The sequence below is a fragment of the Bacillus paramycoides genome, assembly GCF_001884235.1.
Lineage (GTDB): Bacteria > Bacillota > Bacilli > Bacillales > Bacillaceae_G > Bacillus_A > Bacillus_A paramycoides.
In genome coordinates, this window is sequence record NZ_MAOI01000004.1 from 1 (window position 1) to 46,563 (window position 46,563).

General features: G+C 34.3%; 38 protein-coding genes and 5 pseudogenes. 14 read left to right on the forward strand and 29 right to left on the reverse strand.

The window, feature by feature from the left end; all coding sequences use genetic code 11:
• On the reverse strand, nucleotides 1-1,026 hold a 1,026-nt coding region (locus tag BAU28_RS00080; protein ID WP_244158049.1), incomplete at its 3' end, for a collagen binding domain-containing protein.
• A 2,230-nt stretch (nucleotides 1,027-3,256) separates the two neighbouring features.
• Between BAU28_RS00080 and BAU28_RS00085 the strand changes: the two genes are divergently transcribed.
• Nucleotides 3,257-4,069 carry a carbonic anhydrase gene (locus BAU28_RS00085; RefSeq protein WP_071717325.1) on the forward strand — a complete coding sequence of 271 codons (813 nt, stop codon included), beginning with the start codon at nucleotides 3,257-3,259 and terminating at the stop codon, nucleotides 4,067-4,069.
• Nucleotides 4,070-4,079: 10 nt separating this feature from the next.
• Nucleotides 4,080-4,319 (forward strand): annotated as a pseudogene (locus tag BAU28_RS30795) (zinc ribbon domain-containing protein); the annotation flags it as partial.
• Nucleotides 4,320-4,487: 168 nt separating this feature from the next.
• On the opposite strand, the gene BAU28_RS00090 reads toward BAU28_RS30795, so the two are convergent.
• The gene (locus tag BAU28_RS00090; RefSeq protein WP_071717326.1) at nucleotides 4,488-5,897 is read right to left on the reverse strand and encodes a branched-chain amino acid transporter BcaP; all 1,410 of its coding nucleotides are present in this window, start codon (nucleotides 5,895-5,897) and stop codon (nucleotides 4,488-4,490) included.
• A gap of 651 nt (nucleotides 5,898-6,548) precedes the next feature.
• Between BAU28_RS00090 and BAU28_RS00095 the strand changes: the two genes are divergently transcribed.
• The 4 genes and pseudogenes from BAU28_RS00095 (at nucleotide 6,549) to BAU28_RS00115 (ending at nucleotide 9,661) form a co-directional block, all read left to right on the forward strand.
• Nucleotides 6,549-7,691, forward strand: a complete 1,143-nt coding sequence (locus BAU28_RS00095) for an SH3 domain-containing protein (protein ID WP_071717327.1) — start codon at nucleotides 6,549-6,551, stop codon at nucleotides 7,689-7,691.
• 59 nt (nucleotides 7,692-7,750) lie between these two features.
• A pseudogene (locus tag BAU28_RS30800) lies at nucleotides 7,751-7,867 on the forward strand (recombinase family protein); the annotation flags it as partial.
• 72 nt (nucleotides 7,868-7,939) lie between these two features.
• Nucleotides 7,940-8,599, forward strand: coding sequence for a protein kinase family protein (locus BAU28_RS00105; protein ID WP_071717328.1), 660 nt, complete (start codon nucleotides 7,940-7,942; stop codon nucleotides 8,597-8,599).
• Between the two features lie 375 nt (nucleotides 8,600-8,974).
• On the forward strand, nucleotides 8,975-9,661 hold the full coding sequence (locus tag BAU28_RS00115) for an IS6 family transposase (protein ID WP_071717329.1): 687 nt from the start codon (nucleotides 8,975-8,977) through the stop codon (nucleotides 9,659-9,661).
• Between the two features lie 848 nt (nucleotides 9,662-10,509).
• Here BAU28_RS00115 and BAU28_RS00120 read toward each other — a convergent pair.
• The 10 genes from BAU28_RS00120 to tnpB form a co-directional block, all read right to left on the reverse strand.
• Nucleotides 10,510-10,905, reverse strand: coding sequence for a YidH family protein (locus BAU28_RS00120; RefSeq protein WP_071717330.1), 396 nt, complete (start codon nucleotides 10,903-10,905; stop codon nucleotides 10,510-10,512).
• Between the two features lie 142 nt (nucleotides 10,906-11,047).
• Nucleotides 11,048-12,472, reverse strand: a complete 1,425-nt coding sequence (locus BAU28_RS00125) for a M20 family metallopeptidase (protein ID WP_208610955.1) — start codon at nucleotides 12,470-12,472, stop codon at nucleotides 11,048-11,050.
• A 225-nt stretch (nucleotides 12,473-12,697) separates the two neighbouring features.
• Nucleotides 12,698-13,939, reverse strand: a complete 1,242-nt coding sequence (locus BAU28_RS00130) for an MFS transporter (protein ID WP_071717331.1) — start codon at nucleotides 13,937-13,939, stop codon at nucleotides 12,698-12,700.
• An 82-nt stretch (nucleotides 13,940-14,021) separates the two neighbouring features.
• Nucleotides 14,022-15,596, reverse strand: a complete 1,575-nt coding sequence (locus tag BAU28_RS00135) for a class I adenylate-forming enzyme family protein (RefSeq protein WP_071717332.1) — start codon at nucleotides 15,594-15,596, stop codon at nucleotides 14,022-14,024.
• A 26-nt stretch (nucleotides 15,597-15,622) separates the two neighbouring features.
• A complete protein-coding gene (locus BAU28_RS00140; protein WP_071717333.1) occupies nucleotides 15,623-16,807 on the reverse strand; it encodes a CaiB/BaiF CoA transferase family protein in 1,185 nt (394 codons plus the stop codon).
• A gap of 18 nt (nucleotides 16,808-16,825) precedes the next feature.
• Entirely contained in the window at nucleotides 16,826-18,025 is a 1,200-nt protein-coding gene (locus BAU28_RS00145) for an acyl-CoA dehydrogenase family protein (RefSeq protein ID WP_071717334.1), read from the reverse strand.
• 243 nt (nucleotides 18,026-18,268) lie between these two features.
• Entirely contained in the window at nucleotides 18,269-19,180 is a 912-nt protein-coding gene (locus BAU28_RS00150; RefSeq protein ID WP_071717335.1) for a LysR family transcriptional regulator, read from the reverse strand.
• An 816-nt stretch (nucleotides 19,181-19,996) separates the two neighbouring features.
• Nucleotides 19,997-20,305: a hypothetical protein gene (locus BAU28_RS00155; RefSeq protein WP_071717336.1), complete on the reverse strand. Its 309-nt coding sequence runs from the start codon at nucleotides 20,303-20,305 to the stop codon at nucleotides 19,997-19,999.
• 230 nt (nucleotides 20,306-20,535) lie between these two features.
• The gene (locus BAU28_RS00160; RefSeq protein WP_071717337.1) at nucleotides 20,536-21,105 is read right to left on the reverse strand and encodes a methyltransferase; all 570 of its coding nucleotides are present in this window, start codon (nucleotides 21,103-21,105) and stop codon (nucleotides 20,536-20,538) included.
• 552 nt (nucleotides 21,106-21,657) lie between these two features.
• Nucleotides 21,658-22,779 (reverse strand): IS200/IS605 family element RNA-guided endonuclease TnpB, encoded by a 1,122-nt coding sequence (gene tnpB, locus BAU28_RS00165; protein ID WP_071717338.1) that lies wholly within the window; start codon nucleotides 22,777-22,779, stop codon nucleotides 21,658-21,660.
• Nucleotides 22,780-23,140: 361 nt separating this feature from the next.
• On the opposite strand from tnpB, the pseudogene BAU28_RS31495 reads away from it, so the two are divergent.
• Nucleotides 23,141-23,310, forward strand: a pseudogene (locus tag BAU28_RS31495) (IS6 family transposase); the annotation flags it as partial.
• Between the two features lie 140 nt (nucleotides 23,311-23,450).
• Here BAU28_RS31495 and BAU28_RS00175 read toward each other — a convergent pair.
• The 6 genes from BAU28_RS00175 to BAU28_RS00200 form a co-directional block, all read right to left on the reverse strand.
• A complete protein-coding gene (locus BAU28_RS00175) occupies nucleotides 23,451-25,067 on the reverse strand; it encodes a long-chain fatty acid--CoA ligase (RefSeq protein WP_083594438.1) in 1,617 nt (538 codons plus the stop codon).
• A gap of 225 nt (nucleotides 25,068-25,292) precedes the next feature.
• Nucleotides 25,293-26,438, reverse strand: a complete 1,146-nt coding sequence (locus tag BAU28_RS00180; RefSeq protein WP_071717341.1) for an acyl-CoA dehydrogenase family protein — start codon at nucleotides 26,436-26,438, stop codon at nucleotides 25,293-25,295.
• A 164-nt stretch (nucleotides 26,439-26,602) separates the two neighbouring features.
• The gene (locus BAU28_RS00185; RefSeq protein WP_071717342.1) at nucleotides 26,603-27,772 is read right to left on the reverse strand and encodes a CaiB/BaiF CoA transferase family protein; all 1,170 of its coding nucleotides are present in this window, start codon (nucleotides 27,770-27,772) and stop codon (nucleotides 26,603-26,605) included.
• A 47-nt stretch (nucleotides 27,773-27,819) separates the two neighbouring features.
• A complete protein-coding gene (locus tag BAU28_RS00190; protein ID WP_071717343.1) occupies nucleotides 27,820-28,590 on the reverse strand; it encodes a 3-hydroxyacyl-CoA dehydrogenase in 771 nt (256 codons plus the stop codon).
• 30 nt (nucleotides 28,591-28,620) lie between these two features.
• Nucleotides 28,621-29,772: a thiolase family protein gene (locus BAU28_RS00195; protein ID WP_071717344.1), complete on the reverse strand. Its 1,152-nt coding sequence runs from the start codon at nucleotides 29,770-29,772 to the stop codon at nucleotides 28,621-28,623.
• 251 nt (nucleotides 29,773-30,023) lie between these two features.
• A complete protein-coding gene (locus BAU28_RS00200) occupies nucleotides 30,024-30,617 on the reverse strand; it encodes a TetR/AcrR family transcriptional regulator (protein WP_071717345.1) in 594 nt (197 codons plus the stop codon).
• 712 nt (nucleotides 30,618-31,329) lie between these two features.
• On the opposite strand from BAU28_RS00200, the gene BAU28_RS00205 reads away from it, so the two are divergent.
• Nucleotides 31,330-31,791, forward strand: coding sequence for a hypothetical protein (locus BAU28_RS00205; RefSeq protein WP_071717346.1), 462 nt, complete (start codon nucleotides 31,330-31,332; stop codon nucleotides 31,789-31,791).
• A gap of 390 nt (nucleotides 31,792-32,181) precedes the next feature.
• Here BAU28_RS00205 and BAU28_RS00210 read toward each other — a convergent pair whose 3' ends face one another.
• The 4 genes from BAU28_RS00210 to BAU28_RS00230 form a co-directional block, all read right to left on the reverse strand.
• Nucleotides 32,182-32,742, reverse strand: a complete 561-nt coding sequence (locus BAU28_RS00210) for an AAA family ATPase (RefSeq protein WP_071717347.1) — start codon at nucleotides 32,740-32,742, stop codon at nucleotides 32,182-32,184.
• A 294-nt stretch (nucleotides 32,743-33,036) separates the two neighbouring features.
• Nucleotides 33,037-33,399: a VOC family protein gene (locus tag BAU28_RS00215; RefSeq protein ID WP_071717359.1), complete on the reverse strand. Its 363-nt coding sequence runs from the start codon at nucleotides 33,397-33,399 to the stop codon at nucleotides 33,037-33,039.
• A 284-nt stretch (nucleotides 33,400-33,683) separates the two neighbouring features.
• Nucleotides 33,684-34,013, reverse strand: coding sequence for a hypothetical protein (locus tag BAU28_RS00220; RefSeq protein WP_000566270.1), 330 nt, complete (start codon nucleotides 34,011-34,013; stop codon nucleotides 33,684-33,686).
• A gap of 824 nt (nucleotides 34,014-34,837) precedes the next feature.
• Nucleotides 34,838-35,410 (reverse strand): tyrosine-type recombinase/integrase, encoded by a 573-nt coding sequence (locus BAU28_RS00230; RefSeq protein ID WP_071717349.1) that lies wholly within the window; start codon nucleotides 35,408-35,410, stop codon nucleotides 34,838-34,840.
• Nucleotides 35,411-36,047: 637 nt separating this feature from the next.
• Here BAU28_RS00230 and BAU28_RS31245 point away from each other — a divergent pair.
• From BAU28_RS31245 to BAU28_RS30260, 4 genes and pseudogenes are all read left to right on the forward strand, one after another.
• Nucleotides 36,048-36,182: a hypothetical protein gene (locus BAU28_RS31245; protein ID WP_276327740.1), complete on the forward strand. Its 135-nt coding sequence runs from the start codon at nucleotides 36,048-36,050 to the stop codon at nucleotides 36,180-36,182.
• 349 nt (nucleotides 36,183-36,531) lie between these two features.
• Nucleotides 36,532-36,810: pseudogene (locus BAU28_RS00240) on the forward strand (alpha-ketoglutarate permease); the annotation flags it as partial.
• 294 nt (nucleotides 36,811-37,104) lie between these two features.
• Nucleotides 37,105-37,266 (forward strand): hypothetical protein, encoded by a 162-nt coding sequence (locus tag BAU28_RS30255; protein WP_165615136.1) that lies wholly within the window; start codon nucleotides 37,105-37,107, stop codon nucleotides 37,264-37,266.
• Nucleotides 37,267-37,416: 150 nt separating this feature from the next.
• Complete coding sequence (locus BAU28_RS30260) at nucleotides 37,417-37,575, forward strand: hypothetical protein (RefSeq protein ID WP_165615137.1); 159 nt, start codon at nucleotides 37,417-37,419, stop codon at nucleotides 37,573-37,575.
• A 456-nt stretch (nucleotides 37,576-38,031) separates the two neighbouring features.
• Here the strand turns inward: BAU28_RS30260 and BAU28_RS00245 are convergent, their stop codons facing one another.
• Both BAU28_RS00245 and BAU28_RS29575 read right to left on the reverse strand, forming a co-directional pair.
• Nucleotides 38,032-38,529, reverse strand: a complete 498-nt coding sequence (locus tag BAU28_RS00245) for a DM13 domain-containing protein (RefSeq protein ID WP_071717350.1) — start codon at nucleotides 38,527-38,529, stop codon at nucleotides 38,032-38,034.
• Between the two features lie 325 nt (nucleotides 38,530-38,854).
• A pseudogene (locus BAU28_RS29575) lies at nucleotides 38,855-39,646 on the reverse strand (Y-family DNA polymerase).
• Between the two features lie 375 nt (nucleotides 39,647-40,021).
• Between BAU28_RS29575 and BAU28_RS00260 the strand changes: the two are divergent.
• Nucleotides 40,022-40,252 carry a helix-turn-helix domain-containing protein gene (locus tag BAU28_RS00260; RefSeq protein WP_071717352.1) on the forward strand — a complete coding sequence of 77 codons (231 nt, stop codon included), beginning with the start codon at nucleotides 40,022-40,024 and terminating at the stop codon, nucleotides 40,250-40,252.
• A 5-nt stretch (nucleotides 40,253-40,257) separates the two neighbouring features.
• Here the strand turns inward: BAU28_RS00260 and BAU28_RS00265 are convergent, their stop codons facing one another.
• From BAU28_RS00265 to BAU28_RS00285, 5 genes are all read right to left on the reverse strand, one after another.
• Complete coding sequence (locus BAU28_RS00265) at nucleotides 40,258-40,872, reverse strand: replication-relaxation family protein (protein WP_071717353.1); 615 nt, start codon at nucleotides 40,870-40,872, stop codon at nucleotides 40,258-40,260.
• Nucleotides 40,811-41,992: an FtsK/SpoIIIE domain-containing protein gene (locus BAU28_RS00270; RefSeq protein ID WP_071717354.1), complete on the reverse strand. Its 1,182-nt coding sequence runs from the start codon at nucleotides 41,990-41,992 to the stop codon at nucleotides 40,811-40,813. Before BAU28_RS00270 ends, BAU28_RS00265 begins: the two co-directional genes overlap by 62 nt.
• 100 nt (nucleotides 41,993-42,092) lie before the next feature.
• Entirely contained in the window at nucleotides 42,093-42,278 is a 186-nt protein-coding gene (locus BAU28_RS00275) for a hypothetical protein (RefSeq protein ID WP_071717355.1), read from the reverse strand.
• A 7-nt stretch (nucleotides 42,279-42,285) separates the two neighbouring features.
• The gene (locus tag BAU28_RS00280; RefSeq protein ID WP_071717356.1) at nucleotides 42,286-42,576 is read right to left on the reverse strand and encodes a hypothetical protein; all 291 of its coding nucleotides are present in this window, start codon (nucleotides 42,574-42,576) and stop codon (nucleotides 42,286-42,288) included.
• A gap of 1,190 nt (nucleotides 42,577-43,766) precedes the next feature.
• Nucleotides 43,767-45,467 (reverse strand): hypothetical protein, encoded by a 1,701-nt coding sequence (locus BAU28_RS00285; RefSeq protein ID WP_071717357.1) that lies wholly within the window; start codon nucleotides 45,465-45,467, stop codon nucleotides 43,767-43,769.
• 965 nt (nucleotides 45,468-46,432) lie between these two features.
• On the opposite strand from BAU28_RS00285, the gene BAU28_RS00290 reads away from it, so the two are divergent.
• The coding region (locus tag BAU28_RS00290) for a helix-turn-helix domain-containing protein (protein ID WP_165615138.1) at nucleotides 46,433-46,563 on the forward strand (131 nt) is incomplete at its 3' end.

Here is a 46,563-nt window from a genome sequence, read left to right on the forward strand (position 1 = left end):
CGCATTCGGTATGAACTTTGTTTCATCTCCAGCAATGTGTTTTACGATTCGTAACGTTCCCTTTGGTGGTAAATCACCTTGCGCTCCGCCACCTGCGTTTATATTTTTAACATTGGCAGTTTCTGAATGAGATACCGGTTGCTCATTTACAACTTGGTAATTAATCGTATAATCATTATAAAAATTTTCTTGGTTCATTCCACTGTCAGTTATAGCAGTTTTATATCTGAGATTGAAAGATTGACCACTTATATAATCCTTATTAATTCTAAGTTCAAAAGAGTTACCGTTAGAAGTAAAAGTTCCATAACCCTTATCCATAAATTGTTGAGGTGCTAAATTTTCATTTCCCAAAACAAAACTATCTAGTATTAATGTTTGACCCGATTGTAATGTATCAGTCAAAACAATATCAGAGCTTAGCTGTTGCTTGTTATTGTTTATAGGTATCTCCCACTTCACTTCAGTTGGAGCATCCGGGTCAATTCTACCTGTTTTATAGGCAAATGGTGCTGTACCACCTCCACCACTGGTTGGTCCCTTAATTGTTATCCTTTTCGTCTGTAGTTGTGTACCTAGATTTGTATCAACTGTTAACGTTTGATCTTGACCTACATTACTAGTTGCTTGCACTTCAAAATAAAAATATCCTCTAATATTTTGAAGTTTCTCCACCACATCGCTAAATGTACATACCACATTCGTTTTCGATACTTGACAAGTACCAAAGCTGACACCTGCATCATTCTTTAAATCAATCGTTCGACTATATCCTTGTAATTCTTGCGGTAACGTTAATGTTAGTGTGTCTCCCTGCTTCATTTTATTTCCAGATTTATCACTAAAATCAACTTTTATTCCCGTTCGTTCTCCATAACCTAGATCTGTTTTGTCAAACGTAAAGTTATCAACAAACCCGGCCGTATTTAATTCTTGTGCACTTGCTATTATAGATGTGAAATTCTGACCTATAGTAAATATAAAAATCATTATAATCGAAAAAATCGAAGTCACTCTTTTTATCATGTCATTCTCCTATAAATTATAATTAGATGGATTCTAATATGAATATACAATGACAATGACTTAATAGGCTGATGGCATTCCGTTTCTTTCAACAGTTATAAACTAAAAAACTTGAAAATAGATTTCTATAAACGCTTTCTCTCCCCTCCAATAAGCTTCAATTCTTTAATCTAACATTAATTTAACTAAGTTTACTATTTACAAATTTAATAGTTATTGATATTATTGTAACTATTGATGTTACGTATATCATCATCCCTATCAAATCTTGAAAGCATGTATCATATCTACCATCTTATAGATAGCATAAATTTCTGATTAATAATGTTTTCATTTCAATGCTATCAGTTTATTCATACTACTTTCCATTATTTTCAGATTCATAGCATCAGTATGTACCAATTTGATAGCACCTTTTTATTAATTCACAATTTTATTTACCAGAACCTTTTGCCCCCTCCTACAGGCATTACCCCCCATGCTCTCATCCATAATATAAAACTATTTAGATACCAAAAATAGTTTCTGTAACTTTTGTAACTGATTTTGTAATTAAAAAAACAAACATAAATTAATACCTCATTTGGGATAAGCTTTTTATTTTATACTCGCTCCTACATACACCGAAATATCATCCTTAAGTGCTTGTGCTAAACCTCAGCCTAAATTTTGATTCATTTAGTAAAAACCACAAACAATTTTGTTTATTCATGTACCTCTTATATATCATTTCCAAGGTTTATAATTAAATAGTCCTATGCTTTTTAAAAGAATAAACAGTAACGTTCACTAATTTATGTCCGCTTATGAATTTAGAACTTTAATCACAATCTACATGACTTATAAACTTCATGGTTAAATCTCGCTATACCAAACCTTCAATTAAATTCTCAGCATGACGACTAGATTCATAATTAATTGTTGTTGCTTATTTCTTTATTGGCATGAAACCAAATTTCACATTGCTAGATCGGCACAATGGGCCTCAATTCCCTTTACAAATATTTGTAATAAATGTGCACTTAAGTAATCAAGGTGTCATAAGAATAACAGAATACTCACACTCTACTTTTACCAATTAATCACATCTCAGTCCCCCCTATCTATACCCGATATAATATATAAAATAAAACAAAGAAAGAGTAGTAAGCGTAAATATCAATCAGACTTATATTAAACTGAATCTTCAATATTTTCTGTTTAAATAAGGGTATTTTTAGCCACTCTTTCTTTGTATTATGAGTTTAGCACCAAATATAAAGTATAACAAGACAAAAAAATTCAAATTTCGCATAATTTCGACATTTTTTTCACGAAACAATACAGGTCGTTAATTAACACGGATCGCCATATATATCCATCTAATTAAGAATTTTATGACGCTCTCAAAATAAAAACTTGTACATTTTCATCTTGAGAAGTCATTTTTTTATTTTTGGGATATTTTCTTAGCTTGATGGTGATGGAAAGTGACCCCAATTAAGCTAATTCCCCCATTTCACAGATTTGATCAAAAACACCCAAATAATATCTTGTTTGAATTGTTTTACTTTAAAATATTTAACTTATTACGCTTCCGTTTATCTTTTCAAAAGCATAACTTCGCTTCGAAAGCTTTGCAACAGAACCAGAAATATATAGTATCACATCAAAAAATATAAATCTATATTGATTTTTTTTTAATAATTTATATATAATTATAATGAATATAAAATGAAAGTCAATCTCAATTAGATATAAGGGGGGGAGTATGGACAGGACAAAACATTTAGTAGAAAAGCAAGCCCCTGTTTCGAAATGAATGAAGTAATGCCAATTAAAAATGATTAGATTAATAAAATTGGAACCCAAATTAGATTACAAAATCGATTTTGGGTATTGGTAAGAAGTCATTCTATTTAATGCTAAATGAGGACACACGGAATAATAGCAAATTAGGAAATGTAATATGTTCTTGCTTCCATTTCTTATAGTATTTAATAACTTTTGACTTCAATCTGGCTTTGTATAAAGCTTTTTTAACTTGAGAAATGAGCACAGTTACTCCTTTGCTCACAAATTAACTGTATAGCTTCCGATATCCCATTTTTCTATTTAAAAGTTTAAATTGCATAATAATGGAACGATGCTTCTCTAGATTCTTGATATTTTTGATGAATTTGTAACAGAACCTTTAGTTACACGCAATATTCTTTAAATACAATATTTTATCATCTTAGGAGGAAACAGTATGAAAGGTTCAAAGTTTCTTTATAAAGCTCCCCTTATATTAACAATGAGTGCCGTGTTGATGGGGTGTAACACAGCAAAACAAGAACAGTCAAAAAAGGATACAGCTACACAAGAAAAATCTACAGAGAAAAATACGCAATGGTCATATGAAGGGACTACTGGTCCAGAGCACTGGGGAGAATTGAAACCAGAATACAAAATGTGTTTAAATGGGCAAGAACAATCTCCGATAGATATCAAAACGGAACAAATAAAATCAACAGTTGAGGATGCTAATCATTTACAAATTAATTATCAACCAATATCATTTTCTATTAAAAATAATGGACATAGTATTGAGGGGAAAGCAAATAGTTCTGATGATTATCTCACGCTTGGAGAAAGTCGTTACACATTAAAACAATTCCATTTCCATACACCGAGTGAACATCAATTTGAAGGAAAACATGCAGATATGGAACTACATCTGGTCCATCAAAATGATCAAGGTCAGTTAGCAGTAGTAGGTATTATGATAAAAGAAGGACAAAAAAACGAAGGTTTTGCAGAAATGTGGGAAAATCTCCCGAACAGCAAAAATACACAGGGTGATGTGCAGCATACCATTGATATAAAACAGCTTCTTCCTTCAGATCGTTCGTCATTTCGTTACATGGGTTCTTTGACAACACCTCCTTGTACAGAAAATGTTCAGTGGATTGTGATGAAACAGACAATAGAGATGTCCAAAAAACAAATTGAGGCGTTCCATAAATTATTCCCAACGAATAACCGACCAGTTCAGCCGATTAACGGAAGGGAAGTATCGTAAACATAAGGAATTGTTGGAATATAAAGCAAAATAGTATAGCAAACAAGTGGTTTTGGTATCTAAAACATTCGCTTCTAGTCAATTATGTTCCAATTGTAGATATAAAAACAAAGGCGTAAAAAATCTAACCATCCGTGAGTGAGGGTGTGCTTCTTGTGGCACACAAAACGATAGAGGTCAATATGCAGTGCTCAATCTTAAAAACAAAGCAATTCGCCTTTTAATCGTTGGAACTACGAGGATAGCCTAATGAATTAGAACCGTTAGGTTTCTGTACTTAGGAATCTCCCACTTCAAACAGTCCGTAAGGATGTTAAGTGGTAAGTAGTTCAAGAATAATTTCAGGATACACAATGATATTATTTTTTGTACCAGAACGGAAAAAAGCTGCTGTCCTAATGGGACAACAGCTTTTTCATTATGCTACGTCTTCTTTTTGTTTCTTTTGTAGTGTACTATTTTTGTAACCGTAACTGAAGTAGACAACAAGTCCAATTACAAGCCATATTGTAAAGCCGATCCATGTTGTTGCTGGGAGTTGTAATGCTAAGTATCCACAGAATAGAACAGCTAAAGCAGGAATCCATGGTACCAAAGGCACTTTAAAAGCGCGCGGTAGTTCTGGTTGTTTTTTACGTAAAATAATTACTCCAATTGATACAACGATGAATGCGAATAATGTACCGATATTTGTTAATTCTGCTAGTTTACTTAAAGGAACAAAACCAGCAAAGAAAGCAACCATAGTGGCAGTAATCCAACTATTGATAACAGGTGTTTTTGTTTTTTTATTTACACGAGAAAATGCTTTTGGTAGTAAGCCATCGCGGCTAATTGCGTAAAATAATCGTGTTTGTCCATATAACATAACAAGTAATACAGTTGTAATTCCAGTAATCGCTCCTAAAGAAATGAAACCAGCAACCCAATCTTGTTGAATGTATTGTAGTGCAAATGCAACAGGGTTTTTCACACCTAACTGATCGTAAGGTACAATCCCAGTTAAAACTAATGAAACAACGATATATAGAATCGTACAAATTGTTAAAGAAACAATAATGCCGATTGGCATGTTACGCTGTGGATTTTTGACTTCTTCAGCAGCTGTTGATACAGCGTCAAATCCAATGTAAGCAAAGAATACAGTTGCAGCCCCAGTTGTTACGCCAGAGAAGCCGAACGGCATAAAAGGTGTCCAGTTTTCAGGCTTTACATAGAAAGCGCCAACGCCGATAAATAGTAAGACAACCAAAAGTTTGATAGCTACCATGATAGCGTTAAAACGCGCTGATTTTTTTGCTCCCCTTGTTAATAACAACGTCATTAGAAAGATGATACAGATCGCTGGTAAGTCTATATATGTTCCCGCTTCAGGACTATATGCACTTGTTAAAGTAGTAGGTAATGTAATACCGAATCCACTTAATAATCCTTGTAAATACCCTGACCAACCAGATGCAACGGCTGATGAAGCTAATCCATATTCTAAAATTAAATCCCATCCTAAAATCCAAGCGATCAATTCTCCAAATGTTGCATAGCTATAAGTGTACGCACTACCGGATACCGGTACAGTTGATGCAAATTCAGAATAACATAATGCTGCAAATACACAGGCTAAACCGGATAAAATAAACGACAAAACAAGTGCTGGTCCTGCGTGTTCTGCTGCTGCAACACCGGTAAGAACGAAAATCCCAGTTCCGATAATAGCGCCGACCCCGAGCATAGTAAGATCAAATGCACCGAGTTCTTTTTTTAAAGATGCTCCTTTTTGTTCTGACTGTGCTAATAATGCTGAAATAGATTTTTTTCGAAATAGATTCATATAGATACCTCGCTTCTGGTTGTTGTAATATTCTGAAAAATGATATCGTTTTTGTCGTATAATGTCGAATCATTGTATCTCGTATTCTAATTCAAATAAATATTTTTGTAAATGCTTTTTAGAAAATTCAATCTTTTTAAAGACCTTTAAGCATCTCCTTATTTCTTTTTGGTTATTTCCCATCATTCCAAAAGGCATTAACTATCCAATCTATTACCTGTTGCCTCCCTATAAACCATAATAATTTTAAAATAGTAATCCCAGCTGTTATAAAAACAACAAATTAAATTTTTACAAAAGAAAACAACCTGTATAAAAACAGGTTGTTTTCTTTTATAGGGTAAAACAAAGAAAGAGTGGAAAAAAATGCACAAACTTCTACGGCACAAGAAGTAAAGCGATCGGAGAAAACTAAAAATTCTGATATCTTACTAGATAAGGGTTTTTGTTTTCTCTTTCTTTGTTGTTATGAGTTTAACATAAAAAATAACACGAATCAACAAAAAAACCGAAAATTCTGTTCAATTCGACATTTTTTTGATATTTTTTTACCACAACTTTTAAAAGTCTGCTATTCTTTAAATATCTTTCACTTTAATATTGTTTTCATTTTAATGTTGTAATACATTCCCCAAGGAGGCTTATTATTATATGAAGATGATCACTACCACTTTTTCATTAACAACTGCTGCAATTGCTACACTTCTCCCTTCAGTAGTAGCAGCTGATTCTCATGCTGTATCAATACCACAAAATGACAAAGTAAAAATCGGATTTGTAAATTTTGACAAAGTACATCTGTATCAGGATGCTACTACAAATAGCAACTCTATTGGAAATATTACATTCAATACTCCAGTTAAAATAATAAAAACAACACCTGACTGGTATAAAGTAGATGTACAAAATAAAATTGGCTACATGCAAAAATCTTATCTTTCTCCCACAAAACAAACACAACCAAAAAATCAATATATTGTAAATGCGATTGCATTAAATGTTCGTATAGAGCCAAATGCAGAATCTACTATTCTCGGTGTACTACCAAATGGAAAATACATCTCCATTTTAGAAGAATGTGGTGAATGGTATAAAATTTCTTATAATGGAAAAACAGGATATGTGAAAAAAGAATTTGTCTCTGATGGTTCCTATTCAATGGTTAAAGGAACCACCGTACAAGGAAATTCATCTTATTATGTTGCAACTCCTGTATTAAGAGTGCGAAGCGGAACGGGAACTAACACTTCTATAATTGGATCTTTAAAAAATGGTACCCAATTACAAGTTGTAGAAACAGTAGGTTCTTGGTATAAAATACGTTTCGGTTCAGGTTTTGGATATGTAGCTAAACATTATGTATTACAAAACAAACCACAAGAAACTCCTTCTATTCCAGCTGTTTTCAAGTACCCAACGAAAGGGATAGTCAGCTCTATATTTGATGTTCGTTGGGGAGAAATGCATTACGGAGTAGATTTCACAGCTCCAGGTGAAGTTCCAATCCTGGCAGCAACAAGCGGAAAAGTAATAAAATCCTACTACTCTAATTCCTATGGAAATGTTGTGTTTATTGCTCATACGATAGATGGGAAATTATATACAACCGTTTATGCACATTTAAAGGATCGTACAGTACAAGCGGGTGATCGGGTTGAAACCGGACAAATGATAGGACACATGGGGAATACAGGACATTCAACAGGGCAACATCTTCATTTTGAATTACATAACGGCGAGTGGAATTTTGAAAAAACAAATGCAGTGAATCCCATACCTTATCTAGTTCAGTAAAGTATTGTACCAAGTATTTGTAAAGAGAACCACTAAGGATTTATTTCCGGGTGGTTCTTTTGGATACTTACAAGGAATGGAAATCTGGTTCAATTACAGCCGTAGGAGCTATGAAAAAGTATGGCATCAAACATTCCTCATTTTATAAACTTGCCAAACAGTATGAGAAAAATTAAAATGTATATGTTTTGACATATTCATTTTAAAATGTGGATGGGACCCCTTTTAACAAAACCGGAGTGGGAATGATGAGTATAAATAGTTTTGTGGGATTGATAAAGGACGAATTATTAAAAGAGGTAAGCATAAGAAGTGAGGATGAATTCGAGCCTGTAGTAGTTAAAGATATTCCTAGACTTTGGAAGTGTTTAGGGACAGGTAATTATGCCGCAGTATTTATGCACAAAGAATACAAAGATTGGGTAGTGAAAGTTTACGCGCGAGAAGGAGAAGGAATTGAAAAAGAGTCAGAAGTATACCGAAGAATCGGAAGTCATCCTTCTTATTCGAAGCTTATATATAAAGGAGAAAATTTCATAGTATTGAAACGTTTAAAAGAAATTACCTTATACGATGCTATTCATAAGGGGATTAAAATTCCTAAGCAGGTAATCCTTGATATCAATGAAGCTTTAGAGTATGCAAGGGAACAAGGATTAACTCCTTGTGATGTTCACGGGAAAAATGTGATGATGGAAAACGGAAGGGGCTATGTAGTCGATGTATCTGATTTCTTAAAAACAAAAGAAGATAGTAAGTGGAGAGACCTAGAAAAGGCATATTTTACATTTTACTTGCCTTTCATTTATAAATTGTCTTTCCCTGTTAAAATACCGTATTTCATGTTAAACATTGTTAGACGTTCATATAGAAAATATAAGAAGCTTAAAAAGAAATTCAAATTGTAAAAGGACCACATACTTATCTTTAGGTTAGATAAGTGAACCACTAGGGAACAAAAGGACTGTATATTTTAGATATGTCTAATATGTACGGTCCTAATTTTATAACTTCATGAATTGACACTCCCACCCCTAAAGGGGCCAGCTGACTAACGTCAGTGGGATTCTTGCTACCAAAGGCGAAGTCCATTTCTGGTATCGCTGACGTGCAAGATTGCGGTGTGCCATCACCACTCCCACAACAGACCATATAGGTTCGTGGGCTACGGTACTGTGACCATACCGTACAGATTGTTGGTTCTCAAATGTTTTTACGGGTTCTGTTGCAAAGTTTTTGAAAGTAAGCTAAACTTTTGCAAAACAGAGTGAGGAGAATCCTAAATGAGATATTTTAAAGGAAAACAATTCAGGAAAGATATTATTTTGGTAGCCGTCGGCTACTACTGTCGTTTTTCTTTAAGTTATCGGGATGTATCTGAAATTTTGAACGAACGTGGTGTATCTGTTCATCTCACAACCATCATGCGATGGGTTCATGAATATGGAAATTTGATTTATCAAATTTGGAAGAAGAAAAATAAGCATGTACATGTATCTTGGAAATTGGATGAGACTTATATCAAAGTCAAAGGAAAATGGTGTTACCTATATCGTGCGATTGATAAAGAAGGTCACACATTAGATATTCAACTTCGCAAAAAGCGAGATTATCAGGCTGCTTATGCTTTTATGAAGGGGCTCGTAAAAACATTTGGAGAACCCACGGTTCTCACAACGGACAAAGCCCCAGCGCTACTTTGCGCATTTAACAAATTAAGAAAAAAAGGATTTTATCAAACTACAATCCATTGTACAATCAAACATTTAAACAATCTTATTGAACAGGATCATAGGCATGTAAAGAGACGTTTTGCCAAATCCGCAGGATTTCAAAATCTTCGTCATGCTTCACGTACGATAAAAGGCATTGAAACCATTCATGCCCTATATAAACAAAGGCGAAGTCTTCAAAGAGACTCCGCCTTTTCAACGTACAATGAACTTCAACAATTACTAGCTACTTCATAAACATTGCTCCTCATTTATCAACCTGTTTATGCTTTTTTCAAACTTTGCAACAGAAGCTTTTCAAATAGGTATTTCCCTTATGGGAAAAAATGGATCCAAAGTCTTTTAGTTAAAAATTTCATGCCTCAGATTAATTAAATAAAGTAACTTTTTTAGTAAATCAAGCCCTTTTCTCAGTTCTTCATTCTCACGCTAGAGCTTTTCATTTTATACTGGGTACTATCCCATCGCTATCTGAAGTAAACAACTAATAAAAATAGCGTGTTTTTCAGTTTATTCACACGAGCTTTTTAAAAGCAGTACAATTTATGTGTTACACTAGTTTTATAATATATTTAAGGAGTGGGCTTTACTTGAAAACATTATTAACCATTTTAATCCTATTACTCTTCTGTCTATTTTATCAGTGGCGTTATCGACGATAGGGCTTATTGGGATACAGCTACATGCCCATCAATCTAAACAAGAAAAACACCCCATTGCCATCAATTTAAAATCTCATACCACCCCCAGAACGAAAATTTTGTGCATTTTGCTCGTATTTATTGTTTGGGGATAACTCGTTCTTTTAGCTTGATGGAGATGGGGTGGTACCCCTATAAAAACAGCCCTTTAGATAAATAGATCTAAAGGGGGGGCAAAACATCGCGTCTTTTTTATAAACACTGTGACTTTATTTAAAAGCGACACATAACAGATAAATCGAAATTTTGATTTTTTAATTTCAACATTCCTCCATTTAATAATAAAAATCCTCCCTTAGATTTTTCCAAAGAGAAGCTTTTTACGTCACCCATACCTTATACTTAAGAAACAAACAACTAGTATCATGATATCTCGCGTCTAATTTAGATTTTCATAAATAATATGAAAGATAGATACATAAAAATCATAAAAACTAACAAGGAAAACAGAATAGATATGAAAATAATAGAGTAATTAGATGGGATAAAGATACCGGCCTGGATTTCTCTTCTTTTTCTTGCGTATTGAATAGTAGATAATATGCCCGTTATAAAACCAATAACGCACGCAAAAATCCCAAGAACTATTACTAGTATATTTATATAGGGATTGGAACTGATCTTAATAGTAAAATGCAATGAAGTCGTTAAAAATCCTACTCCTGTAATAGATATAGCTGTTCGTATCCATGCTAAATAAGTTCTTTCATTCGCTAAATGTTGTTGGGCATATTTCACACTTTCTCCCGTTATATCTTTTATCTTATTTAAAGCTTCCATAAATAAGACATCTTCCCCCTTTATTAACAGCTGGAAAATAGAGACAGAGAAAATACTCGCTCTTCTTGCATTACATTTTATTGCCTTAAATGGCTCTTTTCTTTAGTACCGTACCCTATAAAATCATAGAGATTTTACAGTACTAGAGACTTTTAACAGACCGGACTCCCTGTGGGATTGGACAAACATAACTAGCGCCATTTAATCTTTCCTGTAGTTCCATTTTTGCCTGACTAACGACTTCCGGCCGAAGTAAAATTTCGATAGCAGTAGCTGCCATTACTTTTCCTGCATGAAGCATCCCCTTATGCCCCAGTGATGTTCCTCCCTGCGCTACAATCTGCCATGTATGGGGTTGTGTCCCCATTGCGAAACAACAAGTTGCGCATTGTACAGTAGGTACTACCCAGCTGACATCTCCTACATCTGTTGAACTTTTCATGTGAAACGTTTTTTTCGTATATGGCAAAAGTATGGTAGATAAATCTTGATCTTTCAGCTGTTCAGCAAAATCCGCCCCGTCCCGTATCGGTAGCATACCTTTCTTATCCTCTACTGTTAAAGTAGACCTAATATGATGTGCAAACCCCATTTCCTCTTCATCAAAATTAGGAACGCCAAGTTCCCGAAAGTTTTCATACATAATGGCTTCGAGTGTATGATTTGGAACCAGGTTGGAGCATCCCTTATCCAAAATAATGTCAACTTCTGTCTCAGTCATCATGGCTGCCCCTCTTGCAACCTTGCATATGCGCTGATATAGCTCTTCTACTTGTAATCTTTCTGGAGCGCGGATTGTATAGAGTACTTCTGCTTCAGCTTGTACAACATTGGGTGCCGTTCCTCCAGAATTAGTAATAGCGTAATGAACACGAGCTTCTGGAATGATATGTTCACGTAAGAAATTCACTCCAACATTCATAAGCTCTACAGCATCCAATGCGCTACGTCCGAGATGAGGTGCATTCGATGCATGAGACGCTTTCCCCTTAAATTTGAAATAAACTTGATAGTTTGCAAGATTGGTCACTGATACTACCGCATTAAAAGGATAAGGGTGCCAAGAAAGTGCAATATCTACATCATGAAATAGACCTTCACGTACCATTATCGTTTTTCCAGATCCCCCTTCCTCAGCTGGACAACCATAATAACGTATGGTTCCTTCTATTTGATTTTCTTCCATATAACGTTTTACTGCAAATACCGCTGCTAATGATCCGCTGCCTAGCAAATTATGCCCACATCCATGACCGTTCCCTCCCTCTTCAATTGACTCACGGGTTGGTATTCCACGTTTTTGGCTTAATCCAGGAAGAGCATCAAATTCTCCAAGAATGGCAATTACGGGACCCCCACTTCCATAACTTCCAATAAAAGCAGTTTCCATGCTAGCGACACCACAGTCTACTTTGAATCCTTCTTCCTCTAGCACCTCACAAATTATTCTGGAAGATTGAAACTCTTCGAATCGAATTTCAGCGTATTCCCAAATACGGTCGCTTACATCAATAAATGTTTCTCTATTTCCCTCAATAATTTTGGATATTCTTTCATAATTTATCATATCAAACACCTCTATTTTTCAAATTATCAATCACTTGATTTATAGATACTGTAAGCTTTCTCTATTTGTAAAATTGATTGAAGTGTATCTGGTTAGGCAATAAGAATTCATACAGGCAGTCAGCCAAACAAGTATTACATCATAAAACAACGTAGAAAATAATTATTTTTATCTGAGTAACGTTTTTGACTTGTTAATACAGAAAGGCTGCATTATTTAGGAGGGTTAATTAGAAATTGCTTTTTTAATCTGCTTTCGAGATGAATGTGTTTTGTTATTATTATTTAAAGTAAACCCAACACCTGCTGCCAAGCACGCGGAAACAACTAAAAGCCAAAATGCTGCATCATAGGAACCATTGAAAAAACTAATAATTAATCCAATAACAGCAGGAGAAATTGCACCAGCAACTTGACCTGCAAAGCTTACGAGTCCCGATATTGAGCCAATGACTTCCTTTGGTCCATATTTTAATACTATAGTAAGAAGTGTCGTTCCAATGAACGATATAGACATGGCAGTCAGTGTAAAAAAGGTGATAAAAAATGCTATATTTGTAGCATTTGACATCAAAATAATAAATACTGCAGTTAAAACAGAACCTGTAATAACAAGGTACTTTTCCGTACCTATCATGTATTTATCAAGAAGCCAGCCATTTAGATTAAACATTATAAAACTCGCAATATACGGGATTACTATTAATCCACCAGCCGAAACTAAATCAAGCCCTTTTTCTTTCACCAAGTATATAGGCATCCAGGAAATCAGGCCCCAGTTGACTATACTTGCAAAAAACTTAGTGAAAACGATTTTCCATGTGTTATCCAGTTTAAATAACTCCTTCAAAACAACTTTATTCATTTTTTGGTTACTCTTTTCTATTGTTTTGATATCTTGAGGTTTTAAGACAAGCCAGAAAATAAAGGCTATTAAAAAACCAGGTATACCAAGACTTATAAACATTCCGCGCCAACCAAGTATTACTATGAGTGAAGCCGCAACTACACTGCCTAAAACCCCTCCAATACTTTGGGCAGACATGAAAAAGGAATTTGCCCTACCTCTTTCTTTTTCAGGGAAGGTTTCGTAGATCGATAATATTGCTGCTGAGTGAAACGGCCCTTCCCCTAATCCGAATAAAAAACGAATGCATAATAAAGAAGAAAAAGACCATGCAAAACCAGTCAACATCGTAAATACTGACCAACTTATGAGTGAAATAGTAATCATTATTCTTGCACCAAACTTATCTGTCAGCCACCCACCAAGCAGTTGCATAATAGAGTAGCTAAAAAAGAAAACACTTATCAGTAATCCGGTCTGTGATGGATTAAGTTGAAATTCTTCCTCAATAGGAATAATTCCCACATTAATTGCTAAACGATCAAAAAAACTTAAAATCATTCCTACGAAAAGAAGACCCAGAATAATGAATTTCCGTTTTCTATCCGGATAACTATTCATCTATTTTCACTCCTTTTTAGAGAACGCTTTCAAACAAAAGAGTTTATAGCCGCGAAGAAAATAATTATTCCTGGCTTTTGATTTATCTATTTTCTACTATTTGTTGTGAGTAACTCTTTTTCAACTCCTTCTTATCAATCTTTCCAATTGTTGTGAGTGGAAAGGTTTCACGGAAATAAACCTCTTTAGGTACCATGTATTTAGAAGTATTTTGTCTGCAAAAATTGATTATCTCGTCTTCAGTACAACTAGCTCCCTTCTTTTTAGAAATAATTACACATACCGCTTCACCCCAATCAGGATGAGGAATGCCAATACACGCGCACAGAGAAACCGCTGGATGCTGATTCACTACATGCTCTACTTCTGCTGAATATACATTCATCCCGCCAGAAATGATCATATCCTTCTTCCGATCCACAATATAAAGGAATCCACTCTCATCCCACTTCCCAATATCACCTGTGTAAAGCCAGCCGTCACGGATTACCTTTTTAGTTAGTTCTGGCCTTTGATAATATCCAGCCATCATTGCTGGGGATTTAATAATAATCTCTCCATTTTCTAAGGGCTTAACATCATTGCCGTGATCGTCAATAATACGAATCTCCGTCAATAAGCATGGCTTTCCACAACTTTTTAATGCCTCTAATTTATTATGGAATGCCCACATATGAGCACTTTTAGAAAATCTTGAGATAACAATATTACATTCTGTCATTCCATACTGTTGGCGAATAACAGGTCCAAACACTTCAAAAGCTTCCTTCAAACGTTCTTGAGAAATAGGTGAAGCACCGTAATAGATATTTCGTAAGGAGCTCACATTGTAAGTACTCTTCTTTGTCAGGTCGAGTAGTCTGTATAACATTGTTGGTACCATAAATGTAGTTGTAATCCTATAATCCTTAATTGCGTTCATAATCTGTTCCCCTTGAAATCCATGCATAATATAAACGTGCACTCCTGAGATAAGAGATCTCCATAGAAGCGAACCAGCTGAATGCACGAGCGGTGTACTCAACAACACCCTATCCTGGTCATCAAGTGGATCCTCAATACAAGCAGAGATCATAGCAGCTCCTAGTCCTTTTTGGGAATGCATTACACCTTTAGGAGTTCCTGTAGTTCCACCTGTATAAGATAAAAGGGCAATATCTTCTGGTAAGACAGTCGGTACATCTAGACATACTGATTGTTTTGGCCATCGGAATACCTCGAATTTTTCAGGATAATGTATATCGAATCCAGGCAGACCAATAACGTGGACCGAGCTTTCTTCTGCTCCTTCTAAGTATTCAAGAACTGTTTGAACATGAGAGTTTGTTGCCATAATGACCAATTTGGGTTTTGCTTCATTCAAAATATAGTCAACTTCACGAACCCCTAGTTTTTCTCCTAAGGGTATTAAAGTAGCTCCGCATTGAGCAAAAGCTACATTAAACAATACATTCTCAAGACTGTTTGGAATAAGAGTGGCCACATGGGTACCTTTCTCCACACCTAAATAGAGTAGATACTCTGCTATGCATCGTGATTTTTCTAGTAGCTCCTTGTATGTTAATGTTTCTTCTTCTGGCAATAAGGTGATAGCTGGCAATTCACCAAATCTCTCTATTCCTTTTAAAAGCAGTGATTGGAATGTCATCTGTTCCATAAATAACCATACCTCCTATTAATCTATTAGCGGACTCCCACCGCTTTTATGTTTTGTAAATGATCTATAGCTTGAGACTGATAATTCAAGCGTTTTAATATTTCTTCCGTATGCTGTCCTAACGCTGGGGCTGAATTCTGTAAAGAAGGAAGTGATGTAGAAAATAGTGTAGGAAATCGAATCTGTAGTTCTTCTTCCCCTGTTTCCGTATTAATATAATTGTTGAAAATCTGACGTACTTTTAAATGTTGATCTTTGATAACATCAATGGCACTATTGACAGGAGCCCATGGTATATCCAATAAATTGAAATTTCTTTCCCAGTAGCTAAAGGACTTAGATAGAATGGTTTCTTTTATTAAATAGTGTAGCTCTACTTTTTTACGCATTCTGCATACAGGGTTTCTCCATTGCTCCACACTGCTATTAGGAAGTTCTTCCTGTAAGCATTGAAGGAACTTATCCCAAAACTTTTCTTCATTTAGTCCAAGGGTCAGCCATTTCCTATCTTTAGATTCATACATATCATTTCCAGGCATAACCAAGGGGCACTCTTTCCCCGAAAGCGCTTTCCCACTTTTGATTAGAGCAGGTAAGAACAGTCCCACCCAAGTCGCCAAAACATCCGTCATAGAAACATCCACATATTTCCCCTGCTTTGAATGTTTGGAATCCATAAAGGCAGCAAGGATTGAAAAAGCGGCCATTAGCCCTCCCGCCAAATCAGCTATTCGAGTAGCAGGTCGTGTCGTAGGCATTTCCATTTGCGATGGAATACCAATCATTCCGGCTAATGCTAAAAAGTTCAAATCATGGCCTGGACGATCCTTATAAGGACCTGTTTGTCCGTAACCGGACAAAGAACAATATACAATCTGTGGATTTATTTCTTTCACCTGCTCATATCCGAATCCCAAGCGTTTTAAAACACCTGGACGAAACCCCTCTAAAAATATATCTGCCTCCTCCACTAACTTCCGCAGAACCTCTTTCCCTTCTTCCTCTTTTAGATTAATGGCGATTGATTTCTTATTACGGTTCAACATATTGAATATCGGTTTTGCTGTCCCCCTAGTCGTATCACCATGCTCGGTATCTTCCACCTTAATAATTTCCATTCCTAAATCACCCAGTAGCATAGTACAGTATGGTCCAGGCAGCATTCGAGATAAATCAATGACTTTTATCTGTTTAAAATAATCACGATCCATCTATTTACTCTCCCTTCATTATCTTTTGAAATAATTACTTGAGGCCTTTTCTTTTAATAACTCCTTGGCAATCGTATTTCTCTGAATTTCAGAAGTACCACTAAGAATCCTAAACATCCTTGCACTTCTGTACATTTTCTCGACAGGATGCCCTTTTTCTAATCCTTGCGATCCAAAAATTTGAATTGCCTTATCAGCTACACGGTTGACCATTTCTGCTGCATACAGCTTAGCCATCGAAGCATCAATTCGTTTTTCTTCTCCCCGATCAATTTTTTCAATGACATCATAAACCATACATCTAGCCGCATAAATTTCCGTAGCCATATCGGCAAGCATATGCTGGATGGCCTGGAATTCCCCAATCGCTCTCCCAAATTGAATCCTAGTTTGAGCTTGTTTAATTGATAAGTCGAGAAGATATTGAGCTATCCCAACAAATCCACAAGCATGTGAAGCGCGATTTACACTAATTCTTTGCAATCCAAGTAACAATCCTTTTCCCGATTCTCCTATAATATTGGAAGCTGGCACCCGACATTGGTTAAATATTAATTCAGCATGGATACGTTCTCCTGAAATTGGAACTTGAATATTACCTAATTCAAAACCTGAAGTATTCGGTGTTTTTTTGTCTACAATAAAGGCTGTGATTCTCTCTTTCTTTTCGCTTAGCAATTCTTTAGCCATAACAATAGCAAAATCAGCATAAGGAGCCGCACTTATATAGTGCTTCTTTCCATTTAATATATAGTCATCGCCGTCTCTAACAGCTGTTGTCTCAATTGCAAATGCATCTGAACCAGCATTAGGTTCCGTTAGGGCAAAACAACAACTAGTCTCGCCAGTTACAATCGGCATAATATATTTCTCTTTCTGTTCTTGTGTAAAACTGCCCAACATTTGCCCAATCCTCAACGGTCCTCCTATTTCACCAATAACTTGTCCCCATAATATCGCTCCCGAACGAGCAAGTTCTTCTTTCAGTATGCATAGTCCTTTTAAGCTAAGATTTTGTCCTCCAAGCTCTTTAGGTAGGTTAATCCCGTAAAACCCCAATTCTCTAGATCGTTTTCTCACCCATTTAATTGCTTCCATTGGAATATCCTCTTCTGCATTCAATTTTTGTTCTGCTTCAAAAGGAAGCAATTCATCTTGAATGAACCTGCACAAGTTTGTATGAAGTACATTTAAATCCTTTTCAGATACTGTTATCATTTATTCCCCTTCTTTCTACTTATTTAATTTCATACGGTTTAATAAATACCTAGATTGTAATCTGCTCGCCTATCTCGCATCATAATTTCACTTTCTTAAGTTTTTAAAATCTGAAATTTATAAATATTTAGTTTATTATAAGTATAATTTTTATTTAAGTAAATTAACGATTATTTATAATAACTTAAATAAAATTGATATTAGATTGCTAAAAAATGCTTAAAATAAAAAATAGTACGTATCCTAAGATAACGTACTATTTTTAGATATATATTCAAGACATTTAACAAACTCTTTCCCAGCTTTTGATAAGCCATGTTTCTTCGATTGTACCCACCCTAAATCTAAGGAATTACGATCTATATTGACTAAAGGAATAGCAATAAGTTCACCACTCAAATAATATGGATCGCTACTTATTCCAATATCATAAGAAAAAGAAATAGCTAAATTCTCTGCCACTGTTTTTTTCATAATTTCTGTATTATTTGTAGAAAATAAGATATTCATTTTTCCAAAATGCTTAAAATAATATTGAATAAAGGAATTCATGTTCGGCCCGTTATAGACCACAAGATTTTGTCCAATTAATTCCTGTGGAGTTACACTTTTTAGGTTAGCCAATGGAGAATGTTTACTAACAGTGACAATAAGCTTTCCTTCTAATAAAATCCGGAAATCCAATCCTTCTTCTTTCAATTTTCTTTTTGGGAGATGCATTAATCCAATGTCAACTTTATTCTTAATTACATCCTCGATAACGTAATATCCACCTTTTTCCTCTATAAAAACGTTTACATTGGGATGCTTATTCTTAAACAAAGCTAAAGCTTGAGGCAAAATGGTGAGAAATAGTCCTTGAGTGGATGAAAGTCTCAATTCCTTCTCCATAACATCTGTATAAGTATTAGCTTTATCTCTTATTTCTTGTAGTTTGCTAACAACCTCATAGGCTTTTTGAATAATGTCCTTTCCTTCTTTTGTTGGTATTGTCCCCGCTCGCGAGCGCTCGAATATTTTTATACCTAATTCTTTCTCTAGACTCGTAATGGCCATACTAATTCCAGCCTGAGAGATATGTAGACTCTCTGATGAAATAGAAATTGATCTTGTCTCAGCAACCCTAATGATATATTGTAATTGTTCAATGTTCATTACAAATCTTCTCCTCCAATTGTAGAAGAGTGTTCTCTTCAAAAATTATTAATATGTCATTTTTAGCTATGCCTAATGGGATTATATAATCCTATCTTACCTCTTCTGTAAAACAGCTTCTTATATTCTATAGATATACAATTAATTCGTGATTCATTAATAATAATCCTGTGGATACTCCGTTTCATACCAAAATTCAAGACTGCCTATTACCATATAGCAGCTGCTTATCAACACATTTTTACCCTATTATGTTTTAAAACATAGAGGGGTAGCACCACATCGCTATCAACTTAAGAAACACATTCTTCCCCAAAACGAAAAAAATGAGCTGAGTTCTCATAAATAACTGTAGAGATATAAAATTTTCGTTTTGGGGTTATTTCAAAATCTTAGCTTGATGGATGTGTGATACTACCCCAATAAGTTCATGCCAAAAAACGCTATTCTTTCCTATGGTTCTACAGAAAGAATAGCGTTTTTTTCATTTTAAAGAAATTTAGTTTTGTTAGCTTGATAGAGATGTAGTGCTACTTCTATATAATTAAATAATTTTGATAAGAAAACTTATCAAAATTACCGTAACAATGGGTATGATTAAAATGAAAATATATAGTGAAGAATTTAATTTTTCTTTAAAATCTTTTCTATTAACAATGAAATGAATACAAGCTACTAAACATAAAAAAATTTAAAAATATAAAATGAATTTTTGCACTATTAAATTGAGCCCTAATTTGTTATAAGAAAAAAGACCGACAAGTACAAGTATAGATAGTATTAAGCGTAAATTTTTTGTATCATAAAACTCACCATTTAATTAGCATATATTCTTCTTGTTCCCCACCATGTTCTTCCAATAGTTATACCTCTTCCATTGTCAATCATAACAACATATGCTGCTGAAAAGCCAATAATAGCTGCAATTAGTCCTGTTGGTACACTTGCAGGTAATATTATATATCCTGCAGCTGCTAATTCTGCAGCAACCCAAGCAGCTACACTTGCTGTACCAAGAACTTTAACAAGTTTAGAAGTTTCTCTTTCATTTAATTTTAATCCAAATCCCCACGAATAAAATTCTGCTGATACATATTGAGGTTGATCTTTAACAAATTGTTGCATTTTAATTTGTGCATATTGCTCAAAATCAGCTGTTGGGTTGAGATTTATAACATTACCATTAGTGTCTGATTGAAGATTAAGATAACCATTTTTGATTAAATCATTTTCTTGTTGAATCCCTATTATGTAGTTATTGTATTGTTCAGAAGAAACTCCAATTTGTTCTGCATTTCCATTAACATATAAATATCCTTAAAACTTCTAATATAGAGTATATTGTTTACGCACACTTATTTACAACTTAAACTAACTACAGTAGCAATAGATTGTGCTACCTGTTCCCAGCTTCCATCTATCATTCTTCCAAGCTGTTGACCAAGTGTATTTAAACCATTTGGATTAACGGGAATCCCATTATACGCAGCAATAATTGATAAAAGTGGAGCCGCAACTGGTGTCCAACCACCCCTATCAATATTATATTTAGGCCCATCTATTACCTTTCCATCTTGTACTGTAAACTCATAATAAAATTGATCATCTAGACGATAACTTAAATGATGAGAAATTTTCCCCTTAACATATATCTTCCCTTCGCCTAAATTTACTACTTCTACTTCTTTTACATTAAATTCATGATCAAATATTTTTAGTTTTTTTACTTCAGGACCATGTAACGCAGCATTAACAGCTGTCTCCAAATTATTCTGTCCAAAAGGTTGAATATTAATAGTTTTTGATTCCACTTGCTGAATAGAACCTTCTGTTTCTGCAGCAAACACTGATGTAGATGGTATTACTCCTGTAGCTAACATTGCTGCAAGAGCGGTTGACATTACTAATTTACGTTTCATTTTCATAGTTTTCTTCCTCCTTTTTAATATACGGTATATAACCTTTTAAATACTGACATGGTACATTATTTAAAGAATTTAAATAATTTTCAAATAATTTATATCATAAATTTAAAATGAATTATATATTACAATGATTACATATTTATTAAAACATTAAATTTTCAGTGCGTAAATAGTAGAATTTTGTCGATTACATTCAGTAATTTAGTTATTACGCATTAATATGAGCGAAAATATTATACTTCTAAAATTACTGTTTTATTTTATTTGTTTAATTATAACAATTATAATTTGGTATATCGGTTAAAAAAATAACTATTTTAATCTGTAAAGAAAATTGAATATAATTTAAAATTTTATCAATATAATTTAATAACTGTCTGTAGAGAAGGAAAAAATGTTTTTAGGGTCTACTGAATATTTTTAAGTTGATGGATGTGGGGTGGGATCCCATCGCTATCAAGCTAAGAAAATGTATCCTTGAACTACCCCCACTTTCACTTCGTTTAGAAGTGGGGGATTCCTAAGTAAAGAGTTCTATCGAACTCTAATTTATTAGGCTATCTCCGCAGTCCTTGCGGTTAGAAGCCTTATCGCTTCATTCTTTAGATTGATACTTGCGTTAATATCCCTATCATGATGTGTACTACAAGAAGGGCAATCCCATTTACGTAGGTTTAGATTTTTAACGTCTTTGTTTTGATATCCACAACAAGAACATAATTGGCTTGAAGCAAATGTTTTCGATACGACAATGACTTGTTTGCCGTACCATGTTGCTTTATATTCCAACATGGTTCGAAACTGTGACCATGATACCTCACTAATTGCTTTTGCTAACTTATGATTCTTTAACATATTCGATACTTGCAAATCTTCTATACCGATAACATCGTGGTTTTTGATGATTTCAGTTGAGATTTTGTCCAAGTAATCTTTTCTAGCGTTTGACATGTATTCATGAATTCTAGCAACTTTTATTCGTTGTTTATTCCAGCGAGAAGATCCTTTCGTTCTTCTAGAAAGAACACGCTGTGCTTTCGCTAACTTCTCTTCTAATGATCGAAAAAACTTCGGATTTTTATAGGTTGTTCCATCTGACAAAATGGCAAAATCTTTTAGTCCTACATCAATTCCAATGTAAGAATGTGTTTTCGGAAATTCTTGCACTTCTGTTTCCACTAACAATGACACAAAGTATCTGCCAGAAGGGTTCCGTCTAACCGTAGCATTTAAAATACGTCCATTTACTTCACGACTTTTGGCAAATCGAACAAGACCTAGTTTTGGCAATTTAATTTTATTTCCTACAACGGCAATGTTTTCATTTGTTTGTTTTGTGGTGTAAGATTGTACGGTATTCTTCTTAGATTTGAAACGCGGAGCACTGTTTTGTTTTTTGAAAAAACGTGTATAAGCATCCGCAAGGTTGCGAACAGACGACTGAATAGCAATGCTATCTACTTCTTTTAACCAAACAAACTCTTTCTTCATGGCAGGAAGTTTGGCAGAGCATGTACCATATGTCAAATCTTTTCCTGTTTCTTTGTATGCGTTATCCCATAGAGATAGGAAATGATTGAATACAAAACGAGAACAACCAATCGTTTTATTGATTAAAGTTACTTGTGCTTTATTTGGATATATACGAAATTTATATGCTTTATTGATAATCATTCGTTTCACCTCCATTTCGACATGTGTCTATCATACAACAAACATACATTCGATAGGTAGTGAAGTGATAATGACAAATTGCCCCGTAACACTTTACATATGTCGAACAATTAAGATGGCTTCATGCCATCTCTTGTCCGAAGCCAATTCATCTCCCACCTACTCACTGGGCTGCGACCCTTCACGTTCCTTGAGGAAGGAGTCTTCTTGGCTAAAATGATAAAACGAAAAAAAACGCTATTCTTTTTGTAGAAATATACAGAAAGGGTGGCGTTTTATATGCCAAATATTTCTTTTTATTGTTGATTTAGTGTATGTTTTTCGCATTTTTCTAGTAGAACCACATCATCATCAAACAGTGGAAAAATTAAAGAAAGAAAAAAAGATGCCAGTAGGCATCCAAATATACGAAGTGAAATATCTCAATAGCTTAGTAATGAGACCTGTTATTAAAAACGAGTTCGTTCGATGTTAGCTTTTAGCATAGCTAAATCTATTCCTTCTCAAATAGAAGCTATGTATATAGTAAAAAATACAACTTGTTTTCCCGAACAAATTTGGTTAAAGTCAAGTGAAATGTATCCATTAATGGTTTGGGATTACTGTTTAAAATCACATTCCATTAAGAATCTATGTGCCGATTTCAAACAAATGTAATCTTTGTCCTAGATTTATACTGTGCTGTAATGATGTTTGAAATTATTTCGCAGCGCTTCCTTCAGAAATTTTCCAACCGAGGTCTTTGGCAATTCGTCCATAAATACTACATCATCAGGAATCCACCACTTAGCAAACTGGTTTCTTAAAAATACTATAAGCTCTTCCTTAGTTATATGATTTTTGTAGTCATCCTTCAACACCACACATGCAAGCGGTCGTTCCTGCCATTTCTCATGTGGTATAGCAATTACCGCTGCTTCAAAAACGGCTTCGTGTGACATAAGGGCATTTTCAAGATCTATGGATGAAATCCATTCACCGCCACTCTTAATTAAATCTTTTGTTCGATCCGTCAACTTAATATAACCATGTTGATTCACTGTCGCTATATCCCCTGTATAGAGCCATCCATCTCGAAAAGCTTCGTGAGTACGTTCATCTCGATAATATTCGCTAGCAATCCAAGGTCCTCTTATCCCCAATTCTCCCATCGTCTTTCCATCCCATGGCACTGTACCATTTTCATTCGTGATTTGCACATCGAGTCCAGGCACAACAAGCCCTTGTTTTGCTCGTATCTCTATCTTTTCATCTATGGACAACTGTTTCATACTAGATGTTAGGATAGCTAGACTGACAAGTGGACCAGTTTCTGTCATGCCATATGCTTGAACGAATGGTACACCATACGTTTCCTCGAATGCACAAATGAGACTTTTAGGCGCTGCGGCGCCCCCTGATATTATCATACGAAGAGAACTAATGTCTCTTGGATTCATTTCAAGTTCCTTTAACATGCCAAGCCAAATAGTTGGGACTCCCGCCGTAAGGGTAACCTTCTCTTCTTCAATAAGATTTGCAAGAATGGCTGGTGTAAAAGACGGACCTGGCAAGACCTGTGTCGTTCCGAACCAGGCAGATGCAAATGGTAATCCCCATGCATTAGCATGAAACATAGGAACGATTGGCATACAAATATCCTGTTCCGATAAAGACATTGAATCTGCAAGACCTAGCGTCATACTGTGAAGGACAATTCCTCGATGAGTATACACAACCCCCTTCGGATTTCCTGTCGTTGCCGAAGTGTAACACATACCAGCAGGAGCGTTTTCATCCAAGTCATGCAAAAACGGAAACTCCTCATCGCCCTGCTGTAGTAAGTGCTCATAAGAATACACATTGGATAACGTTGTTTCTGGCGGAGTTTCATCATCACTCATAATGATATATGCCTTTACAGTCGAAAGTTTGTCCGCAATGTTTTCTATTATTGGCAGCAAATCCTTATCCACCAATAGCACCTCATCCTCAGCATGATTAATAATATACACAAGATGTTCCGGAGAAAGCCTAATGTTAATCATATGCAAAACGGCACCTCGGCACGGTACCGCAAAATACGTCTCCAAGTGACGATGGTGATTCCATGCAAAACTTCCAATTTTCGTCCCCTGTTGCATACCCAATTTCACTAGCATGCTGGCTAGTCTTCGAGTTCGTTTTCCAATCTCAGCGTATGTTAAGCGATGGATTTTGTCACCTGTACGCGATACAACGTACTTATGCGGAAAATATCGTTCCGCCCGTTCAATAAAGGATGTTAGTAATAACGGTGTATTCATCACCATAATCAGCTCCTCATATTTTTATGAATGGTAAAAGCCTCTTCTTTATACTTATTTACCTCTAAACAAACATCAGGATTAGCAGTAATTTTGGCATGGGGTAAATATTACACACAGGCGATATTTTCATCAATTCAGTTACCCTATTTATAAATATTAAATAAAGAATATTCAGATAATTATTTGCGATATTTTTCTAGCTCAATCTAACAAGGTGTCTTCTCTTCATAAACCAAGGTTTTTAGCAATGATACTTTTCATGATTTGATTTGTTCCAGCATAAATCGCTGCTACCGGTATGTCTCTGTATCTTCGAGCAATAGGATATTCCTCCATGTACCCATATCCCCCATGGAGTTGCATACATTCACCTGCGACTCGCTTTGCCATTTCTGTCAACCACCATTTTGCCATAGAGACTTGGGTTACAATATCTTTTCCCTCCATATGATCCGCAATTAGGTTGTCTAAAAAAGTACGACCAATTTCCACTTCCGTCGCCATTTCCGCAATTTTGAACTGAGTATTTTGAAATTTACTAATTGCCTGACCAAACGCCTTTCTGCTTTTTGTATATTCTATTGTCATATTTAACATTTCTTCTGCTGCTACTTGTGCTCCGATCGCTACTACTAAACGTTCCTGCTGCAATTTTTCCATCAAATAATAAAATCCTTTTCCTTCTTCTCCCAACAGATTACTAGCTGGTACACGAGCATCCTCAAAGATTAGTTCTGCCGTATCTTGACTATGAAGGCCAACCTTATCCAATTTTTTTCCCCTTGAAAAGCCCGGAGTACCCCGTTCTACTACAATAAGACTAACTCCTTTGTAACCAGGGGTTGCTTTCGGATTCGTTTTACATGCTACAACAACCAAGTCTGAATGAATCCCATTTGTAATAAATGTTTTTTCACCATTTAAAATATAAAAATCTCCATCTCTTACAGCTGTTGTTTTAATATTTGCAAGATCTGATCCTGTTCCTGGTTCTGTCATCGCAATGGCTGTAATTAAATTCCCACTGACACATCCTGGGAGCCAACGTTCTTTCTGTTCTTCTGTTCCATAAGTATCTAGATATGGAACGACAATATCATTATGCAGTCCTATTCCAATTAAACTAGTACCCACACGCTCCAATTCTTCATTTAAAATTACGGAGTATGCAAAATCAGCATTAAGCCCTCCATATTTCTCATCTACCCACGGACAAAGAAACCCTTCATTCCCCATTTTACCCCAAAATTGACGTGGGATTATGCGTTCTTGTTCCCACCGTTCGTAGTGCGGAACCGCTTCTTTTTCTAAAAATTTACGAAGGGCACTGCGAAAAATTTTATGCTCTTCATGCAGGTATGTGTTAGCCATACTTCCACTCCCTCTTTCGCTATTGTTTGTTAGAATCAAATATATCTCTCTTCATACATAATTATCATTATCTGCATTGACTAGAGGCATCTAAAACCAGAATATGCACTGTTTCAAGAACGTTATTATTTATGGAGCTTCCTTATCATACTTAAAAATACAACTTATTCCGAAATAGTGTCGAAAATCTGATTTTCTTTTTTTAGTTTTAATTTTTGTAGTATTTCTTCAGTATGGGCTCCAACCTTCACTCCCACAAATCTATACTCCGGCTTATATGCCGAAAATTTAATTGGGCAAGCAATCTGTCTTTGAGACGTCCCATCAGGCTTCGGAACTTCCACAATCATTTCCCTTGCTTTTATTTGCAGATGCTCACAAGCTTCAGAGAACTTGAGCACAGGCTCTACACAAGCAGGCAGGTCAGCAAAAATAACTGACCACTCTTTATATGTTTTACTGAGAAAAGCTTTTGTGATTATTTCTTTAAAGGTAATTATATCCTCTTCGTTTTCACTCATCCCAAGTTCTATCAGTTCCGGATGTCCGATAGCTTCACATAATAGTTTTCTAAATGGCGATTCGAGACTCCCTACAGAAAAGTACCGGCCATCTTTTGTTTCGTAATAATCATAAAAGGTTCCACCGTTTAACACCGTCTTTTCAGGAGTTGGTTCTATTCCAGACGTCAAATATCCCGGTCCAAATAAAGCGTTTAAAGCAAAAGTAGTGTCAGTCATACTAACATCAATATATTGACCTTCACCAGTTTCTTTCCGATGAATTACTGCCGTTAAGATGGCTATGACAGTATGTAAAGAACCACCTGCAATATCTGCAATCTGAATTCCCATCGGGACAGGTCTGCTATTTTTACGAGCTGAATACCCAGCTACTCCTGAGATTGCCATATAGTTATTGTCATGTCCTGGACGATTTCGGTAAGGACCGTTTTGTCCATATCCAGTAAGAGAACAGTAGATTAGGTTGGGATTTACTTCTCTAAGTTCCTCATACCCCAATCCTAATCTCTTCATTACCCCTGGACGAAATTGTTCTAAAACAATATCGTATTCTTGTATAAGTTGTTTCACAAGATTTACAGAATCCGATTTCTTTAGATCCAGCGTAATCGATTGCTTTGAACGATTAAGGTAGCCATGTGCAGCAGATTCTTCACCGTCCTTCGGATAAAAATTTCTAACTAAATCAGGTCTTGTTGGTGATTCGACTCGCAAAACTTCAGCTCCCAGATCCGCAAGCATCATAGTTGCATAAGGGCCCGGCAGTAATCCTGAAAAATCCAAGATTTTAATAGAGTTTAATAAAGCCATTTGCTCACCTTCTCTACAATTATTATTTATAGTAACTAACCATTTTTTTACTTCGGCTGCATACGAATCGCACCATCTAGACGAATCGTGTATCCATTTAGCATCAGATTTTCAATGATACTTTGTACTAAATTTGCGTATTCATCCGGTTTTCCTAGACGCTGTGGAAACGGAACCGTGGCACCAAGCGCAATCTTTGCTTGTTCTGGGAGTGAATCGAATAACGGTGTTTCAAATAATCCAGGCGCAATTGTCATATTACGAATTCCATATCTTGCAAGCTCCCTAGCAATTGGTAATGTCATGCCGACGATACCCCCTTTAGAAGCGCTGTAGGCTACTTGTCCAATTTGTCCTTCAAAAGCAGCAACAGAAGCAGTACTGATAATAACGCCACGTTCTCCTTCTTCGTTAGGAACATTCCCTATCATTTTTTCGACAGCTAGTCGAATCACATTGAATGTTCCAATCAAGTTGACTTGTATAACTTTCGAAAAACTTGATAAATCATGGGGCTTGTTTTTAGTTAATACTTTTTCAACTGCACCAATTCCAGCGCAGTTAACCACTGCTTGAATAGAACCAAAAGCTTCTATTGTTTTTTCTAGAGCCTCGCATACGTCAAATTCATTTGTAACATCCGTTTGTACGAAAATAACATTCTCATGCCCTAACTCTTCTACAAGAGCAAGTCCTTTTTCTTTAGCTAAATCAAGAATGGAAGCTTTCCCACCATTCTGTACAATCTTTCTTACTGTTGCTTCCCCTAATCCTGAACTTCCTCCAGTTACAACTGCTACACAATCTTGTAATCTCATCATTTCTTCTCCTTTTCATAAATGAATATATTAATTTAAACGCTCAATAATGGTTGCATTTGCCATGCCATGCCCTTCACAAATCGCTTGTAAACCATAGCGCCCACCGGTTCTCTCCAATTCATGCATCAACGTAATCATTACACGCGCACCACTCGCACCAAGCGGATGACCAAGAGCAATTGCTCCACCATTTGGATTCAGCTTCGCCGGATCAGCGCCTATCTCTACTAACCAAACAAGTGGTACAGGAGCAAAAGCCTCGTTCACTTCGTATAAATCTATATCTTGAATAGTTAAACCAGCTTTTTGTAACACTTTACGTGTTGCTGAAATCGGACCAGTAAGCATTAATTCAGGGTCCGAACCAATGACAGAACGAGCAACTACTCGAAAACGCGGTTTCAAGCCGTACTCTTCAGCTTTTTCACGCGACATTAACAAGATAGCTGCAGCTCCATCACTAATTTGACTAGCATTTCCTGGGTGGATCTTACCGTTTTCCATGAATGCAGGTTTAAGCGCTCCTAGTTTTTCTAGTGTTGTTTCTCTTCTCGGTCCCTCATCTTGAGTTACTATAGTTTTTGTACCATCTGCAAGTGTAATCCCAATAGGGAGTATTTCTCGTTTGAATCTTCCTTCATCTTGCGCTTCTATAGCTTTACGATGGCTCTCTAATGAAAATTCGTCCAATTGATTACGACTAAATCCCCATTTCTCTGTTATTTTTTCTGCTGATAATCCTTGATTGAATTGTCCGTAGCGCGCTGTCAGCTTCTCATTCCATTTCGCTCCTTGCAAATTCGAAAACATCGGAACACGGGACATACTTTCTACTCCTGCCGCTACAACTACATCCATATCTCCGCTTAATATAGCTTGTGCAGCAAAATGAACCGCTTGTTGGCTCGAACCGCATTGACGATCAATCGTTATTCCGGGAACTTCTATAGGATAATCGGCGAGCAAAGCTGCAATCCTTGCGATATCTCCTGCTTGTTCCCCTGATTGAGATACGCATCCCATAATGACATCCTCAATTATTTCCGGCTGGATTCCCGTTCTTGTTATGATTTCTTTCAATACTTCCGCAGCTAAATCATCTGGACGAATTCCACTTAATACTCCTCCACGGCGGCCAACCGGAGTTCGGACCGCTTCTACAATAACAACCTCACGCATTATAAAACACTTCCTTTTTTTTTAGTTACACAAGTTGTGCTACCGTCAATTCGACTTATTACACTTCTCATGTTATTGAAAATGATTTGAAAACAAAATTAGAGAATACGTATAGTATTTTTATGGATTATCAAAATCCATAGGTCTGAGATAAAATATTGAGCACCTTATGAACCTATGGCTGATTTCCAAATGAATCAGTTTTAATAGCAAACTGAGCAACTATTGTATTATCGAATGGGTTGAAAATTTTATTTTGGATTCTCTGGAGTAAGTATTCTTAATAAATAATTCGCAATCAGCTCAGAAATCTCATGCTTATCCATTTTCCCGTTAGGAGAATACCACTGATTAACCCAATGAATTGAGCCTAAAATCGTATTCCTAGCTATCTTGATGTCTAAAGGAGGAAATGCTTGTATATGGATACCTTCGATAATAATTTGGTCATAATAGTTCGCGTAATCATCCATTAACTTACAAATTTCATGTAAATAATCTCCTGAAAACGTTTTTTCAGGTCTAGAAAAAACAGCAAACATATTTTTTTCATCGATAGTATGTATGATATGGAGAATGATCGCTTTTCGAATTTTTTCAATGGGAGAGATGTCTAATTTTGAAATTTCCGCTATTTTTTCAATTCTTCTATCCAAAATCAGTTTGTGGCATTGGTACAATAACTCTTCTTTGTTTTTGAAGTAATAATAAATCGATCCCTTTGTCATCAAAAGTATTGATGCAATTTCCTCCATAGTTGCATCATTCTTTTCAGACAGGATAGTAGCTGCTGAGCGCAAAATATCTTCTTTTTTCTTAGCAATTTTCTTTTCTCTTAATGACATTTAAATCTCACTTCCTAAGCTCTTTATAACAATATTTTTTGAAATTATATAAATCTAAGTTAGAGTATGAACATACGAATCCTTTTAATCCGTCGTTTAATATCCTCTTTGATTTAACAATTCAATAACATTCTAGCAAGTTAAATTTTGAATATCAAGTTAATTTTCTGAAAATTTTATCTTTTTTAAAAAAACTATGCAAACTGGATTAATGGCAACATTTTTTGAAGATATCCCTAGACGAACCTAAAACCGAAGGAATGGACAAAGAGGGGGCTTATCCCATGGGATTTCTGGCTTCTTGTCTTTTGCTAGGAAGATCAAATATGTATGCAAAAATTAATTTCGGTTTTTAGAGAGGGACAATTTAAGACAAGTTTAAGGTCTTCGGTTTTTAGTGTATAGATATTGAGATGCACTTTTAAAGTTTGATAGGGATTTTTGTAATTTGTACAGTTCGTGTGTTGGAGAAGGAAGAAAGAGGTTAGATGATTTTAGGAATAATGAAAACAGTCGATCCTGTTGTTTGAATTTTAGCTAAGAAAGTTTTTCATATAACGGATGTTATATAACATTTGTTATATGAAAGTTTTGACAAAGGAACAAAATCCCCGTTTTTGAAACGTATAAAATTTTAATTTGATGGCGACGCGGTATAATTAGAGACAGGTTAATTAATTGTCTTATATGGATTGAAAGGGATTGGATATATATGAACAAGATGATTTGGAATAGAGAAGAGCTTTGGCAAGGGTGTATGTTGGCTTCAATCGCTCACGCAATCAACGTCGCACGCTATCCTGAATTTGCTCACAAACAGTCTTGGGACGGCTTCAATTATAACGTACAGGATAGTTCTGGCACACGAGGGACAATAACATTCCATCCTAGCTACTTAGTAGCCGCCTTTCGTGATGAAAATAACGAAAGGGCATCAGACTATAAAGACGCTTTAGAATACTTTAAGGATTCTCCTGAAGAAGTGAAAGAGTTAGCCACAGATGAAACACTCCAATATTTGTTAGAAGATATTAATGGAGAAACAGTACCTATTATTACAGCTGCTTTTTGGGGGACTGGCGAGGAAATCTATTCACAAGAAGAATTTGATGAAATGATTGATAACGGAGGCTTTCTTTTAGAAAGACAAGCAATGGACATAGAAACCCAATAGGGTTTATTTGGTATGCAAATCTTTAAAGAACTTACACTGGATCTTTAGAAAAAAGAAAAAACTCACATCAAGCTAAACTTATATAAGCTTAGCTTGATGGGCATGGGGTACGACCAGCATTTCGGAAAAAAACCAAGCCAAGAGCATGCAAGATTTTATACAGTTTTTCGGCTAATCCAGTAACAAACGAGAACCCGAGAACCCGAAAACCCACACCATAATAGGAATGTATAAAAAAATGCATAGATTGATAAAAAGAAAAAAGGCGAATCCCTTATGAGAGTAAGGGGACGCCTTTTTTTTGCTACCGATAATGATGCGTTATGTTAACTGAAAATTTATGAGATATTCATAAAATCCGAACTGTTCAATTTGTTATGATTAAAAAAACTATAGTCGGAATTCTTTCTTTATAATTTGAGCTACTTCTGTAGCGTTTAGATTCGTATTATTGATTCTTATATAATTTTTCTCTGTAATTTCTCCTTCTCTTGAATTCAATCTAGAACTTTCAAATGTGCTTAATAAATTCTGTTCAGATTGTTCAATATTTCTTTTCGTTGGCTTATGTTCAAGTCGATTAGGTGTTTTATTTCGTTGAAGTCTTTCTTCTACATCAGCTTCTAGTTCAACAAAATAAATATCAACTCCTTGAGAATGAAAAATATTACATATGCTTTCAACATCATCCCAATCATTCTTTTCATTAAACGCCCATACGTATGTAAAAATCATTCCATAATGGTCACTTTTTGAAAATGACTGAAATATTTCTTTTCGAAAAAGATGTGTTAATCGCCACATTTCCGGAGAGAATCCATACAGTGGCTCTAATAAATCAATTGTCATATGGTTATGAAATAATTTTAAATCAGTTATCTTTGCTAGTTCTTGTCCAACTGTCATTTTCCCAACTGCTTGTGGCCCAAATATCAAGACAAACTTTTTCATCAAATTTCCTCCAGAGAATACTAAGATATCAATTGCAAAACAAGAGATTCTGTAAATGAGCTGTCCATATGGGTAGCTTATTGTTTTTTTTGCTTAGCGTGGTTTTTTCCAAAATGCTGGCGGTACCCCATCTCCATCAAGCTAAGGTTTTGATGTCCCCCACAACGATAAAAATAAACTTGGTTGCCATAAAAAACATAATTTTTTCATTCTGAAAGCATTATAGAAGCTTAACCTAATGATTATATAGCAGGTACTGATTATTTCCTTTATGTCAATTAGTTAATGGAGTAACTAAATTTCTTGAATCATTTCCACTCTGTTTCCGAATGGGTCTCTAAACTCAAAACGTTCAAAACCAGGTATAGGTACCCCTTCAATTATCTGAATGTCATTTTGTTCTAACACATTTCTCCAGTACGATATATCCTCTACTTGATAAGCTATATGGGCTTTTGTTTTTAATCGGTCAAAATCATCCTCTGTACCTATATGTACTTCTCTATCTCCGACTTTTAACCAAAATCCTCCACGCCCCTTTAGTGATTCGGGCTTTTCCTTCTCAGGTAGACCGAGAATTTCGCAATAAAATTTTTTTCCCTCTAGTTCGGCACCTTTTGGAATAGTTATCTGAGCGTGATGTAAACCAAGAATCATAAAATCCTCTCCCATTATCAATTGAATTTGTATTGTTTTTCTCCTATACAAATATTTTTTAAAATTTCTAAATACTCTTTCATTTTATAACATCAAATACAATAAATAAAATATTTATTAATTATAATAATTGATAAGTATTACTTATATGGGTAGCATCGCATCGCTATCAACTTAATAAAACAAAATACCCCCTAAAATGAAAAGTTTACATTTGAAAATGAACAATAAAAAACAGTAGTGTATAAAATCACTACTGTTTTTTATTGTTTCTTATAAGTGAATCATTTGTATTCCTGTCTATATAATTTAAACGAATAAATAGCTCCAATAAAGAATACAAAAGCTTCAAATAATATAAAGATTTGACGGAAATTCTCAATATCTTTACCAACTAAAGAAATAAATATAGCATTCATTAGAATTTGAGTAGTAAACATACGAGAAGTAATTTTTAAATAAATAGCATTTGTTCTTTCATCTGGTTTACCAATTTTTTTGTAAATAATAATAAGTGCAATTACTGAACCCAAAAATAGAAGTGCTGTAAGTCCTACAACGATATTAAAATTGGCTGTACTTTCTAACATCCATTTATTTAATAGATCAATCATTATTATCTTCCTTTCCTACATAAGAGAATATTTCGTTCTTCTTTTTCACTATAATAAAAAAAGAAAAAGGAAAACATCGAACTTTCTTACAAACATTTGTGTATTCTTACAGTTTTGTCATTTTATAAATGTATTCATCGTCTTGCCTTTCCCTATTTCCTTTGGAAAACATAGTGAATTACGAGAAAGAACGCTACAAGATCAACTTTCGAGAACGACAATTATGTAAACAGGAAACTCCTTCAGCAAGTAAATTGAAGGGGGTTTTTCTAGATACAGTGACTACTGATAAGTGGTGTTATGTTAACCTATGAAGAGAATGTCGAATTTATCAGAATTTTGTATTTTTTTGTTGATTTATGTTATTTTTAATGTTAAACTCATAATAACAAAGAAAGAGTAAACGAAAACCCTTAGCGATTAAATTTTCAGAATTTTTAGTCTTGTTTATCGGTTTACTCCATGTGATTTACACGTTTGTGTATTGCTTTTCCACTCTTTCTTTGTTCTACCCTATAAAAGAAAACAACCTGTTTTTATCCAAGTTGTTTTCTTTTGTAAAAATGTAATTTGTTGTTTTTATAACAGTTGAGATTACTGTTTTAAAAGTTATTATGGTTTATAAGGGGGCGATAGCTAATAGATTGGATAATTTAATGAGGAATTTGCATTACAATAGAGTGAATCTAGAAAGAGGTGAAAACTAAGAAATTCGGATGTTAGTTTTTTAATTTTAGAAAAGGAAGAATAAAAATATAGTGGATATACAATTAAAATAAGGGAATGCAGTATAGATCAGTATACAAGCATTCCCTTTTTATTTTTTAAATTTGAAATGTATCTAAGATATTATCTTTTTCTTCTTTATTGATACCAATATATTTAAGTGTAATTTGTGGTGTGCTGTGATTTAGTATTTCTTGCAACATGGCTACATCTTTTGTTTGTTTATAAAACCAATAGCCGAAGGTTTTGCGCATGGTGTGAGTACCGATGGATTTTACACCAGCAAAATCTCCGGCTTTTGGCAATTGTCGATAAGCTTGGATCTTACTAATGGGTTTGTCTCCTTTTCGAGAAGGAAATAACCAGGTATTATCTAGAGTTTGAGCATAAGAGTATACCTCATCAAAAATGGAAGTAAGGTTAATCATGCGTTCTTTCTTTGTTTTTCCTTCTTTGATTTTGAATTCTTTTCTCTTTTTCCGTTTTAATTTTATTATGGTTTGTGTTTCAAGTTGGAGTAGATCACTCACGCGTAATCCGGTATGGATGCCGATAAGAAACAGAATATAGTCTCGTTCGGAACAATGACGTTTGAGGGCCCACTTCATATCTTCGATTTGTTCTTTACTTCTAATGGGTTGTACATCAATAAGATGTGGCTTTTTATCCATGGATTTATAACCTCTTTATTTATAGTGTTTTGAATGTATACTTTTGTCACATAAATTGAGGATATCAGGGGATTCGGTGAGAAGTCAATGTTTAAGGTGAAATGAATGTAAACTAATATTGAAAAGTTTACATTCGTATTTATAATAAATTAAAAGCACTTTTTAATGTTTTAAAAGTGCTTTTAACTTGATGTTGATGTGATGGAACCTCAAGTATGTAGAAATTTAAAAAAGTCCCTTAATAATATTAAAGGGACTTTGCTCACACAAATGATCTGCACATCAATTCATCTTTGATATACAGATCATTTGTATGATAAGTTTATAGATAATTGCTAAATAATGAATTTACATAAATGTTTTTAGGAGTTCTTGAACTAATGGGATTGCTCCACCTATAAATTTTAAAACTGCCATTGCGATTTCCATATTATTTTCTCCTCTTTTTTCGTATTAAGATGTGGTGAATCTTTATACCTTTATTATAGTAAGCGCTTACATTTATAACAATACATTTCTATATGCAATGTTGCATATTTATACGTTTAGACAAAATTACACCTCTATTAGTCATTCCTTAATGGTACCATAGCAAAGTGAGAGTTTTTAAGGGTTTTCCTTAATAGGAGGAAACGATATGGAAAGATTGCAAGTGATTATTGACAGTAATCTGAAACTCAAGAGCTGGGTTAAACAGGTACTAGTTGTAGGCGGAATGTTAGGGTTTTGCTACTTGGTGTTGTATGTTTACAGTTTCTTAGTTGTTATGTAAATACTATATAACTACACTAGTGGAGTCTTGCCTACAGAGGTAAGACTCTTTTGTTGTATCTGGGGTGAATTTTTTCGGGAGGTACTCCAAAATATTAGGTTGATGGGCATTTAGTTCTACTTCTATCACTGAAAGTAAACTTCTATTCAAAAGTTTACTTTCAAATTAGAAAAAAAGGATAGCTCAATTATCAAACTCATATAAAGTTTCAATCTTGTCTAAACACCTATTAGGATATGCAACTGATTATCTATTTTTTTTACATAATCTCCAGATACAGTCCATATCAACTATAGATTCTTGTCTTATGCTAAATACATGTTCAAACAAAACAAGGAGGTAATGAAAAATGATTAAAACATTATTAGCAGGAACACTTTTAAGTACAGGATTATTAGCGGGAGGTGCAGTAGGTGCAGAAGATATGAAAATGGACAACCTAAAATCAAATGAAAATAGTCCAAATCAATCGATTACAATGAGTGCAGATGGAACAACGTCTTTCTCACAAAACTTTGATGCACCTAAAGATGCAGTGCCAGCAACTCCTAAAGGAGATGTAAAAACTGTTGAAAGAACAGAAGGTACAGGTTCTCAACAAGGAAAAATGGTACAAACAAAAGAAGGAAATTAAATAATATATAGTTATAACGAAGAGCATCCAAAAAGTGGTGCTCTTTTTATATTATTGGCATCAACTAATTTTACTCAATATAGAACTGTAGCAGGAATTGAGGCTAGAACATGGGGTACTGTCTCTTCAAATCATGGTGTTTGGAGCAATAGTTTTGGTGGTAACGTTATAACACAAACATTTTATTAGAGATTTTTTAAATTTACGTACACTCTAGATAGACTACATATCAACTTCAGATACTTGTTTTATGATACAAGTAATCAAACAAAAGGAGGGCAATACAAAATGATTAAAACAGTATTAACAGAGCACTCTTTTAAGTACAGGAGATTATTAGCAGGTGGAGCAAATGTTGAAGGTGTACAGGCAGATAAACATATTCCATATGAACAAAATGAATTGCAGCAAACTCTAAAAAAGTACGATTCGAAGAAGTTTGAGTTATAAAAAGAAAATAGATAAATGTAGTGAAACTAGATAAATTGACAAGAGAAAAGCACTTTGTGTATATCACAGGTGCTTTTTATTTTCATTTTGATATAGGACCTGAATTAAACTTTTATACTAAAATATATACGGCAAAAAGGGGGGAGTTCATTGCACAAAATTATTTATGGAATATTAATTTTAATTTATACTTTGTATTCATTTTTTGTAAGCGATGGAAGTGAAGTAAGGTTTATTATGGTGTTAACTATAGTACTTATCTTTTCTGTGGTTTTAGAAAAAGGAAATTCAAACAAAACGACTGATTAAAGGTCGTTTTGTTTGAATTTTTTTAGTTGGCTATTAAAGTCCAGATGTTTTAGGGATAGCACCAAATCGCCATCAAGCTTAAAGAATCAATATGTTCAAGATGTTTAATAGTCTCGTTTAGATTATGTATTTGGAAATTTAACATCTCTTGAATTCAGTAATTGCATCCCAAAAAGTACTCCTAGATTTATCTAGGAGTACTTTTTTATGAAACATTCCTCTTTTTTTAAATCAACAGTTGTATTTTAAAGCATCAATTTTAAATTGTTTTCCTTTAAAATATGTCATGTCTGATTCTCCTAGATTCTGTTTTCTAGAGTGTAGCTTCATGTAGAAAACTTTGCAACAGAACCCAGTAAGGCGAATCCGCCACCAAATCCACAACCTCCGCAGCAACTATTACCATATCCCATATGAACTTCTCCTTTGAATAAGAGGAAAATTTCAAGTTCATATTTAATTATTAAAATAAACCGCACCAAAGTTTTCATTAAATCTTTTACACCAAACAGAAACCGAACCATATAAACTTACATCTATCCCTTCAGGAATTTCGTAGTTTTGGTCTCCTTTATTTCCCTTTAATTTTCCTAATTCAATATACTGATAGTTTTTCACGTCTTCATTATTTTTTAAACGATTTGTAGGAACTAATACAACTCGTACATCTGGCCCATTAGATGTTGCAAAATCAGAAAGTCGTAAAACACGTTTTCCATCCGCTAATTGATGAATTTTTGCCGTTCCAGTTGTTTCATGGACACCGTTTCGAAACTGACCTTCACTTATTACTCGATCACTTAGTTGCCTTGCTTCAGTTGATTGTACCTCTGTTTGTGGCAATGCTTCATTCACGTGCTTATCAATAAATAATTTCTCTGGTCGGAACAATGACCATAAAATCCCCAATACAATTATCAAACCACCTATAAACCATACATATTTTCTTTTCATAAAGTAAAAAACCTCCTGTAACATACTGTGTAGTAGTATGTTAACAAGAAGGCCTTTCATTTTTCTAACGTAAATGTTACAAAAGTCTTTCAGCCGTCTTATTTTTTTCTGATGTGATGGGAAGAGTAAACCAAAATTCACTGGTCTCAGTACAGAAGAAATACGAAAATTACTATTATAATTATATATCATGGCAAAAGATCGTAAGCGAAAACGGGTTTCTTCTATTTATTCTAGAAGAAGCATTTTTAATTTGTTGGGGCTAAAACAGTCTTCTAATAATATTTTCCCTTTTGTAATAGAAATGCTTTTCAGAATGTATTTATTAGCAATCCGGCTCTTCACCTTTTACTTTGCCAAATCGCTTTATTAGAAGCTCTTTAGGTGTTTTTGCAACATCCTTCAAGGAAAATAGTCCCATTCCATGCAACGCCTCTTCAGTAGCCGTTCCGATTTCCCATAACTTTTTCGAAACATCTTCGTATGACCACATAGCAATTCTAGAGTTTGAATGTTTACTTTCCACGTCTAGAGCAATTTTTGAAAGAAACAAATTCGGTCCAATTCCAATAGATGCGGTTATGCCATTTGTATCATATATTTCTCTTTGAATCCTTTTAGCAATTACAATTGGATCCCGTCCGAAAAGATGAGCTGTTTGTTGCATGTCTAGAAAACACTCATCTATTGATTAAAAATGTAGATTCTCTAACGCTACATACTTCGTGTAAATTTCTGTGATTTGATTTGAAATTTCAACATATCTTCTCATTGTTGCATTTACGACAATTATATTTGTATCTCTTGGTATTTCGTATAATCTGGTTGCTGTGGAAATACCTAATTTTTCAAGTTCAAGAGTCGCAGCCAACACAATAGATCCATTTCTATTCACATCACCAACGACAGCTAATTTTACTTTTAGTGGATCTAAACCTCTCAAAACGCATGCACAACTGGCAAAAAGTGAACAAAGGTCTATGCAGAAAATCAATCGATTCATGCATTTCGAGTAATCAAACATCGTTTCACCCTCCAAAAACAGAACATTTATTCTCGTTATAAACCTATTGTTTTTCGTTATATAACCATTTAGAAAATATTTATTTATTATCATTATGATACGTGAAATTATATATATACTTCTTCAATATTCGACCACTGAACAATATAGTATCTCTTAATTTATTAAACTCGTTTTCATTACTCCATAAATTAAGAAAAGCCTAAACCCTTGTGTACCAGTGGGTTTGGGCTTTTAATTTTATAGGAATACCTTTTGCAACAAGTTGCCATTAGGCTAGTGTATCAGCAACTTGTAGCTATTACTATGAATGCTACTTTCCTCAAAATTATTACATATTTTTAGAGTTTCTTGATATTATTCTATGCTTACTTTTAAAACATAATTCCATATTTATGAACAAACGTTTAGATTTATGGAAATTTGGACAAGTTATTATTACCATATTCTTCATTAGGAGGGATTCCCTTGTTTGGTTTAGGCAAAAAAAGAACTCCATTTGGTAACTATTTAGATCGTAGGGGGATTAAACAGCAATGGTTAGTACAACGAACTGGATTAAGTAAATCATTAATAAGTGATTTAGCAAATAAAAAAGATCGTGTTCCCACTTTAACATCAGCAACTAAAATCATTAAAACACTCAGGAAATTTGATAAACGTGTTGATTATCATGATTTTTGGGACATAAATGTTTAAAGCAACTAAAATATATCACCCATTACGAACGTTCTCATAAATACATTTTGTTTTACAGCGTATTGTTCTAACTTTGCCTGTCGATAGTCTGATAGTGTAAAAAAAATGATTACTGGAACTATATCTTTCTGTCTTTTATAGATATCTGTTATATGGCCATATAACTGTATTTTATGTTCATTTGCCTTCATATGTTGCATACGATCTATTTCAACAAAATGGGGTACATTATCCTCAAAATACGTTGCGTCAGGAATAATCTGATACCGTTGACCATTGATTGAAAACTCGATAGGTCTTTCTGTTTTCCATTCTGGAAATCCAAGCCACATCCAGCTTTCGTTTCGCATTAATATGTGCTGTAATTGACTACTTTTCTTTACTTCTTTTGTAATGCCTAATAAATCCCGTCCCTTTTTATTTAAATAATATACGTGTTCACGAGCCATTTTTGTAATGTGACAATACGGGTGCAGATCCTTTAATACACGATTTGCATTTCGAATACTCCCTAGACAGTGGATGGCTTGTAATTGCCTCCTAGTTAAAAAATCCAACTTACTCAAAGTGGATAAAATCTCGATTTGTCTCGCTTTCTGTTTGAGTGTTTGATGCCTCATTTTGTTTCACCACCTTGTATTTCTTCAGTAACTTCCACATGTCTGTATCCTTTAAATAAGGTACCTGGATTTCCTCTGTACGATCTGTTTTAAACAACGCTCTTCCAGGAAGAGAAGGTAAATCCTCAAGTCCTGATTCATCCAAAGCAACTTGTGAAGCGACCGCCGTTGGTAATCGAAAGCCTATTTTCGCATCAGCATTTTGTTTGATCTGTCTTGGCAATGTATCAGAGGTTGGATATTGCGTACAAAATATGAGCCGGAATCCTAAACCACCTCCGATTCTTGCGATTTCAGATAACATCTCCTGGCACAAAAATAATACATCACGTTGTTTTTTAGGTAATCCTTGTGTAGGACAAAGATTTGCTCCTTCATCTACTATGATGAAACATCGCTCTTTTATAGATGTATCTATGATATTAGTAAAGTAGGACTTCTTCATTACTTCAATTTGTTTAACCATTTTCTCACGTACTTTATCCAACATTTCTAACGCCTGTTTTGGATTTTCAGCTACTTCTACAACTTGGGATAGCTCTTTGTAAGGACTAAATTCTAGCCCTTCTTTCAGATCAATAATAAAAAACTTCACATGTTGAGATTGTTGCAAAATTAAACTAGTCATCACATTTTTTAAGAATACTGTCTTTCCAAAACGAGTCATTCCACTTACACACATATGCGGTGTTTTCTCAAAATCATGATATACATATTTATCTAACGCTTTGCCCATCATAACTCCCCATGTACGCTCTTTTAATAGATCCTTAGACCAATTCCACATCTCAGGTATTTGTTGGCTAAATACTCGAATATGAAGCTCTCTTTGGTGAAACGATATTTTAACAGGTTTATATAGGCCTTCTTCTAATACTTCAGCTAACTTTTTGATAAGTTGGCTAGGTACACCAAGTGGTAACTTGTAAACATAATTCATACTTATATCATCTTTAATTTCTTTTATAAAAATGGGGTATTGTAATTCACCTTTATGTTGAACACATATCTTTGCAATTTCAAAAAACGTTGCAATTTTTTTCTTATCACTCATTCCGTTACTTTGATAAAAATAAGCTACAGTTATAAAGGTTGCTGGAATTAATAAAAGCGACAACATTCCCTCCATACCTCCTTAAGGTAGTTGAGCCTGTATGGAAGCTTAGAAAAAGCTGTTTAAGATGCGCTATTATAATCACTTTCAACTACCAGATGTAATACTAACGTAGAAACACATCTAGTATATCCATTAGAACGTACCAAACACTTCCAATCAACAAGCATTTAAGACCCGCACGTAGCAACCAACCTGGAAGATAAAGCCCTTTCTTCTTCAGCAATTTTATTCCTAAAACTGAAGCCCCGGTCACACCATATACAATCCCTATCTCTCCAATGATTGTCATGTTTATCTCATCCTTTCGGTTTGATAGATAAATTCCCTTGATTATCTTTGTACAATTGATAGTCATCGAGCAATTCATTCCATGTTAAAGGATACTCGTCATCATTTAGATATTCCTCAATCTTTCGACTTAGATAATAATAACCACGATACTGTGAATCTAAATATACCTCATGCCGTTGCATATGCTCTTGTATAGCGCATATGTTTTTTTCATTTTTATTAGCTTTGTACATTTGATTCAATGCTCGAGAAGAATACAGATAAGGTGTACTATAAAGCATTTGATATTGACTCATATGTCTTCACCATCCATATAGAATTCTAGATACACTAAATACATATGATAATGATACGGATTTTCGAATTTGTCCCTAAAAAAATACGTCATTCCTATTTTGGAATGACGTTCGATAAGAATCTTAAATTCTTTGAAACTGTGCTAATAACAAGAAAACCACCCTTTCTTCACGCCGTCGCAAGCAGAAAAAGAGTGGTTTTCGTAAAAATAAATGATAATTGATAGCGACCACCTGACGGTAGTAGTTATCAAAAGAGGAGCACATGTTGGTAGCATGTTGCTCTCTTTTTTATTGTATGATTTTTTTAATCATGTATATACATGATTAAAAAAATATTGGTTCCTAATGTATTCTTTTTATACGTGGTTCGAAAGTAAAATTAAAAATTGTAAATTAATCTTTTCATTAATTTTAGTAACAATGGAATCGAAGAGTAGTTAATAAAATCTAATATAAATATATATCTTATATATATTAAAAATATAAAGATAAAACTTATATAGGACTGGAAAATGTACGTATATCCTTACTGTAACATAGACTTTTAACATCTCATAGCGTAAAAAATCATAAAAAGTAGAATCTTACAACGGAAAAACAGGCAATATTATGATCTGATATCTACAAATAATCATAAATGAAATTTAGTATTCCTACATAAAAAATGAAACAAATTAATACATTATTAAACATATTTATTCAATCGTAAAATTTCATGTGAATTCACTGAATCTCCACAATCTTATTGTATTTACCCACAAAAGATTCACATTATGTGTTAATTAATCAACATTATTAAGATCTAGCACATAACTCACATTAATATTGATGATTTTTGATAGATTAAGGCGTTAAAGCTATTTATATCAATGATAATTGCACTAAATTATTCACATTATGTGTTATTTATCTACTTATCCACGAAAGTTAATCTTTTTCTTATGATTTTTTGTTGATATTTGAATGTATTTAGACAGCTCATAACGTGTTTATATGAAAGTATGTGTGGAAATTTAGATAGGTACCATACTATTTTTGTATATGATTGCATAAAAAAAGACTCTATTATAAATAGAATCGAGTAAGTTTACTTATTGTGAAGAATGAGTTAAGCCTTTTAAATAAACGTATCAACACGAATAGCCCTCTATCTTGAATTTTTTTCAAAAATAGAGAGCTGATTATGATTAGTTCGTTTTCATTGCTGTCAGTACTTGCTCAGCTGTTGTTACTGGGATACCAGCGCGTATTAACTGTTCAAAGGCACGCATAAATGTAATTAAATTAAAGTTATCTGGTACTTCAATAACACGAAGCTTTTCTTTCGGTAATCTATCTATCTTTTCAATGAACAATTCCCGAACATCACTAGGAATAGAGCGCTCTTTATGTCCTCTTGCCTTTAAGAGTTCACGTATTTCTATTTCTAAAGCCATATAAGCGTTTAGGTTTGTACCTTGTTCATAAGCGTACTTTCTAAACAACGTTTCTTCTTGATACTTTAGATAGTTACGGTGATACGATTCCTCTGTAACAGGTACAGCAAATTTGTAGTTTAGTAACTCATACGTTTTGCGGAACAGCTTTTTGATGTTTCGAAGAGAGTACATAGAGAAATGCAATCCGAAATCAAATACAGCTTGTTCTTTTTGTTCTTTTGGAACATGCTGTGTAATAAGAGGATAGATACCTTCTTTAGCCGCTGTATCAAGAATTTGATATTGTGATGTTTGATTTAATAATTTCTTCAGTGTATATACTAACTTGCTTGGATATTCTTCATTACGATCTATCATGTCACGTAAGCTATGAATTACGCTTCGAATTTGTCGATGGCATGTATATTTAAATACATGAATAAATTTGTTCATATCTTGTGTAAACTCACCAATATTCATCTCTTGTAGCACGGATTCGATAAAACGAGCTTTACGAGCATAAGTAAGCTTTGGTGTGAATGGATCGCGATACTGTACTTCTCCTGTTTCTTTTGCACATAAGAAATCCGTATGTAAGGATAGATATAGAGTCGTATATCTTTTTTTATTCTTAACCCCTTTTTGTAATTTACAAATTTTGAATAGTGGAGTCCCTGTACATGGTAATGCAGTTGTTAATTCTGTCATAACTGCGCGAATTTGATGTGGATATTTTTTATGTAAAAAGCGGTACATCCCACCAAAATGAGTTTTATTCCCTTTTTCATCCTGTTTGTCTAAGGAACGTTTTAGTGTAGTTTCACTGTGCTGTTGCATAGCAATATCTAAGAATAGCTTCTTAGATGCAACTGATAGCTCAAAGAAAGCTTTCGTAAATACCACCGGGCTAATATAAACATATGCATTCGCCTTTTCAGTTTCTTCATTCATAAAATGAGTTAATTTAATTGTATATCGACCATCTAATTCATTTTCAATCGTAATAATGTTATGTATACTTAATTTCTTTAATGCAATATAGAATTGAGAATGCTGTATGTAAGCAAATTCTTCTTTATATAGTTTGTAATCTTCCCACATCATATGTATTGTTACATTTGGAATGACTCCATTCGTGTAACATTTTTTATGTAGATATAAGAAGACTTCCAAATCTGCGTTTGTAAGGCCATATAATTTATGCTTTCTTCCCATTGTTTCCGAAATAGCAGATAGTGTACGACGTGAAAAAGATGGTTTAGCCTGTGCTACGAAGCCATCCACATCGGCAATACGCTCCTCATATGTCATTTGATTAACAATATCCTCAAGGTATGTATCTTTATAGCTGTAGTATTTCTCTTCGAAAGTTTCAACAAGTTTTTGCCAAGACTTCAGTGTTACTAAAACTGCATTTGTAGATTGTCCATTTAGACTACGTTGATTACGAATAATAAATGATCTACCCATCTTTTTCACCTCCTACCTATAAATTCAGAAATAAATGCCAAAACACTATAAAATATACCAATTTTGATTATACCAAATCGAAATTTGCTGAAATGCGTCCCTTTAAGAGAAAAAACAAAAAGATGAAACGCCCCTTAATCCCTTGTGTATCAAGGGGTTTCAGGATTCCTGGAATTTTTTTTATGGACATGATATGGCTATGGATTTTCATATTGCTAGAAAAGAAGTGAAATAGCAAAAAAACCTTGTAAACATGATTAAATCAACGGTTATATCGATTTTCAAAAAAATAAAAGGGACATGATATGGCTATGGATTTTCATGTTTATAATTGTGAATTAAACAGATGAACCCTTTTAAATAGTGATGTTAATGGGGTTTATCTGTCATTTTATAATTATAAAAGGAACATGAAGTGGCTAGGCTAGTTTTCATGTTTGGGTAAAAAAGGGGACATCATACAGCTATGGATTTTCATGTTGCATAAATACATGAAAATAGAGTTAGAAACGTGTAAAGCCTTAATATGGAAGGGTTTATGGGGTTTTCATCTGAAAAAAAGGGACATCATATAGCTATAAATTTTCATAACTAATAGTATAGCTGTTATAGAAACGCTTATATATCAAGATTTAAGCACTTTTAGAAAAAAATTTCGAGTTAGTAAAAAGAGTTACATAATGTGATTTTTGTTTCATGTTTTGATGGAAAGGGGCATGATATGACTATAAATTTTCATTTTTGATGAATTTGGGTATTCGAAGTAACATTAATATTTTAGTCCTTACATTTTTTTACTTTTACTTCTCTTTTAACGAACTCCAGCCAGAATTCTCCTTCCTCTAAGCGCAGCGTAGGTGGGAGATGAATGGCCCGACCTAACAAAAGTACTTCTGAGTGGTAAAGCATCGTAAAATTTATTTATAATAGAGTTATCAGAACAAACATTTGGAGGTGACGACATAATGAAATTGAACTACAGGTTTGAAATCTATCCTACAATAGAACAACAACATACACTAGAGAGATGGATTTCCATTTGTCGTCAGCAATATAACTCCGCTTTGCTAGATAAACAACGATATTATAAACAAAA

Bases quoted from the DNA above. Each gene is read 5' to 3' on its own strand.
- BAU28_RS00140 (WP_071717333.1), bottom strand. From the start codon at position 16,807: ATGGATCGTGATTATTTTAAACAGATAAAAGTCATTGATTTATCTCGA.
- BAU28_RS00115 (WP_071717329.1), top strand. From the start codon at position 8,975: ATGAGATATTTTAAAGGAAAACAATTCAGGAAAGATATTATTTTGGTA.
- BAU28_RS30255 (WP_165615136.1), top strand. From the start codon at position 37,105: ATGATTAAAACAGTATTAACAGAGCACTCTTTTAAGTACAGGAGATTA.
- BAU28_RS00180 (WP_071717341.1), bottom strand. From the start codon at position 26,438: ATGGCTAACACATACCTGCATGAAGAGCATAAAATTTTTCGCAGTGCC.
- BAU28_RS00105 (WP_071717328.1), top strand. From the start codon at position 7,940: ATGAGTATAAATAGTTTTGTGGGATTGATAAAGGACGAATTATTAAAA.
- BAU28_RS00155 (WP_071717336.1), bottom strand. From the start codon at position 20,305: ATGCAACAATTTGTTAAAGATCAACCTCAATATGTATCAGCAGAATTT.
- BAU28_RS00190 (WP_071717343.1), bottom strand. From the start codon at position 28,590: ATGAGATTACAAGATTGTGTAGCAGTTGTAACTGGAGGAAGTTCAGGA.
- BAU28_RS00160 (WP_071717337.1), bottom strand. From the start codon at position 21,105: ATGAAAATGAAACGTAAATTAGTAATGTCAACCGCTCTTGCAGCAATG.
- BAU28_RS00230 (WP_071717349.1), bottom strand. From the start codon at position 35,410: ATGGATAAAAAGCCACATCTTATTGATGTACAACCCATTAGAAGTAAA.
- BAU28_RS00200 (WP_071717345.1), bottom strand. From the start codon at position 30,617: ATGTCATTAAGAGAAAAGAAAATTGCTAAGAAAAAAGAAGATATTTTG.
- BAU28_RS00130 (WP_071717331.1), bottom strand. From the start codon at position 13,939: ATGAATAGTTATCCGGATAGAAAACGGAAATTCATTATTCTGGGTCTT.
- BAU28_RS00275 (WP_071717355.1), bottom strand. From the start codon at position 42,278: ATGACAATCATTGGAGAGATAGGGATTGTATATGGTGTGACCGGGGCT.
- BAU28_RS00150 (WP_071717335.1), bottom strand. From the start codon at position 19,180: ATGAACATTGAACAATTACAATATATCATTAGGGTTGCTGAGACAAGA.
- BAU28_RS00220 (WP_000566270.1), bottom strand. From the start codon at position 34,013: ATGATTGATCTATTAAATAAATGGATGTTAGAAAGTACAGCCAATTTT.
- BAU28_RS00120 (WP_071717330.1), bottom strand. From the start codon at position 10,905: ATGGAAGCTTTAAATAAGATAAAAGATATAACGGGAGAAAGTGTGAAA.
- tnpB (WP_071717338.1), bottom strand. From the start codon at position 22,779: ATGATTATCAATAAAGCATATAAATTTCGTATATATCCAAATAAAGCA.
- BAU28_RS00085 (WP_071717325.1), top strand. From the start codon at position 3,257: ATGAAAGGTTCAAAGTTTCTTTATAAAGCTCCCCTTATATTAACAATG.
- BAU28_RS00125 (WP_208610955.1), bottom strand. From the start codon at position 12,472: ATGATAAATTATGAAAGAATATCCAAAATTATTGAGGGAAATAGAGAA.
- BAU28_RS00205 (WP_071717346.1), top strand. From the start codon at position 31,330: ATGAACAAGATGATTTGGAATAGAGAAGAGCTTTGGCAAGGGTGTATG.
- BAU28_RS00095 (WP_071717327.1), top strand. From the start codon at position 6,549: ATGAAGATGATCACTACCACTTTTTCATTAACAACTGCTGCAATTGCT.
- BAU28_RS00145 (WP_071717334.1), bottom strand. From the start codon at position 18,025: ATGATAACAGTATCTGAAAAGGATTTAAATGTACTTCATACAAACTTG.
- BAU28_RS00210 (WP_071717347.1), bottom strand. From the start codon at position 32,742: ATGAAAAAGTTTGTCTTGATATTTGGGCCACAAGCAGTTGGGAAAATG.
- BAU28_RS00090 (WP_071717326.1), bottom strand. From the start codon at position 5,897: ATGAATCTATTTCGAAAAAAATCTATTTCAGCATTATTAGCACAGTCA.
- BAU28_RS00135 (WP_071717332.1), bottom strand. From the start codon at position 15,596: ATGGAACAGATGACATTCCAATCACTGCTTTTAAAAGGAATAGAGAGA.
- BAU28_RS00265 (WP_071717353.1), bottom strand. From the start codon at position 40,872: ATGAGGCATCAAACACTCAAACAGAAAGCGAGACAAATCGAGATTTTA.
- BAU28_RS00280 (WP_071717356.1), bottom strand. From the start codon at position 42,576: ATGAGTCAATATCAAATGCTTTATAGTACACCTTATCTGTATTCTTCT.
- BAU28_RS00215 (WP_071717359.1), bottom strand. From the start codon at position 33,399: ATGATTCTTGGTTTACATCACGCTCAGATAACTATTCCAAAAGGTGCC.
- BAU28_RS31245 (WP_276327740.1), top strand. From the start codon at position 36,048: ATGGAAAGATTGCAAGTGATTATTGACAGTAATCTGAAACTCAAGAGC.
- BAU28_RS00270 (WP_071717354.1), bottom strand. From the start codon at position 41,992: ATGTTGTCGCTTTTATTAATTCCAGCAACCTTTATAACTGTAGCTTAT.
- BAU28_RS00285 (WP_071717357.1), bottom strand. From the start codon at position 45,467: ATGGGTAGATCATTTATTATTCGTAATCAACGTAGTCTAAATGGACAA.
- BAU28_RS00195 (WP_071717344.1), bottom strand. From the start codon at position 29,772: ATGCGTGAGGTTGTTATTGTAGAAGCGGTCCGAACTCCGGTTGGCCGC.
- BAU28_RS00185 (WP_071717342.1), bottom strand. From the start codon at position 27,772: ATGGCTTTATTAAACTCTATTAAAATCTTGGATTTTTCAGGATTACTG.
- BAU28_RS00245 (WP_071717350.1), bottom strand. From the start codon at position 38,529: ATGAAAAGAAAATATGTATGGTTTATAGGTGGTTTGATAATTGTATTG.